We start from the raw sequence: 57671 nt of genomic DNA on the forward strand, positions 1-57671 counted from the left end.
TCCCTACTCTAACATCTACTTTCCAAGAATATTCAATTCCTTTTTCCGTCATTTGAAAAACCAAAAGATGCCCTTGCTTCATCTCGTCTCCAAAATGCTGCAAAAGACTATCTAACTCTCAATCTTCATCTACGAAAGATTTGTATGTAGCCGTATTCGCAACTCCAATAAAATTTGCATCACCAAAATTCATACAAATTCTCATTTTATTTCTTCCCCTTTCGGCCATCTTTCCGTTAATGATAAATATTTATGTACAACGGCTTGTGCAAGACAAGTTGATGAATCGACAAAGTAAATATCGCTGGATTTTTTATCTGTAACAACATTTAAATCTGTACATGCAATAATAGCCGTATCAATTGTTTCGGCTAATTCCGAATAGAATTCATCCCATAAATATTGGGACTCATTAATTTGACCTTGTTTAATCTTTACTATTATTTTATTCACATAGGTTTGCCAACTATTTTTATGTATCAAATCAAAACCATGTTTTAATAAAGATTCTTGAAATAATCCAGACTGAACCGTTGGATTGGTAGCTAAAAGGGCTACTTTTTTTGTGTTTTTTGGTATTTTCATTATTGTCTCATCGACCATGTTTAATAAGGGAACTGAAACTGAATTTTTTAACTGATTAAAATAGATATGTGCGGTATTACATGGGATGGCAATAAAATCAACACCTGTTTTTTCAAGCCTTTGAGCACCATTAGTAATTGCCATTTCCATGTCCGTATGATTGATAGGTTTATCAACATAGAAAGGCGTTGGACATGAATAAATCATCATGTGTGGAAAATCAATGTCATTTGTTGCTCCATATATCTTTTGGCATTCATCTACAATTTTATCGACAAATGGTCCAGTAGATTTTGGTCCCATTCCTGCTAATATTCCAATCATAAAATTTCCTCCTAAGAAATGTTTGCCTTTATATAATTTTCAAATCATGATTATACTTTATTATAGATCCTTATTAAACTTTCCTGCTACCCACAAGCACCTTACTGACTTTATCATAAGTATTCACTTTTTCTTGATATTCTTCCTCTACTAAATTGGTCCTTTACATAAAGAAAGAGCGTAATTCTTGTTTGCAGAATTACGCCCTTTAATGAAACAACAAGGAGTTTCTATTAGCTGGTTTAGTGCCATAACAAAAAAGACTGCTCATTAGCAGCCTTGATCTTTAACTCTAGCACCTGTTTGTTCCATAGCGAAAACTTAATTTGGTGAACAATTTGCTAACAGTATAGACTAAAATGAACATTTGAGATAAAATTAATCTAAAAGTGTAAAATTACACAAATAGAAAAGAGGCACTAAAATGAAAAAGAAAATAGTATGGGGATCATTCCTAGTTGCAATCATAGCAATTTGCATCTTCCTATTTATAAGCTTTTTTGGCAATCCCATAAAAAAATATATTGTTTCACGAGAGCTTACAAATAAATTAGAAGAAAAATATGATGAAAAATTTACATTAGTAAAGTCATCTTATTATTGGAAGTTTGGTACATATGGAGGCGTGTATCAACCAGAGAAACACAAAAATATTCAGTTCACAGCAGAAAAGTACCAACCGGGTAATTTTAGTGACTACTATCCCGAAGAAATATGGCTATATGAAATGGAAAAAGAGTTAATTCCTAAAGCAAAAGAGATATTCTCTGATTATGACCAGGTGGAGGCAAGTACTGTTTGGGGTATTGGGAGTGACGAAGTTAAGGAAGGAAGTATTCCAACCTATAAGGATATTTCAAATGGTGATGCACTCCAAATTATTATAAGAGCAAAAGTAGCTTATACTGATGTTAATAAAGAAGAAGTAGAACAACAAATTTTCACTCTAGTGCAATTTTTGAAAGAGAAATCGAACACAGTTGGTCTTATGGTAGCCTTCGACAGCCCAGAAGCAGCTGCAAATAATGAGTCTGGTTTTTATAATATTGCAGGACAAAACCTGCGTGATATTAGTAACGTTTCAGATATTAAGAAGTATTTAATAGAGTTGTAAAGTATATTAATTAGTAACCATATCACCTTTATTCAACTATCCTGCGCCGTTAGCAGCAAAAGAAAAGCGAGCCTTCATAATGAAGAATCGCTTCTGTCTGTGTTATAAGCATTAATGAGAAGGAGTTGTTAGTGTACCTTGATGAAAATGCATCTTCCACGTTCCATCTATTAATTTCCATATCGAACTCCGTAATGAATGTTGTTTATTTAACTCGTTATAGATTCTATATGTTGTTAAAACTATTTCCTCAGACAATGGATGGATTTCAAAATCGCTCAATTTCATACATACCGTACTAAGATTCACTTCACCAATACTCTCATTTTTATACAAAACTTTACCAGAGCTTCCGAATTCAAAAAAATCTTCTGAAAGTATGTTAGTAAGCTCATCTTTTGATGCTCTGATTTCTGGTTTTAACAATTTTTCTTCTAACTCAAGTAACAGTTCTTTTAAAGAAGATTTGTCTACCATTTACATTCACCTTTCTTTATATCCTGGGGTCCCGCCAACCAAATGACATAAAACCCACGCTAAGACATTTTAAGGAAGATAAAAAGCCGATTTTCCTACGTTAAGGAATTTCGGCCTTTATGCTTTATCTTCGGAGTGGTCGTAATGATTCTAAAGTAGTTGATTGCTTAAATTTAAACTTATACTCACCAAGGAAATTGATATGTTCCCATCCAAGCGATGAAATATGATGTAATAGTTCTTCTTGCAAGACATCTTTCTTTTTTTTATATTCTACTGCTTTGGTTAAATATACCGTATTCCATATACTAATGGCATTAATAATAATATTTAATGCACTAGCTCTTTGAAGTTGATCCTGCAGCGCACGTTCACGCAACTCTCCACGTTTACCAAAAAAAATAGATCTAGCCAAAGAGTTCATAGCTTCACCTTTATTTAATCCACGATGAATTTTTCTCCTTAATGTTTCACTTGAGATGTAATCTAAGATGAAAATTGTTTTTTCAATCCTTCCCATCTCACGAAGTGCTGTAGCCAAACTATTTTTCCGAGCGTAAGAACCAAGCTTTCCCATAATAAGAGAAGCAGATACAGTACCCTTCCGAATAGAATGAGCTAATCGTAATACATCATCGTAATTTTTTCGAATAACATTTACATTGATTTGACCACGCAATAATTTTTCTAATTGTGGAAAATTACTAGACTTTCCTTTAGTGTAAAGCTTTGAGTCAGCTAAATCTCGTAAACGCGGTGCAAAACGAAAACCGAGTAAATGGGCTAAACCAAAAACTTGATCAGTATAACCAGCTGTATCTGTATAATGTTCTTCAATCGCTAAATCTGTCTCATGGTGAAGGAGTCCATCAATGACATGTACAGCATCTCTAGCGTTTGTATTAATAACCTTTGTATAAAAACTTGAAAATTGGTCACTAACAAAACGATAAATTGTAGCACCTTTTCCAGTACCATAATGAGGATTAGCATCTGCATGAAGTGCAGAAACACCAATTTGTACACGCATGCCGTCTGATGAAGATGTTGTTCCATCTCCCCAATAGGAGGAAAGAGATAATTTATGATGGAAATTAACGAGTACAGATTGCGCTTTACTCATTGCATCCTCATATAATCTCCATTGTGTTGCATTTGCCATTTGTCTATAGGAAATGGCAGGCGTAGCTTCAGCCATCTTTGTCATACCTATGTTTGTTCCCAATGCCATAAGTGCAGCCATAAGAATAGTGGTCTCTTCCTCATTTGGGATACGATTGGTTGAAGCGTGAACAAACTGTTCATGGAAACCAGTCCAATGAGCTACTTCCATTAATAAGTCAGTGAGCTTCACACGTGGAAGTAAGTCATAAAGAGATGAGCTAAAATCTTTTGCTTCTTGTGGTGTGTCTTTTTCTAAACGGCTTAAATGCAGTCTTCCATTCTCTAAACTCACCCCATTTAATTCGCCTATGTGACTTGACACCCATTTTAAGCGTTTTAATAATGAAGATGTTCGTTCTTCTAAATATTCATGAGCAGATAGACTAACAGCTAACTCGGATGTTCCAGGCTGAATCTCGTTCCACTCTTCTTTTGAAACAAGGTACTTATCAAAATCCTTATGTTGTCTACTACCACTAATAGATATATTACCTGACCGAATAGAATTTCGTAGTTCAGTTAAAACAGCCATTTCATAATAATGCCTGTTAATGGTTCCATCTTCATCATATACGTGCTTTTGCTGTATATTTAAAACAAAGTTTAACCGTTTGTAATAAAGTTGCACCGTTTTGAAAAAAGATTAACCGTTTATAAAAAAGTTAAACTGATTACCCCTTTAGATATGATCGTCTAAAGGGGTGTTTTTATAATGAAAAGGAAAAGAACATCTTTTGGGTTTTAACAATTATTGGCTTAAATGATTAAACAAATAATACCTTATAAATTTTTTATGAAAAGTTTAATCAATTCCAGATAAAAATTGATATAATTTTGATCCAAGTTTATTATTCCGAGCGACTAATGAAACAGTTCTTTTTCTTCCGAAATTATCAATTGGTAAAGCAAAAAAGTTCGAGATGACCGATATTTTTAGCCATTAACTCTGGTACTATGGTTATCCCCATTCCAGCAGTTACGGCTCCAAAGATAAAATCACCAAAAGCTACCTCGCTTATTATGTTAGGCTTGTAACCGAGCGATGCCATTTGTTCAATAATATGCTTCCTTGTATCACAAGGAGCCTGATGAGCAATAAGTGGTTCTTCGCACAGTTCGGCAAGCTCAACCGTTTTTTTCGATTTGAATCGATGATCTAAAGGAAACACCGCATAGTAAGGCTCCGTAAACAACTCGCAACTCCACAACGATTCTCTCGTATTTAAAGCCTCAACAAAGACCGCATCAAGTCTTCCTTCCTGTAATGACTGTAGCAGTTCGCTAGAAGTATTTTGAATCATTAATGTCAAGGGTCTACCCAATAGCCGAAGTCCCTTAATCCTAGAGGGTAAATAGTAAGTGGCTAAACTAGGAAGACTGCCTATAGCTATAGGATTAGTACGACAAAATTGTTGTAATTCTTGATGAATTGCGGTTAATTCAGAGATAACAGGCGTAATTCGAGTATAGAAACGTTCACCAGCTTCCGTCAATTCAATACCAGTTGATGTTCTGTGAAATAACTCAATATCGAGATTATTTTCCAAATTCCGAATATGTTTGCTCAATGCTGGTTGGGAAAGATTATTTGCTTTTGCAGCCTTAGAAAAGCTTTTTTGTTTAGCTGCTTCAGCAAAGCTGTGCAACCACTCTATATTCATTATATTCCTCCATACCTTATAACGATTTGTTATATCCTTATAAAATAATGATTCTTCCATACTCATTGTTCTTTGGTAACATATTAAATATGGAAGATGTTTTGATTATAACATAATGTTATAGGTTATCGTCTAATGTGGTTTGTTTTTGTACTGGAATGAACAAAAGAGAAACCGGTAACTGAACATAGAATTAATCGACAGAATATTCATCACCTAGTTAGGAAGGATTAATTTATGAAAAAAGTTTTATTACTATCATTGGGTATGTTTGCCTTGGGTTTTGATGCTTATATAATTGCAGGGCTTATTCCAGGGATTAGTGAGACATATCATAAAGATGTGTCTCAAGTAGGGCAAGCCGTTAGCATATTTACTTTATTTTATGCTATATCAGCACCCTTATTTTCTTCTCTACTTGCCGGAAAACCAATCCAAAAAGTATTATTATGTTCAATGCTAGTCTTTACTATTGCTAATGGTATTACAGCTCTTGCTCCAACATTTTCTATTCTCCTATTATCTAGAGCAATTGCTGGGGTAGGAGCTGGTTTATTCTCACCATTAGCTGTAGCAGCTTCTGCACAGCTTGTTTCAAGTGAAAAGAAAGGGAGGGCTCTAGGATTGACTATAGGTGGAATGAGCATAGGAACAGTTTTGGGTGTCCCTTTAGGTCTATATATATCCGACTTGTTTGATTGGAAATCAACAATTTGGCTATTAGTTATCATTGGTGTAATTGCTGTTTTAGGTATGCTTAGATTTCTCCCGAATTTTCCAACTACACCTCCTCCTGCACTAAACGAACGATTAAAGATGTTTCTAGATAAAAGGGTAACCATAACTGTATTTATAACATTTTTTGCTAGCATTGCTAGCTTAGGCCTATACACATACCTATCACCAATATTAGAAGAAATTGCAGTTTCTAGTAATTTAACGATGTATCTTTGGGCATGGGGATTTGGAGGTTTGTTTGGCAGTTTGATGATTGGTTATCTGATCGACTATTTTAAAAAGCCAAAAACTTTGGTTACAATAATTTTAATAACTTTAACACTATCTATTATATGTATACCACTAATGATTAACTTACCAATATTAAAGTATCTACCGTTCTTTGTCTGGGGAGCAATGGGGTGGGCATGTCAAGCACCACAACAGCATATTTTACTATCATACCAGCCGAATAATGGAAGTTCAACGGTGGCATTAAACAGTTCTGTCAATTATTTAGGGAGTGCAATAGGTGCTACCTTAGGTGGGGTTGTATTGTCTTTAGAGATGGGAGCTATTACACTGGTTTATTTTGCAGTTCTTTCTATGGTGTTCTCCCTTTGTTTACAATTTTATAGCATGAAAAAAGGTGACAGAGGATAGTAAATGCTGATTGAGAAAATGATCAAACTTTTTTATAAAAATTAAATAATTTATTTCAAATGTGGAATCTATTTTGATCAAACTTTTTTCAAAATAGATTCTTTTTGTTTGCTGTAAAATGTGGGTTTACAAAGTGTTTTTGATTAAACTTTATTCTAAACCAACATTTGCCATCTATTTGATACAAAATCAAGAGGTGCACCCTCCGGTACTTTCCGTTTACCTGTTTCGTTCATTTCTCTAACCGTGTGAATTGCACGTATTAATGGCTCTGCTGATTTCGTAGAATGAAACTCAAATGATTTTAACAAGAGGGGTGTATACTTTCTCAATGTGTAGAATTTCTTCTCTAATAAGTCTAGATAATCATAGTCGATTGGACGTGCTAATTGCTTTGCTTCTTCTACAGATTGAACTAGCTTTTCCCAAGGCATTATCATTTCTAATACTATATAAGGATCTGTACCCTCATCTCTAGCTTTAATGAGCGCTTCTCCAAGGTTAGCAAAGTGAACCACTTTTTCATTAATTGATTTCCCATTTTGTTTTTGTCGTTCTTCTTGCGCTTTTCTTCCTTTGGATAATAAAGACATAATCTGACGATCATGTACATCAAATGCTTGGTCCGTCAAATCTTGAATTAATTCCAGGAGATAAACAACCAAAATAGCATATTTTTTAGAATCATCAAACCTTCGAAAAGAGTGGGGTTCATATCTTGAACCAATTTTAGATAATTGTCGTAATCTGTTTGGATGTAAGGTCTTTGTATCAATTTGCAATTGTAAATTCCGAATATATTCAAGTTTTTCAACTACTTTGAGAAAAGAATCGGGAGAATGAGAGCTTGGTATTTCTCGTAACCATGCCAAATATGTTTTGGTACTGTCCTCCATCGGAAGTAGAAGCCGGTTTAATTTTTGAACATGTTCCATATCTAGAGAAGAATTAAGTAATCGAAAAATCTTTTCTTCTGCACGTCTTCGAACTTCCCATACCATTCGTTCTATTGTTGTCATAGCTGGTAAAATAATTTTTCTCTTTTTTAATTCTTCAATGGCTATCTGAATTAAATGTAGAGCATTCCCATTTTCTAATGCATATTGTAATAAGACTTGAGACACAACACGATATTCACGAATGGTAAAGTTCCGAAATCCATATTCTCTTCTAATTTCTTCGAGATGTTCATGTTTCGTTTGCTCACGCTCTGCATATATGTGTATTTCCTTTACATTAATTTGGAGTTGTTTGGCTATATAGTTCACAACACAATCGGGTATATGTTGAACGTCTGATAAGGTCCAACCAGGAAATCTCAATACACAAAGCTGTAAAGCAAAACCTAACTTATTATGATCCCGACGATGACGCTTGATAATTTCGATATCATGAGGGGACAAGGTGTAGTAACTTCCTAATTCATACTCACTAATTTGTTCTGGAATAGATGCAAACTCTAAACGCTGTTCCGATGTCAATAATTCTCTTGCACGTTTTGAGGACATAATTTTCTCCTTTCTAAAATGCAAGAAAATACCTTGTCTATAGAATGCCGTAGCTCAATGGATGTTAGGTTGAAGTATTTTCTTGTCATACTAACATCTTAGTAAACTATTTAATTTAACTACTCAGTTGCTTCATTAGGTTATCAGTTGGCCCTAATATCTTGTTGCATCTTGCGATACAAAGTCATTCTAGAGATACCGGCTTTCTCTGCAGCATCTGTACGACTCATACCTTGATTAATAAGATATAAAGCATAATCAATCTTTTCCTCATCGGTTTTTGGTCTTCCAGGATGTTTCCCTCGCTTCTTTGCAGCCTGAATCCCTTCCTTGGTCCGTTCAGAAGTTAAATCTCGTTCAAATTGAGCAATACCAGCGAAAATAGTAAACAACATTTTCCCATGTGCTGTTGTTGTATCAAGCCATGATTCCTTTAGACTTTTCAAGTGCGCTCCTTTTTGAGAAATTTGTTCCGTAATTTCAATGAGGTCTTTTGTAGAACGTGATAATCGAGTTAAATCCGTTACAACAACTGTATCTTCTGGACGAAGAAATTCTAGCATACTATTTAACTCCGTCCGGTTTCGTTTTGTACCGGTTATTTTTTCGAAGAAAATGCGATCACATCCAAATTCTTCAAGCTGTTTCTTTTGGCGATCCAGATTCTGATCTAATGTAGAAACACGCATATAACCAAACTTCATGGTTATCATCTCCTTCACCAAATATTGTACCAAAAACGATTAAACGAAGATATTGTTACAAATAATATTGTTACATATTTTTGTTACACTCATTATGAAGGTTAATTAGACTAAAAGTTTATTGCTAATTACCGTAACAATAATGGTCGTTTTTGTTACAGTCATTGTTATTGAGTCTTAATATTTATACGAAAACACTCCAATCAAAAAACTTGACAAAAAAATTTATTTGTGCTATAATTTACTTTTATATTTTTCGGTTATATAATAGGATTCTCCTGGCCAGGGGAATCCTATTTTTTTGTTCTAAAATGAAGGAGTGTGTTTGTATGAAGAAAGGTGAGTCAAGTTTAACTTCGTTAATATCAGCTTTTGGAAGATCCTATCATAGTCAATTTGATACCCCTAAAATCTTTAATGATTATATAGCTAAAGATTTAATTTCACAAAAAGAATTCAATGACATCAAAGACAATATGGTTCAAGGCATACATTTCTTCAACAAAGATATCGCGCAAAAGTTTAAGGGGAATACAGAAGAAATATTAAAATGGATTACACAAATTCAACTTTCTCCAACACCCTTGGCACGTGCTGCGTATTGTGAAAAAGTATTACTTAATGAAGCAATGTTGGGGGTAAAACAATATGTCATACTTGGTGCCGGGTTAGATACTTTTTGTTATCGGCATCCAGAATTGGAAAACACCTTAGAGATATTTGAAATTGACTATCCTACTACACAGGAATTTAAGAAGAAAAGATTAGATGAAGCTAATTATAAAGTTCCGAGTAATCTTCATTTTATTTCTATGGACTTCACCAAAAAGTTTTCCTACCAAAATCTAAGAGATGGAGGATTTGGTAATAAAAAAACTTTCTTTAGTCTTTTAGGTGTTTCTTATTATTTAACGAAAGAAGAAATTTTAAATTTAATAGATAATTTATTCGCCAAAGTCCCATCAGGAAGTTCCATAGTTTTTGATTATGCAGATGAAAAACTCTTTGAAGAAAAAGGAATCTTTAATAGAGTTGAAAATATGGTAAAAATGGCTTCAGCAAGCGGGGAACCAATGAAGTCATGCTTTTCTTATTATGAAATTGAGAGAATGTTAGAAAAATCTGGGTTACTCATTTATGAACATTTATCACCTAATAATATTAATGAGCTGTATTTTGACGATCGAAAAGACTACCTATCATCCTTTGAGACCATTCATTACATTCATGCGATAAAAAAATAAAACATATTAAAGCTACTTAATAAACTTTAAAAGGATGTACCTGTAAAGTAACCGAATAATCTCTTGCTAGTGCTTACCCTGGCAATTGTTTTGAAAATCCCTGCTGTACATTTTTATCTAATTCATTGCAAAACATATCACACAGTTTTTTAATGCAGTAACTAAAGAAACAACTTTATTATATCTATTGAATGATTTAACAGTGCAATAATGCCGGTTTGTACTCCCGTTCTGTCATTAATCTTTTTTAGCTACTTAACTAGAAAATCCATATTATTGAATGAATCTTAACATCTTGTTTTTTCAGGAGATGATTTAATTAATGGAAAGTTTGCCTTGTAATGGTTGCAAAGGAATGTGTTGCGGTCCTGTTCCTATTACAAAAGATGAGTTGAAGAAAATAAAAAAGAAGATAAAAAATATGCCTAGAAAAGCACGCCTGGATTTAAAAAACCAACAACGTTATTTTGGGACCTGTATTTTCTATGACGAAATAAACGATCGGTGCGGTATTCATTCAGTACGTCCATCAATTTGTCGAGCATTTGGTTATTATAATAATCTCCTTTGTTTTCGTAATCCGAAATTAGCTTTAGCTTCCAGAAGAAACTATATAGCCAGCTCATATCCTGTCGGTATCTTAAGTGTTGATTTTACATGGAACGACTTTACTTAGGCGAAGAGAGTCAAAACTTTTTTAAAACGGGTCTAATCGGCTTTCTATTTGGGGTATTTACTTTTCTTAGCTTGATGGTGATCGCGTGCCAGCCCTATTAGTAAAAAATTATTAAAGTTAATAAGAAAAACAAAATTTAATTATCGTTAAATGTCTTATAAAATTAATAAAAAGGAGTGTCTGGAGGGATTTATATGGAAATTACAATTAAACCGGTTGCATATGTTCATAATTCTCGTGAAGAGATGAAAGATGATAATTGGGGTTGTGTTGTTTCAGTAATTGAACTAACTGATGAATTAAATGAAACTGCATTACAAGGAATAGAGGATTTTTCACACCTAGAAATCATTTTTCACTTTGATAAAGTACCTGATGATAAAGTACAGTATGGAGCAAGACACCCGAGAAATAATCTCAATTTCCCTAAAGTTGGGATTTTTTCGCAAAGAGGAAAAAATAGACCGAATAAATTGGGTGTAACTACGGTCGAATTACTAGAGCATACTGGTAATAAATTAGTGGTAAAAGGATTAGATGCAATAGATGGAACACCTATTATCGATATTAAACCTGTAATGACGGAATTTCTTCCCAAGAATGAAATTAAACAAGCAAATTGGTCTACGGTTTTAATGAAAGATTATTGGAAGTGATGTGATAGATAAAAGGGGATATATATATGAGTACATTTCAAAAAAATATTTTAGCTAGTTATAACGGGATATATATTCGTGTTTTTGATAGTAAGAAAGATGATATTGAACAGTTAACCCGAGTATTAAATAAGTCATATAAAAGACTGGCTGATTTAGGTTTTAATTATCTGGCAAGTCATCAGGATTCTAGTATTACTCTTGAACGAATTAACAAAGCACTATGCCTTGTTGCCATTCGAGATAATAAAATTATTGGTTCAATTTCTTATTACTCGCCAGAAAGTAACAAAGGATGTAATTGGTATAATAAAGATAATGTAGCAACAATAGGTCAGTTTGGCATCCATCCTTCTTATCAATCAATGGGAATCGGAAGAAAGTTGATTGAATTAGTTGAAGAATTAGCAATAAAAGAAGGGATAGAGGAACTCGCATTAGATACAGCTGAGGGAGCCAGTCATCTTATTAAATATTATGGTGATAAGGGATATCGTTTCATTGAATATATCAATTGGGAAATTACAAACTACAGAAGTGTTGTTTTAAGTAAAAAATTAAAATAACTACTGATAACGCTGATTATATAAAAGGAACTAAGGCTTTGCACTATCCATAAAGCAAAAAGACGTTATCCTTTCTGTAGAATTATAGGAAAGGATAACCTCTTTTTTCATTTTAGGGGGATTTGAGAAGTCGAATCACATCGACTTCTCTTTTTCTTGGATATCAGCTAGTTTTGTCCCAGCCTCTTTTAGCATTTCTTATTGACGATCGAAAGTGTAATATGTGTATTTCGCATGAACATACAGACTCTGGCCATCTATACTCGTATTGGTAATAAGTCGTCGCGTACTCGGTTGGGGTGGTTAGTTCCTGGCCGTCAGCAGAGTAAGTTGCCATGATGAATTTTCCGCTGGTCGAATTAATGGTATGTGTCTAGGACTGTTTGTTGATTTTCGTTACGGGGTGGAACTAGGGCAAACACTAAAAACGTCAATTCCATTTGCCCAGTAATGTAATTCGGGTCGAAACTGAGTTTGTAATCACCAATTCCCTTATTTGTAATCAGAGTTCTACCTTCGGCATAGACGTTACTACATTAAGAAAGGAAAAGGACAAGGTGTTAGAGGGAATTATCTCCCTAGTCGTTGTTCAGGGGCTACACGTGATTGGAGTCTGGTAGAAGAAGTTTGGCTTAATCCGGAAAAACCGACGTTTATTCAAGCTAAGCAAAAAGTTCAAAAATAGCTATCCACCGACACCGTGAACTACTAAAAGAATTCATGAACGACGGCACATGGTTTATTCGAAACTATTTTGAAGAGAAACAAAAGATAACCCCCCGTAATTATTGTAGGTTTGCATACGTTTGCTTCAAAGATAATTTTAACCCTCAACGTTCCTTTGACGCCATGTAGAACGGAGATCCATCTGAATCCCCGCAAATCAAATTTTCTGTGAAAAGTGTGAAGTAAAAATGTCCCCTGAAGGCTATTGTTTGCCTGTTACCACATTTGAAGTGGAGACGGACAAGTGCGGGTGCTTTCCCCTCATTTTTTTTAATTAGGAATAGTATACTTTTTCTACTTTATATAATGTATGCTCGATAGTCGAGCAGAGAGCGGCATCCACTTTGTAAAATTTAACTCGAAAGTATAAACTTTTCAAAAAGTTCTTTATATTATTTTTTTGCTTAAAGGCAGGGAGAAATTCTGAATTTTTCTCCACATCACCAAAACTTTGAATCCATTGTTCTACATAAGTCTGACTAAGTATTTTTATATTTTCGGGGGTAGGGGCTTTATGTTTTATGGATTATTGTAGTTTTATTTTTTCGTCTGTTATTTTAAGATATTCAGATGCCTAAATGTGTTTACACTTAAAAGATACTTACTTGGATGTAATTGATGTAAGCATAGTGAAATTTTTTATTTTTAGTATTAAGAATACTAGTCCTGATAAAATAGCCGAAAGTATCAAAATAAGACTATTATCCAATATCACCAAAGAAAGAACGGTTAATATGGTGAATGGAATTGCTTTTAAAAGTTCAAAACTTATCTCTTTTATAATCGTAAAGAAGGATAATCCAACCAGTTTAAGAATAACAATACAGTTTACCATCCATATTAATGCCCCTACTATTCCAAATAAAGCGATAGTAAATAGTGCATTACCATATAAGCCACCTATAATTAAAACTGTTAATCTACTCAAAAACAAAAGAAAGTCTATAAATAGTCCTATTCGTTGCATTTCTAAAACAGAATACAAATTTGATAGTGGAGATGCTATAAATACAACAAAAAGCCATAAGCTTATCCACCTGACATATTGTCCTGCTTCGTACCAGTTTTCACCAAAAATAAATACAAATAACTCTGGGGCAATAAGGGAGATCAGTAATATAGGAACCAAACCAATTGATATAAGGTTTTTAAATACAACAAAAGTTACACTACTAAGGTTACCTTTTCCATTTGCTTCAGAAGCATATGGATAAAAGGCTTGAGCAACAGCATTTCCAATTAGATTCATAGGTAGATTTACTACTCTTTGTCCTAGAGCGTAATATCCAACAACTGCAGGTGTGTAAAAATAGCTCAGTAGTAACGGAGGCATCATCACTGAAGCTGTATTTAGTAACCCCGACCATAATGAATAAAGTGGGAAATTTTTATACTTTATTATATTTCTCTTCATTTCATTAATGCTAATATATGATATTATTTGTTTTCCTTCTTCTTTCCAAGTGCGCCATAGTAGTCTTCCTGTTGAAGATATTTGTCCTACAATATATCCTAAAATTAAGCCTCCAGAATTCATACTTAAAGCAAGAAAACACGGCTATTATTGCTAAAATTGAAGTAAACATTGTAAAGGATCCAAAATATTCTGGTTCATAAAGTCTAGTTAGTATTGGTGATATTATAACAAGTAACACTTGTGCAAAAGTTGTTCCACTAATTAAGGTTAGTGCACTCCTTAATAAACCTTCTGCAGGTATCTTTTTATTTAATAGAAACCTTAACCATTTCATATTTTAATTACCTACTTTAAGTAATTTATAATTTATCTTATAACAAACTTTTAGACATTTTCGTATTGAATTTTTTTACTCCAAAATGTTAATTTTACTTAATAAAAATTCTTCTTTTAAAAGACAGAGTTTAAACTATGGATATGGAGCCTCCGCAAGTATTTCCTCTCTAAAAGCCAGAAATCTTAATATCATTAATAGGTTATAAAGGGGTGTTGCTCTATCCATAATGACTAATGTATTATTTCTATTTCTTTTGCTGCTTTAACGAGGATATAGTGATATGTATTAAAGCACTATAATATCTTGTCTAACGTGTTTTTGGAAACTTTTATTTTACTTGGCTCAAGCTCCCTCCAGATCTCCTATACTTTATGAAAATAATAAGGAGATATATTCTATCAACGCTTTTTCTTTTAATAAGAATTTTTAATTGTTTTTAAGTCATTTTAAATAATGCTCGTTTTTCAGCGCTGAGGTAAATTATACCATAAACTGCAATGTAGCTCTTAAAAACTTTTTTGCATTACTTTGCTATTTAGCTGTCCTCCCAACGTTATATCAATCCTACGATTTCTTTTAGAAACATCGCTTATGACCTAGTTAAAATAAAGGAGAGGGAGCATGATGACAAATACACTGTTCAATGGTAAGGAACAAATATTCAAAGATGTAATTCGTTTAGCTGAGAATTGGAAAAATGCTTATCATTTATCAGGATTTGAGGGTGGAAGTATGGAAGAAATTCGTGCATTCCATGCAACACCTGTTGGGCAAAAAATAGATTCATTGCATACTTTCCTAGAAAATTACATGAAAACTTTGAACTTTGATGATGTGAAAATGCTCCAAACCGTAATGTATCTTGGAGGGATCAGGATTATGATAAATCACTATTACCCCAAGATATTTATAATGACTATCTAGACTACTTTTATAAAAAAGGCTGGGATAGCAAGGAAATTGAAATTGACCAGATGACTGAAAAAGTACCGTTAGCTGAGTATTTGAAAGCTGGTCTAGAAATTCTTAAAGTTTCTATTTAGTTAATCCAGTTTCGCTTTCTAATCAAGATTATAATGCTTCAAACAATTACAGCAGAAGGTTTAGAAAACTATTCTTTGTAAATTGAAGCAGGTATATCTTAATAAAATTTAAACACCGTTCAATTTTACTGATGAACGGTGTTTTTTATTTTTAAATTTCAATAACAAATAAACTTAATGCATTTTTTTCTTCCCAGTGTGAATAATAAATTTCCCAAAGTTCATTTTCAGTCGGAGTAAAGAATTGACCGTCTGCGGTTTTTATTTCTATTGTTTTATAAAAATTTATTGTAAGAAATCATTCTTCCACCTGAACCTGACGCATTTATCATTCTTTTGAATTCTTTAAAAGCTGTGATTTTATCCCCTTTTGATAATGCTCCTTCGATGATATTTGTTAAACCACTCATACGAACCCAATCTTTCACTGTCCATTGAAGAATATCTAATTTAGACATAATAGAAAGTGTACTAATCCACTGGTTAATTACTTTTTTATCTTCAAGTGATTCCTGTTTAATTAAGTTGTTATGTTTATCTACCTTTTGAAAAATAGCATCCAAATTCTCTACTTGGACTGAATTAAATAATTCAACTAGTTCTGAATGCTGTTTTTCTTTGTTATTCCGTTGAAAGCAATGACAATATTGCGCAGCTTCATTGTCTTTATTAGCGATAGTACATCCATTTTTCCCGTAATTACAGATATTCCAATCTGAATAACAAGAAAAACCACTCTTTGAAAATCCCATAACTGTAAAACCTTGTCTTGAAGGCTTACCCTGATTCATAGATAGCGCCCGGGTGAATTCATTAATTTATCTTCACCCTGTAGGCTCCCCTCCTTGCGTTAAAAATCTGATCCTTAATTTTTTAATGGCTATAAAAGAATAAACTCTAGTTGACCTTTAAGAGTGATTCTTACACCTTCATTGGTTTTAGACTCAATATCTAATGTATTTGAAATCGCTAATTCAACCCACTCAATGGGAAAACAACCTTTGAAAGTCCCATTTAAAGTATAAAAATAGAAGTGAGTACCTTTATTTAATCGTGTTGGACCAACTAAGTACGTCTCCCCAATCTGCAGGGTTGGGTACAGATTTATCGGTTTATTTACGGTACAAAGTAAACTCCACCACTTGGTCTGACAGGAGTAGGAGACATTGTTTTTAAAATGTCATTGGCCATGTATCGAACAGCTTGTCCGTTATGACAAGTTTTATATAGTTCGAACAAGTTGCATGCTTCTTCAGCCAATTCCTCAGCCATTCCGCCAGCATTGACTATTGCCTTACTAATAGTTTCGTTATTTCGATTAAAGAGCAATATCGCTTCATTCTCTTTATAAGATAATTTCTGCCCTTTTGAGTCTACAGTCTCTTCAACGATGTTACGTTGAATGAATTGTGCGTTTGTGCATACGTTTCTGACAATATAATTCTTATAGACTCCTTCTTTTTTTGCTTCAACCTTTTTAGTTTCAATGTCTTTAGTTGCTCTTCGGAAAGCATCAGTTGCTCGAATTTCATTAGGTAAGTCACTCTCTTCAAATCCATTTTGGAGTAGTGCCTTTCTTAACTCATTTCGATCATAGTTATCTTCACCTACAGAATACCAACAAAGGTGACCAATAATGCTTTTTTCCTTTTCATTTTCGATTGCAGCTACTTGACTTAAATCCATTGTCATTTTGAATCCTCTCCCTTTTTAGTTTTAGAAACAAAAAAAAGAGCAGAAATTAGTCCATTGTAATGAACTGAAATCTGCTCTTTTCGCGACAACACAAAATAAGACCTACAATAATTGTACGTCCCTCGTATTGCCAATACCTATTAAATTTTCTGCACACAAAAAATACCATGTACAGTTTTTTCTTCTTGCTTTTTGGCTAGACATGTCTCTCATCCAGCACGTAGAACGGGGAATTCGAAAGACTTACTGCTAATATAGCAGTCTTTTATGAAGGTGCTTTCGCAAGCCTTCTGTCCAACTTCACTCGGCATATATCCTAAATGGACAAAGAAGTGTGCAAGGACTGTAAAATTAAATAAAACTATATTTACATTATACATAATTCAACAACAACCATCAACGTTAGAAATGAAACTATTATTTTTTTTTCAAAAATAAAAATCTCAATGAGAAATGAAATTTTAAATCAATAAATCCCTCTGGTGTGTCATTACATAGCAACAAGAGGGATTTCATTTAAATCGGTTATACAAATAATGCTCCATTAATTCATGTACCTTGTTACGTATCCTCGGATTAAAGTAATTATGTTGCTCTTCGAATCCTTTATATAAAAATGAATACATCGTAAATGCTTCGTCATGACCAATTTGCTGAACCTTCATATTCTCCTGCCGCATCTTATCCTTAACAACTTTTAAATCCTTTTGTACAGCTCTTATTGTTTCCTCCACAAGATTTAGATAAGGCTCCTTTAATTTAAATGGTGCTTTTTCTATAATAATTCGATCTTTTTCCAACACGGTAAGAACCATAGGTAAATACATAGCTTGCTCGATTATATCTCTATCTTCATTAGGTATCCTGGTCATCCTTAAATCCTCTCCACACCAGTAATATCATTGATCATTATTCTTTCGGTATTTTTGTTAATCTCCATTAGTATGCACAACTTTATTGGGTCAACTTTAGCAACTATACCTATAAAATTAATAAAAAAGCCATTACGCCAAATAGTTACTTTTATAGGCAAGGTGTAGTTTAGTGACTCCATGACAATAATATTTATGTCTTCAAGTTCTTGTTCATCTAAGGTTGGCTTTTTCACTTTAGTATCATCATGGTATATCCCCTTTAACATCGTCCATTGCTGGGGTAAAAAGCTTGCAGCCTGCCATTTTTTTAAACCTCGGTCACGAATCATCCGAATCAACTCCTTATCACTAGTTATACAAACGCTTGTTCGTAAATCAAGTTAGAATCGAGTCACGATATCGTGTTGCTTCAAATGTAGCATTGGAACAAAGTTTGATTTAAAATATCCCTCAATCCTTATCTAACAGCAACTTCATAAACCCCATTTTGAAAAAATTGATCAAAATGGAGTTTTTCTTTAGATAGTTTCCGTACTTCAAATCTTACTGTATAGTTTTAAATTGTTTCGATTAGTACAATAATTGAAACCTTTGGAAAAACCCATCGTCAAATCCGTAAAGGGGTGATATTTTGAGATTAAAATATTTCTTTTTAATGATATTTGTGTTATCAATATTTTCGGTTATAGGTTGTTCAAATAATGTAGATAAAAATAACGAAGACATAGACAGTGAGTTCCCTCCATCTCTGAATGGGCTAATCATTATTAATGGTACGGAATATCAGATTGAAAGAGGCGGTTATAGATGGGAAAGAAAGAAAGGTTTAGGAACTGAGGTTGTACAAACAGACCACGCATCTCCGTACCAAATGGCAGAGCATATAGAATCAATTAGCTCAAATCCAAATCAAAAAGTTGAGATTATGATTGAAGGAAATCCAAACATCGAAGTTTATTTATGGAATGAAAAAGGAAGAGAAATAGAAATAGAACAAAATGATAATCAAATAACCCTTCCTTCAAGTAAAGGTAAATATATCTATGAAGCATTAGCAGAATGGACTAACGGAACAATTTCCTACACATTTGTTGTGGAAATTAAATAGATTAGTCATAAAAACAAAGGGAAACCTTAACAATCTGGTTTCCCTTTGTTTTTGTGTAAATATCAACATTCAAATTTAATTGAGCCTTTAAATAAGTATGAGATTTTTATAAAAAAATTTGATCACTTTCCATCTATGTTATTCAAGAAAAGCGCCCGATCGTAATATAAGTTTAACCAGTTTTTACTGGTTGAATTTTTTTTATTTGGTTTTATTATAGCGGTAGTCGGAGTAGAACGTAGCGCCCGTGGGACTCGATCCCGTCCGCAAAACTGTTCACTCCCTACTTGTATAAGCATGTTTCAGGCTGGTTGGGACAATGATCCCGTTTAACAAGCGAACCTATGACAGTACAAGGAGCCTAGGGACAACCGACTAATCTTAATTTCCAAGGAGGAGATAATGATGAATCCAGTAGTAGGGCTGGATGTTTCTAAGGGGGAAAGTCAGGTACAAGCATTCTTGGATAAGGGACAGCCTTTTCGTAAAAGTTTTAGTGTAAAACATACAGTGGAGGGCTTTGAGAATTTATTAGGATTCTTAAAAGAGATTGAAAGAGTAGCTGATGGTAAGCAACCTTCGGTTATATTAGAATCAACAGGACATTACCACTCTCCTGTTATTCAATTTTTGGAGGAACAGCAATATGTTTATATTATTGTGAATCCCCTTATCTCTCATCGTGCAAGGAGTACAAGTTTAAGAAAGGTAAAAACAGACGCTGTCGATGCCTTTCTTCTTTGCGAACTATACTACAAAGAAGAAGTTGAGCCGTATAAGAAAAGAGGTATTCAACTCTTAAACCTTCGTAATCTTACAAGGCAACAAGAGACAATTTCAAGTATCTCTGCACAAACCAAGGTACAGCTTCTAACAGTGCTAGATCAAATATTCCCTGAATATAGAGGTGTCTTTGGTAATTTATATTCAAAAGTCTCATTACAGACTCTTTTCTTATTTCCTACTTCTGAACATGTACTAAATACTACCGAATCCGTTTTAACTGAAAAGATTGTATCGTTATGTACCAGACGTTCAGAAAAGTGGGCAAAAGAAAAAGCACAAAAGCTTATTGAGGCTGCAGTACAAAATCCATTTCAAAGCAATTTGTATGAAAGCCATATATTTAACCTAAAGATGTTTATTACCATTGTTCTTCAATATCAAGAGCATCTATCACAACTAGAAACTGAAATAGATGCCCTCGCTAAAGAAATTGAAGAATATAAGATTATCCAATCTATCCCTGGTATCGGAGAAAAGATTGCAGCAACAATCATATCCGAAATTGGAGGAATAGATCGGTTTAATCATCCTAAAAAGTTAGTTGCCTTTTAAACGCTAATAGATATGTCGAAAAAAGACTAGAAAAAGGGTATAGAAAATAAAGTAATCTACTTTACATCTACTTTTTTTCATGCTAATATTAAGACATACAAAAAAGGAATAATGTAGCTATGTGCTTGGTAGGCTGGGTAGCTACTCTAGAAGAAGTCGGTGTTGGCGCACCGGCTTTTTCATTTGTATTATTATATGATTTTGAATTTTATTGTAATAAAATGAGTTACAAAACAAAAAAATATTATCCTACATATGTACTAATTGGTACATTGCAGTAAAATAGGTATTATTTACTTCTTTTATTATCTTACTAAACATTTTAATATACATCAACAATTTTTCTAAAATTATATCCACAGATTTACTCTTTTTCTATTTTATCCACATTATCCACATATTCTTCTTCCCTACTGTCAGGAATAATTATTTTCTCATCACATTCAGGATAAATGATTGTCTCTTTGTTTTGCAAGGGGAATACCTCCTAAGTTATCGTTTAATTTGGTAATTTTGTATGGTTTCTAAGATTATTTCTTCCGTTGTAACTTCTTTAAACTCATCCACAAGTATATCTAGTTTATAATTAATTTGCTCTCTAACATCTTCATTCCTGAATTTTAAGGTATTAATAAATTGTTTAACTACATTCCTGAATACCTGGGATCGATTAGCATTGAAATCTTTTGCATTTTGATCTAATTCCTCTATAGTTGTATCATCTAGAGACAGCTGCAGCAATTCCATTTTTTCTTTTGGTTTAGTTTTTAGATTAAAAATTTCATCATTTGTAGGGCCAGTGTAGACTTCATTAATAAAGTTTTCCAAACTTGAAGTAATTTCACGCTTATTAATATATTTAAGCAAATCTTTCTTATCGGAAACGGGGACATAAAATGGTTTAATTTTACTTTTTGTTGCAGGAATAGGAGAGTCTTTATATTTTTCATTGATTTCGGTTAAAATCAAATGAAAAATCATCGATCGTGTAATGATCACAGGTTCAGCTTTTTCTTTTGCTATCATTTCCTCAGTTTGTGAAACAAAGGAATCTAATTTTCGTAAGCTATGTTCGTTTAAAAAAACGTCAATTGACTTTTTTTCTTCGTTTTCAATATTTATAATGATATTATTAAACTCTTCCGTATTTACATTAAGTTCTTCAGTGTTAATTAAATGATTACGAATAATTTGGGACCTTTTTTTATTAGGAACCAGCTTAGTAAAAGTATCAATTATATCCTTTTGTAAGGTGATTTTGACTTTCGTTTTCATACAGCTTTATAAGCTCCTTTAATGTTAGTATATGTATATTTAATAATATCATGACTATATACACTATTCAAATGTAATTAGTACCAATTATCCTAATATTCCGATATAAATAGAAAAAAATACCTGAATCGACAAGATTCAGGCAAAAAACAACAAATTTTAAAGAAAAAAAGCTTACTTTATAGTAACATTAATTGGCATTAATAACAACTGCATAACGAAACAGAAAAGATGTAAGAATTATATAGTTAATAAGAAAAACATGGTTAGTTAATAGCCAGGCGTTTTTTATCATAGTATTTTTCTGCATCTGATAATAACAAAAATGATCCTATTCGCTTTCTCCCGTTGAATACACGATAAAAAGAAGATCCATCTTTTTGAATAGAAAATTCACCAATTTTTTTCACTATCATAATAGCAACATCCCCAATTATTTATTTAGGTGCAATTTTCTCCGTTTTTTGAATCGGTTGTTTCCTTATTTTCATTACTTTTTTAGCTTGTTCCTGGCATCGTTCTTCGTATCTAATAATAAAATTATCCACTATTTTTTCAGGAAAATAACCCATCCGTTCATTTAAGATATTTTCTATTTTCCAGCATAAGCGTGTAGTATGTTCGTATTCTCCTCCTTGTTCTGCTGCTTGATCTGCAAACTGAGTTTCCCCATTACTAACAGCCTTATTAAATATTCTCAATAAGTTATACTGTGTAGCTCTTTCTTCCCTCATTAGTCGCAGGAGGTGAATTAGGTCGGCCGTATGCAATTTCATAAGTTCCGGTAAGGGTTTTTTAGCTAAGTCTACGGTAACTATCGTTAGTCGTTTCTTGTTAGCTCTCTGACCATTTTCCACATACATTCCATGTTCGGATTCAGGTCCTAGAACAATTTGACAGAGATTACACAGAGCATGGTCTATATAAGGTCCAGATACCATTATTTTAAGTTCAGTAGCACAATAAGGACATGTGATCATTGTTCTGATCCCCCTAAAATTTCTTCGATTCGCCTATATGCATGTTCGATCCATTGAATTTTAAGATGTTGATGTTTTTCTGATAATGCCAGACACAGATAATTTATTAGCTTGTTATCTGCAAATTCATAAATATGAGTTTGAATCGTCATTTCAATTTCGTTTACTGAAAAGTCGTTTACTAAAAATCGTTGATAATACTGAAGAACAATTAACCATTTTCGATATTCTTTATTATTCATAACTTCTCCTTTATCGGAAGGAGAGGAACCCGAAGGGTTCCCCCGGCTATTTTATAAATAGCCTTTTTCTTTTAAAGATATGAATGTTTTATTTGAAACAATGATATGATCTAAAAGTTCAATTCCTAAGATTCTGCCAGCTTCTGCAAGTCTCTTTGTTACCTCTATATCCTCCTTACTAGGGGTAGGGTCATAAGATGGATGATTATGCCCGACAACAATGCTCGCTCCATTGTTCCGTATAGCACTTTTCATAACCTCTCTAGGGTGGACAATACTTGCATTTATGCTGCCGACATGGCATCGGTGGATAGCTGTAACCTTGTTTTTAGTATTTAAGACGATTACCATGAAAACTTCTCTATCCTCACTCCCAATTTCTTTCATTAAAATATTTGCGGCATCTTCTGGGGATTTGATTTGATACCCATGATATTCTGCTCTTTCATTTACAACTTGCTTGAATTTCACGATTTCAACGACTTTTTCTAATTTCATGTAAACTACTCCTTTTTTCCCTTAATGATTTGTTGTTTTTTTTGAGCGTTTTTTAGATTTGCTCTTTTTTTATTTGTTTCCCTTACCTCCTTTCTATATATAATTATATCATTATTATATATAATAATCAACTATATAACCCCTATTTATCAAGGTTTTTTAATAGAATTATATAAAAAAAGCGCTTATTCAGCGCTTTCTTTATATTCCTTTCCTAAAATATAATCAGCTGCTTTTTGAGCCTGTGCGGCTGCTTTTACGACAAGTGATTTATCATTATTCAACTTTTTCAACCATGATGCGATATAAGATGCACTGTTCGGCAATGTACTATTATCGATTCCGGCAATTCCGCATAGCATAGTAGCTCCCATCTCTGCGACAAGTTCCTCCTTGCTGTAAACTTCATCCCCAAAACTAGCCATTTCTATAATTCCTGAACGGTTTAACCGACTTTTATGACCGGTAGAATGAACCATTTCATGAAATAGAGTGGAATAATATTCATTTACATTTGGAAAATCCTTCATGGGTGGGCAATTAATATGGTCAATACTTGGCTGATAATATGCTTTCCCTGAGTTGTAGCTATAACTCGGACAATTTATGTAACTTTTAAAAACCTTTTCAGCTTCTTCTATTGGATCGTTGTCAAATGCCTTTATTTCTCTTTTACTATTTAATCCCTCTACTTGTGTACTGATATTAAATACTCGGTAACATTTTAGAAGAGGAATTTTTTCAATTTCTCCAGTCTCTTTAATTTCCTTTTCTATCCATTTCCAAAATACAACTATTTCCGACTTCGCCCCATCCTTCACCCTGCCGCCAGCATCCTTTATTTGTTTAAAAGTTGCGTATTCACCAGGTTCTAATAGCATTGTATTTATCCCTCTATATGGCTTTTGAGTCAACCAATTAACAGCATTCACATTAATCCACGGCTTTCTCCAAGGGATCACTCCGGCTTCTAATTTTTCAATAATCTTCTGAGTAACGATTTCATATACGTTCATTTTTTTTGGCTCCTTTTTCTCTAAAATTTGTTGTTTTATGAATGCTTTTTTCTCTTTTTTTTATTTTTTTCTCCTTCTATTTGCATTCCGAATAGCAGGAGTTCCCAAAGGGGATCATTTTGCCCGATTGGCATGTAGAACGAATCATGAGCATAGGCAATGGGTCAAGGGAGTAGCACAAAAAGTTTTTCGTTGCGAAGCGCCTTTAGAAAAAATTTTTTGCCCCTTGACCTATTGACTCGTTTCTTAGCTTGGAATCAGTTGGGTTCGGGGTCCCGACCGATTGGAAGCTTAGAAACGCTGCGTGATGATACGATTCGGAATGCAAATGGGCGAAAAGGAGAAAACAAATAAAAAAGCCGGTGGGAACCGGCTATCCTTTTTTGCTCTTAGTTTCTTTTCTTTATTCTTTTAAGGATTTACGGCTCGTTCGGTATGGCCGTAAGGTAAATGGAACAGGAACTTACCAGGTGTAGCTATGCGTACAGCTGGTTGTTATCGGGGCATTTAATACCGAAGCGACACTTACAGCATCCTGGATAGCGTTGTTGGCTGTCCTGGATGCTGTTGTGCTGCCGCCCGAATAGTGAGGTTATTATTAATAAGATTTTGAAAGGGCATTAAAGCTCCTTTGCTATCTAAGTATAAGTGTACAGAGATAATAAAGTAGAAAGATGTAGGTCACTCTCTATTCCACAATCAGGCCATTTAATGGAATAAGACTTTAAACAAAACTGGATATTTATGTGAGATTGTGAAGAAATGCACTTAAACTAATGGGGCAGTTTAATTGAAGAAGGAAAATAATTGTTTTACATAGAAGTAAATAAAATGTCTTAAAAAATAATGGGGTGTATAAACGGTGGTTATTATTAGAAATCTAAAAAAAAGTGAATTTGATTTTTTGATATAAAAGTAGCAAAGGGGATATTAAATGGTAAGTAAAATAGAATTATACGAAAAAGAGTCTCAGGAATTCAAACCTTTTAAACACTTTATTTCACGCATTCAAGTAATACGGAAAGAATCCAGCTATGGGGCTGAAGTTGCCTCAAAATGGACTGATATTTTAAACCAAACTCTTGTAGATGAAACTTACCCAGTGATACATCCAATTGGTCAGGAGACATTCTCGTTATATGCAGAGTTCACGACTGGGGTATTTGAGTATACCTTAGACATAGACGGGGCTACTACATTTATAAAAGAAAAAAACATTAAACCCATAAAGACTTCTCCATCGAATATAATTGAAGCTGTTGACCAAGGTAACATAAATAAAGACCCAAACCGAATAAAACCCAATCATAAAAATCCTGTAATGGTACTTCAGAGTCGATATTTAACCAACAACAAACCTTATTGTATCAATGGAAACCATCGTATATTTGAAGCATATAGAAATAATGATGAACAAATAGAAGTTTATGTTTTTAAAGATTTGGAGTTTGTTCCTTTCTTTTATGACGTTCTAAGTAAAGCAACATATTTTTTAGAAATTGATTACCATAATGTAGTTAATGATAAAAGATATTTATTGCATAACGAAAATGGTGCATTTGCAAATGAATTTAAGTAGATACGTTTCTTCAACTAACGTGAGCTTTAGTTCAATAACGATCTTCAACAATCGGGCACTATTGTTGAATAAACCTTAAATTTTTTAAGCGATTTTGTGTTTTACATCAATCATCAAAAACTAACATAGATAATAATATATCTGCTGTTATGAGTAACTTGGAAGTATAGTCTGAAGATAGTCGAGTAATGATATAACAATCAACAAATACAAGGGGGATAAATCAGAATATTCCCTAAGTGATTGCGGAATTTTTTGAGTGTATGGTATAATGACACATGAAAGGGAACTTTATTAGCTTCCCTATTCAAGTTTTGATATGGTTTATCGGTGTTGCCTTCTTCTTGTCCTTGCTCGACTCGAAGAAGGTTTTTTCTTTTGTTGTTCTATTTGCTTTACTAATTTTTAACCCCGTCCTAAATTTAGAACGGGGTTTTGCTCGTTTGGCTTTTTAAATTAAACTCTATTATCATTTTATAGTAACGGGAGTCTAAACTAACTCAAATTTATCAGAATGCATCCTAATGTTATATCGCATGATAGCGTGTTTAACTACTCGTGCAACTGCTCTTGCTAATTTTACAGGAACCGCATTACAAACTTGCTGTTGCATTGAGGACAAACTTCCTTTGAATATAAAATCATCCTTCAGTCCAAACAATCTAGCACATTCTCGAACGGATAATATTCTATTTTTGGTTGGATGTGTAAGATTGCTTTTACGCGGATTCGCTATCGTTATTGATGGTTGGTCCCATGCTAAACGCCTGTAAACAGAGCTATGAGTCTTACCAGTGAACATACTAGTAGTTTTAAATTCATCAGGAAAATCACGCCAATTTCCACCTTCCGGAACCGTTTGCATACGTTCTATAGTTGATGGTTTTGGCTTTGTAAAATCCATTTGATTAGGAACATCTTCATGAAGCCCTTCTAATGCTTTTCTAACTGTTACATAATGATCAGGAGAATGAGTAGGTTTAGGTAAATCTATTTTTCCGATTTTTGAACCTATAATAAAGGCTCGTTTTCGTTCCTGGGCTTCACCAAAGTCTGTCGCAGTTAAAACTCCTGAAGTAATTTCAAAATCACTTAATTCATCGTAAATTTCTTGTTTGAACTTTCCATCACCAGCCGATAAAAGTTTTGGAACATTTTCTAAGACAAAGACCTGACAATTAGAATTAGCTTTTATCGATTCAATAAATTCTTTCACCAGTAAATTATTAGGATTATCTAAGAAATTAGAATGTCTATTAGCAGAAGAAAATCCCTGGCAAGGTGATCCCCCAATCATGATTGGTGAACCAATCTGATTAAAACGCTTTTTATCAAACTTAGTTATATCTCCTTGTTCCACATGGTTGCCGTGATTTGCTCGATATGTAGCAACTGCATCTTCGTCTAATTCAAGAGCAAATGAAATGTCAAACCCTTCCTCGACAAAGCCCTTATCCATGATACCTGCCCCACTGAACAAACTAATTACCTGAAGGGGGACTTTTATGTTTTTTAATCCCTTTTCAATCGTTTGAATCGATTGAGAAGAATATGAATGAGTATCCCCAATAACATCAAATATCGACAGCTGTACAAATTGCTGGGCATGGCCAACAGCTTTAGCTAATTCATCGGATCCTAACCTAAATTCAAATTTTTTCCGGACATCTAAAAGAGAAGTAATATCCAGGACGTTTGATTTCTTTGAAAATACACTAGCAATTTTCTTTGACACTTTAGCAAGAGCTGAAGAGGACTTTTCTTCATATCCAGAAACAATAATTTGATCTTCTTGGATCTCAACTTGTAAATAATCAGCTTCTCTAAATATGCTTAAAGCTTCTTTGTTGCGAATATCAATAACTGGTTTAACACCCGACTTTGTTGCACGCTTTGAAACGGTATTTACGCTTGATTCTGATGGAATAATAACCATCTTTTTATTTTTAGTATCTATGACATATTTAAAATTGGTTCCTGGTTGAAATGCTGTTTGCTTCAGTTCATTATCTTGTAAATAAAGACCTCTTTTAGAATTTTTAGCTTTTCGGGATTTAATCATTTTGGTTTCGCCCCTTTATTTTTGGTTTGGTGCAAGCGCAACTGATTTCCCATAGGGGATAATTTTTCCCTTTGGATGCGTAGCTTTTACCAACGCAAGCAGAGCGAAGCAAGGGTTAACAGCGCAAAAAGTTTTTCTGCCTTTAGGCGTGATTAGAAAAAGTTTTTCGCCCCTTGCTGTAGCTGTGCTACGGATGCACGGGAAGGAATTGGGAAGAGTTCGAGGCTCGCCCAATTCATGGCCAATGCAGCCGTTTAGGTGGTAAAGTGCGTAGCGCCAAAGGAAAAATGACCAAAATAAAAAGCAGACGTTTGTCTGCTATCCTTTTTTCAGTTCTTATGTAATTGATCTCCCTTTTTTTGCACTCGTTCAGTGCGGCCGTAAGGCAAAACGAACAGAAACCTACGAATTGTAGGCGCTAGCCGTACAAACCGTGGTTATCGATCGTTTTAGTGCTGAAGCGACCATTAGAGACCGTTAAAGGGCTTGCAGCGTGGGGACTGCTACAGGCTCTTTTATGGTCTCTTATGGCAGTGCCTATAATAAAAAATTAGCAGCTTGTACAAGTAGACGTTTTATTATTTGTCAAAATTTTAAGACATTATGAACACTTTACGATCAAATAGATTGATAGACTTATATATGAGTGTCATTTGTTAGGATAATTTTTATTTTAGGGGGGATTGAATGAAAGTCTATAAAGCTGGAGAAAGATGGATATTAGGATTATTAGGTGGACAGTTTAATGATTTAAAGAAAGATCCAGAAGCCGTAATATTAAAAAATTATCCAGATCCTATTAAAATGTGGCTAGTAAAAACGAGAATCGAAGAAAATAAAAGTAAGAATGAGTATTGGGAATATGATTATACATTCAGAGAACATAAAGGCGATGAAAACAATATATTCTTTATAGAAATTAAATTTACAAGGCATGAACCCAGTCTTTCACAGGGAAAAATTGAGTATTTTATTACTGAGGAATATTTAAAAGAGAAAACTGAATGGCTCCACAATAACGGATTACTTGCTGAATATAGATGGGATATTTCAAAAGGAACATGGATTGAAGTATACCGTGATTACAAATATGAAGATGAAGATTTCTATTAGTGTAAATAGTACTTTAGTGTTCAACTGCCATGTATAAAAAACTATAAAGAAATTAATTTTTAAAAAATAGTATGGAGGAGAAATGATGTCAAACTAGATAAGATAGGGGTAGTGTCAGGATTAAGCGCATTTACAAAGTAATATAGCAAAACAGCTATATATCAATAATTATAAAGAGAATTTCAATAGATTAAACCCTAATGTTACAAGAGTGAAATCTTGAGAACAAAGGCTTCGTAATGTCCCAGGTAACACGTCTCAAATATCTTAATGTTGTTAAAACAGTAAGTTTATCTTGAGAGATGGGCTTATCGGAGTACGACTGAGATATGTTAAAAATGGGCCAAATCCTGAATATTACTTCCATTAATGGTCTTTATTGGAGTTGTTCCGTAATTCCCTTCTCCAATCGTACCCACCCTTAAAAAAAAAATCGACCCCATTTGTTAATACAATCCCCCTTTTCCCGTATTAACTATCGTGAGGCTCATAAAACCACAACAAATTGCGCAATTTGTTCATACTTCACATTTTCATAAACAAGAGAATGGAGGGGAAGTAGTTGGAGATCGCCCCAGTAAATAAAGGCATCTGCCCCAACGAAAAAAGTAATTTCCAGGATGAAATCATCACGACAGAAAGATTTGCCGAGATCTACGATGCGTACTATAGGCGCATCTACAAGTATATTTGCTACCGGATCAACAATCACTATGCAGCAGAAGAAATATGCAGTCATGTTTTCGAAGTCATGATTTTCAAATACAACAGCTTCTCTCCGGATAAATCCAAATTTGAGGTATGGCTGTTTGCGATTGCGAGAAATGCCGTGACTGATTACTTCCGCTCACAGAAAAAAAGACTAACCTTTTCCCTGGATTCGATCTCGGATATGTTCCTACCAAAGTCGTCACCCGAGGAAATCGTGATCCGGGAGGATAACCATGAAGCCTTGTTCAAGGCGTTGGCAAAGCTGAGCGACAAGGAGCGCAACATTATCGCGATGAAATATGCAGCAGGGTTGAAAAATGTGGAAATTGCAGAGCTTTTAGGTGTGAGTGGCTCGAATATCGGAGTTGTTCTCTACAGATGTTTGAAGAAATTGCAAAAAGAATTGGAAAAAGGAGGTTTTCAGTATGAAGGATAGGCAAGATGTCAACGAATTTCGTGAGCTTGCAGACTTGCTTGCAAATGTTGAGCTGGATGACAAAACCTCCAAGGACAAAATTTACAATCGCTTAAAATTCAAGATGGAGACCGGAAGAATCCGACCATATGATAAGAAAAGGGATGAGCTAGATATGAAAAAGAAGAAATGGAAATCACTCACGGTTAGTACCGTTGCTGTCGTTTGCCTGTTAGGCGCAGCCTCGACAACGTCATTTGCACAAGGAATACTCGAAACCATTTCGGAGCGCTTCCAGATTGGAAATTTGGAAATTGTCCGCTTTGACAAGGAGCCTGAACCGCCTGCGACAAATGCGGCTTCCGGACAGGAGTCTGAGGCAAGGATGGTGGAATTGCAGGAGCGTCCCAATTTGACAGTACAGGAAGCCCGTCTGGCCTTGGGGTTGAACTTCCCGGCGCCTACCTGGCTTGCGGATTATGAGTACGTCAACACGGTCATTCAAGGAGAAAATATGGTCGAAGTGCAGTACAAGCAAGGGATGAAAACCGTTAACTTTCTGATCTCCCAAGGCGGAGAAAACGGTATCGGCACTACAGACGAGATCAAAACCGAAACGATCATGGAGAGAACTGTCTATTTTGCGAATGGCATCGTGATTTGGGAGGAGCAGGGATTCACGGTAGAGCTGTACTCATCGGATGACTTTGACTCTACTTCATTAGAAAAAATCATCAGCGGCTTCGCGGTTGGGAAGCCAACCAATTGACGTAAAACCCACGCTAATACAATTTTCACCATAAAAAATCCGGTTCTTCCTACGCTAAGGAAGAACCGGATTTAGTTCGCGTATAACCTAACCTTATATTTAGTTTATTCTCACGTTCTGTAATATCGGTTGCGATTTTAAGAACAGCATTGACTTTTGCCTCTTCATTTAAAATCGGAATGTAGGCAGCCTCAAACCAAAGTAAATTTCCAGCTTTACCAACCCTTTGAGTTTTTTCTTGGAGCTTTTTAAAAACGAACTACTAACTATCGTACCGTGGCATACCGCGGAATCTCCAGCGGACATGATAAAGGGGGCTTTTCTCCAATAACCGATCTTCAACAATAGGGCGGCTTTAATGAAGTAACGGAAAAGCAACCTCCGGAATCTAGGCGCTAGCCGTATAAACCATGGTTATCGATCGTTTTAGTGCTGAAGCGACCCTTAGAGACCGTAAAAGGGCTTGCAGCGTGGAGTTCGTTGCAGGGACTTTTATGGTTTCTTATGGCAGTGCATATAAATATCTTAGAATTTTTTATACTATTATAGATCTAATGTTATCAATAATTTTAGCCATTAAATCAATAGTTTCTTCTATGTTAGTAATGAATTCAGTGGTAGTTGTATAATCACCAAGACCGACAGAAATGATGATCTCATCTCCCTCATGACTCTCTCTTATACCTGAATCTATAAAATTTGGACGATAATTATGTGTTAAATCATTTCTAAACCGTTCTGCTGTAGATTTAAAAGAAAGATGTACCGTTATAAAGAAAGCTATACCGTTTATAAAAAAGCTGCACTGGAAACAGCCGATCTTCTTCGTGCCGTTTTCTTGAATAAGAAAAACGCTAAATTTCGGATTGGGTATTAAAATTGTTTATTGAACTCACTTAATGAAAATTTTCATCAGTCCATTGTAAAATGGATTAACAATGTAACCAGTGGGGTTTATCGAATACCTTCTACCCGTGTTGAGTTGGTTGATTTTCTCCATTTCTTCACTGGTTAACGTAAAATCAAAGATTTCGCTGTTCTCTTTAATTCTTTTTAGATTTGATGATTTTGGAATAATAATAATTCCTCGTTGGAGATGCCAACGTAGAATGACTTGAGCTACAGTTTTCTGATGTTCATGGGCAATGATTTTTAATACCGGATGTTCCAGCAACGCTTTATTCCCTTGCCCCAACGGACCCCAAGCCTCATGTAAGATGTGGTGATTCTTGTGGTAGTCATGAAGTTCATTTTGCGGAAACTCCGGGTGAGTCTCAACCTGGTTAATCATCGGTGGGATTCTGGATTGTTTCATGAGTTTTTCAAGGTGTTTAATTTCAAAATTCGCAACCCCAATAACCTTGATCCTTCCTTCCATGTACAACTCCTCCATTGCTTTCCATGTTTCCAGGTAATGAGGTGAAGCAAAATGGATGAGGTACATATCAAGATATTTTACATTCAGCTTTTTACAGGTTTGTTCAAAAGCTTTCTTAGTAGCTTCGTAACCGTGATCCGTATTCCAAACTTTTGAAGTAATAAAAAATTGATCTCGGGGAATCTGACTTTTTTCAATGGCTGTGCCTAATGCTTTTTCATTTCCATAAATTTTTGCAGTATCAAAATGGCGAAAACCTATCCGGATAGCTTCATTAATAGCCGTTTCAAACTCTTCCTTTTTCTTTATTTTGTACACCCCGAAACCTAATTGAGGGATTTTTACGCCATTAACCGCTTCCACTACCTTAGTTTCTACAGTCATTTTCATCCTCTGTTCCTTTCGTCCTGATATAAAATAGTGCCTGATTCACATTTCAAAAACATTTTCTCGATCTGATCAATGAGCTTTTTAAATGATTGAAGCTTGCTTTTTGAGTCCAAGTGATAATAATTCATGGTCCCCTCTTTATGCACACTAATGATCTTTGCATCCTTCAAAATTTTTAAATGATGGGATACAGCTGGGCGTGAAAGATGTGTTTTTGCCGTAATCTCTCCCACTCGCATACCGGGATGTTGCAGTCCTTGCATGAGGGTAATAAGGATGGCTTGCCTGGTTTGATCCCCAATTGCAAATAAGATATCTTGATTTTTTTTAAATTCGTATACTAGATTTTGTTCGTCTTCCTGATTAATCATTGTTCTTCTCCTTATAAGATGGTTTATATTTTTGAACCAATAAAATCTTTTTCTCCAAAGTATTTCAGAAACTGCCTTTTTCTATTTGAATTAATGAATTAATTCTTTCGACGAAATAAGAATATCACGGGGCTTATTTTTATACCACATCGGGAAAGAAAATCGAGATCATTGATTTTTGAAACCATCAGACTTGCCATTTCGTTGGTATTTGATAACTTATATAAACATGATGCCTAGTTCTAAGTAGGTAAACACGGCCAAAACTGTAACGGAAGTTAAAAAGGCTACTGTTTGCAGATTTGTTACCGTGGAAATTGCTGTGTTAAAAAGGTAGAAATTCTACATTTTTGGAACAGTCTTCTATTTACGGAGTTTTAAAGGATCAACAAAAGTAGAAAATGATCAAACTTTTTTATAAAAATTGCATAGTATTTCACAAAGAATGAATCCGTTTTGATCAATCTTTTTTCAAAACGGATTCTTTTCATTTAACGTAAAATGTGGGTTTACGAGGTATTTTTGATCAAACTTTATTTTAAGGCTACACATAAATATATTTGAACCCCCATATTTTGGTAGTTTTATAGCGTTCCTAAAGGTGTACCTTTTTATCCTTTAATAGTTCTCTTAAACTAATAGGGTTACATCCGTTTCAAAAGGTTGTATTCTCATTTTAGGAACGTTCTAAAACTAAACGATACCTTTAGGGACGTTCTTTGTTATAATTACAGCATTAAGATAAAAGGAAGGGAGAAACTAATGAAACGTTTTGCTTACATACGAATTTCCGATAAAGATCAAAATGAAGATCGGCAAGTCTTAACAATGAAAAAAGAAGGAATTGACGACCGAGACGTTTTTATCGAAAAAATGAGTGGTAAAAATTTTAATAGACCACAATATCAGTTATTAAAACAATTGGTGCGTGAAGGAGACGAGATCGTTTTCGATTCTATTACTCGCATGGGCCGAACTATGAAAGAAACATTAAAGGAATATGAATGGTTCGTAGAAAATGGCATCCACTTAAAATTCATCAAAGAGCCTATGATTAATACTTCAACAGATCAAGACGATATTATTAAAACAGCAGTCCAGAAAGTCATTCTAACGGTACTTGCAGCCTTCGCTGAAAAAGAGCGCATAGACAGCAAAATAAGGCAGGCTGAAGGAATTCAAGCTGCGAAAGCCAAAGGAAAGCACTTAGGAAGGCCAAGAGTTAAAATTACACCCGAATTTAAGGAAGCATATACTAAATGGAAGCAAGAAGAAATTACAGCTGTTGAAGCAATAAAGATCTCGAAGGTGTCAAAAACTACTTTTTATCGATTAGTAAAAGAATTAAATGAAATTTAGCTTGTGGTTTTTTGTTTTTGAGTTTGCTCCTTAATTTTTTATTTGGTGCAAGCGCAACTGATTTCCCACAAGGGATAATTTTTCCCTTTGGATGCGTAGCTTTTACCACCGAAAGCAGAGTGAAGCAAGGGTTAACAGCGCAAAAAGTTTTTCTGCCGTAGGTAGGTTAGAAAAAGTTTTTCGCCCCTTGCTGTAGCTGTGCTACGGATGCACAGGAAGGGATTGGGGGGAGTTAGAGGCTCGCCCAATTCAAGGCTGATGCAGCCGTTTAGGTGGTAAAGTGCGTAGCGCCAAAGGAAAAATTACAAATAAAAAAGCTGGCTTTAGCCAGCTATCCTTTTAGTATTTATTGAAATGATTTTAAATTTTAGTTTACTATGGTTTTTGTACTTGTTAAGTCGATACATTTGGACTCATTAAGCAAGGTTATTGAACTAACTAAACTCAGATTAGTCTTCCTTATTCTTTCTTAATTCCTCTGTGTATAAATTGCCTATTGCCAAACATATACCTGATATAAATCCAGCTATAGTAATAACAGTTAAATCAAATACTGATAAAAGTATTATAGTAATAACTAATGTGAAAATTAACCAATTAATAGACGAGGGAAAGTTCCTTATAATTTTCATTCTTTATTCCCCTCATTCTCTTTCCAGTAAACATCTGCAAATACTTCTGCAAAGATATCCAAGGTCCTATTTAATTCATCAAGATTATTATCAACTCCACCTACTTCAATTAAGATCGCACGATCAGATACATCTTGGTTATAAACGCCATTACCATCAACTTTAGTTTTTAAGAAAACCCCTCTACTTATTCCAGGGTATTTATTCTCAATTTCTGCATTCAATTTTTCCGCAAAAGCTAAATTTTTTTTATAATCTTTATTCTCTTTACCAACAATGAAATAAAGTTTAGCATAAGCTTTTCCATCTAATATTTTTGTAGTTTTTTCTTTACGCGCTGAATCACGGTGTATATCGATAAAGTACTCTAAATTTGGATATTTTGATGTTGCAGCATTCACTATCTCATTTGACATCGAATACGAATCAGAATACTTCCAATCCCTCTTTAACAATTCTTGATTTATATTTGTTTTATCATGATAGACTTTCAAACCATTGTTAAGTAATTTTGATGTTAAATATTTCCCCAAACCAATTACATTCGCTCTCTCATCTGATGTTATTGCCTCTTTTGGATTTGTTGTGTTTTTTAGAAGAGGTAGAAACGATTCCATATTGTGAGTATGGTAGATAAAAACGTTACTTTCTTCAGGTGAAGGTAATATTGTGTTATTCGGAGAAGTATTCTCTTTCAAATTTTCCTCTGCCACTTCCATTTCTTTTAAAAGAACTTCTATTGGGGGAGTTGACTCATAGGGTAAAGTTGTAAGGTCAGTTCCTTCTCCAGCAACAACAATCTCAGTGTCATAGTAAGATAGACCAGGTAGCCCATTTCTTATGAATGATCGGTGATCAGTTGTTCTAATACTTGTTGCTAATGAAAAAAATATATTTGTTAGATTTTCTAGAGTTAAGGGGTCGTTATTTTCATTAAAAAAAGAATGATTTACAGAATTCATTGAAGAAAGAAATAAGCCATCAGAGTCAATATTTCTAATCAATTTCTCCATTGTGCTAGAGCCTAGTTGCAAATTAATAATCAAAAAGAAAATAAAGCAAGCAAGTAATATTAAATAAAATATCAATCTTTCAATTTTCTTTTCACTTAATTTAATAACTTTTATCATAGAATTCATCTCCCCTATTAATTTTATGTAAAAGAACAAAAAATATTACTATATTAAAGTTAATTCTTATGATTAGATGGGGAGATAATAGTTTAGTTCAATAGCAAAATACATTTTTTATGTTCATAATTTTAAAATTTTCTACTGAGTATTATCTAACTAGTGATTATTGTACAGCTACACTATCACATGTAAATTTAGTAGTGACTAATAACGCTATGGCTTGGGCAGATTATAAAATTCAGTATAGAGCACCAAATAAACCCTGGACAGATTATAGTAGCAGTAATAAGGATGGATCGGTGTATGGTAAGAATTCTGATACCTTTAACATCAATGCAATTAAAGGGTACGATTATAGGGTTAAAATTATTTCCGGAAGGTATACTAATGGAGTTGTAACATGTTGGTAGTAGTGAAGGCAACAAAACCTTTTTATAAAGGTTTTGTTGCCAGCTAACACAAGGAGAATTATATGAATAGAAAATCAATTATCTGGCTACTATTCAGCACTGTTATCGTGTTGCTGAGTATTACTTTATTTGTGTTTAACGATTCTCAAAGGGCTGTAAGTAATAATATTAAAGACTATAAAGAAATTCCATCTATATCTGGACAGCCTGTTCTAGGTAGTGATGATGCTCCAATAGTAATAGTTGAATTCGGGGATTATAAATGTCCTTCGTGTAAAAATTGGAAAGATGACATCTTTGAAAAGTTAAACAAAGAATACATAAAAACTGGTAAAGTAAAATTTTCTTATATAAATGTATTATTTCATGGCGATGAGTCAATTATTTCTTCATTGTCGGCAGAATACGTTAATGAGTACTACCCTGAGAAATATTGGGAGTATCACAACACTCTTTATAATAATCAAGAAGACGAATTTACTTTTGAAGCAATTGCAAAAGTTGTTAACAATATAGCGAAGTTAGATGAAGAAAAAGTGAGTCAAGCACTTGCAGATGGAAAAATGAAAACGCAATTACAAAAAGATATTGAATTGGGAAACGAATATGAAATACAACAAACCCCAACAATTTTTATTAATAATTTCAAAGTTACTGACCCCTTTAATTATTCCTTAATGAAAAAAATAATAGAGAAAGAACTAGAAAAAGAAAATGAGTAGAACAAAAAAAGATAACTGGATAATTTATTTGTTGTATTTTTCATGGTTAACTTCTTTTATCGCTATGTTAGGAAGCTTGTACTTTAGTGAAGTAAAGGGTTATATACCATGTGAATTATGTTGGTATCAAAGAATTTTGATGTATCCGTTTGTACTAATTCTTGGAATTGCTACATTTAAAAAGGATATATCTGTAATTAAGTATGTCTTACCGTTATCAATAATAGGTTCACTTGTATCAATTATGCATTATTTAGAACAGAAGAAAATAATTTTCTTTAAAATTAAACCCTGTGTTAGTCAGGTACCATGTGATACTATTTATATTAATTGGTTTGGATTTATTACAATACCTTTTCTAGCATTTATTGCTTTTTGCATAATTTCAATCTTGCTGAGTATAATAGCCTTTAAAACTAGAAAACATTAAGAATAATGTATATCATACGGAAGAATATTAAAGGGCTTGTTCAATAAGTCCCAAAAGAAAAGGTTCTTTATAGGATTAATCGCAGCATCCAGTGCAATAAGGTTGTTTAATGTGGAGTACTGTCTATCTATTTAAGGCTAAGAGATTTCGTAGTAAGAGTATATTATAGCAAGGTCACGGACTGCTTAAAGTAAAGGGAATTAACACTAAAGATTTACAACCAATAAACTAAGGCATAAAAAAAGACTGTCTAAAAAGTCAGGATAACTTTTTAGACAGTCTTTTTTTATTTAAGCTTTTAATTATTAAAGCAATGATCACAGCACCAATCGTAATACCGACAGAATATTTTAATATCATGAAAAAATAATCTGGATAAGAAATTACTTCTGATGAAGTAATTCCGTTAGTATCTTTAGTTGATTTTGTTCGATCTAATAAAAAAAACAATACTAGAAAAGAAGTTATAAATGAGTAAATTGACACTTTAATCAAATTTTTTTCCATTTAGTTTCCTCCTATTACATATATTTGAAGTGTAACAGAAATAAGCATTGCTTTCAATAAATTGCTCCCAGTACCGTATAGTGGGGATTGGGCTCAGCATGCTGGGATATGACACCCATTATCACATTCGATAATGATGTACTGCATCTCTCTAATAAGCCTAATACCGGCGAAGCTGTCACTGCAATTTAGAGTAGCAACTCTGCCACTTATCCTCGTGGGTGTTCCTCTTCAAAGTGTATTATTTTACATTTTTATATTATCAGACAAATTAGGTAGTGTACAATTATCTCTCAAGAGATCGATCAGGCTTTACAGATCTAACAAATGATTGTCTTAAAGTTTGATCAGGGTTTTCATTCAATATACATTTACTAATTAGTTGAGCTAAGGGGTTTTCATTTACAACAGCTTTAACTGAAGCATCAAATAACTGTTTTTCGCTTACTTTACTCCAGTCTAATTCATACCCATTCCGGCCAGCTAATGACCGTATAAATTCTCGTTGTGTTCTTCCATTCCCTTCCCTAAACGGATGGAGAATATTGATATCAGTAAAATATTTAGCTGCTTTAATTGAAAATTCTTCTTTAGATAGTCCTTTTAAGTGATTGTCTTTCTTCAGATCCATAAATATTTGCATAGATGAGCTTTGGATATACTGAACATTTGCGAATTGAAAAGAATCTTTAGCAATATTAACATTGCGTATCTGGCCAGCAAATGGATAAACATCTTGAAAAATGTACTTATGAATTTGTTTAAGGTGAGACAAATCAAATGAGCCAATAATAGGCTTTACTGATAATTCAGCTAGACGGAGACCCGTAAATGCTACTTCAAATGCTTCTAGCTTTTTAGGATTCCTTTCATCAAACAGATTGATTAATACATTCGTCCCAGGATAAACATATTTATCTGCAGACATATGTTTATTTTCCTGTTACTCGATATTTGAATTCTTCTTCTGAAATTTGGTTTGTCATTTTCATTTCAATTAACTTTTCAATTTCCGGCTTCATGTAAAGCCCTTCAACAGCTAATGACGCTTTTGCTTCTTTGATTGCTTTTGATACTGATTTTGTCATTTTGCCAGCCCCTTTAGTATCTTATAAGTAAGAACCATATATACATAATTATACCATAATTATATATATAATTCAATGACACTATATACTTCTTTTTCTAGACTAAAGTAGATTAGATTTTTTACTGTTGACCTTATATAAAGCTCAATGTATATTGATAATATAACAATATATTACAAAAACCAATTAAGGAAGCACCTAGTTGGGGTATTTAATTATACCTTCAACTAGGTGCTTTTTTTTGGTGATAGGAGGAAATTATGATTGTTTACGTGTTTAAAAATCAAGTTACCCCACAGAATATGATTTATTCAATTGTGGCCGAAGATGAATTCGCTGCAATAGTAGAAATTGGAGAAAGTGACTTTATATTGGATTTAGAAGTGCCATATTATTTTGTTGATATGGAAAAGTTGCATTCACCTCGTCCTTTTGTTAAGGGATATTGTTATTTAGAAATACAAAACACTATGCAAATTGTTCATACCGAGATTCCAGTTTTAACTTAGGAAGAATGCAACATAAAAAAGAAAAATCCTGAAGGAAATAAAAAATTCAACACAGCTGACTAATACGATTCAGATGGATCAATTTTCATGAAGTTTTATAAGACAAACTTTAGAATAATTAAAAACATACATTAGATGAATATGAATAGGGAAATATAGTAATCATAACATCAAAGGAGTGTTCTTATAGAAAATGAAAAAATTATTCTTCCCACTAATAATAGCTATAACTATTGTATGTTCTTTTCAAATTAAAGCAGAAGCGAGAATACCAAGACCGTCTCATGATTCTGAACAACTTAGACTACAAGATATGTTTATGCTGATGCTATATCCTTATATTAAAGAAGAGCTTAATAAGTATTATTATCCCATTCTCAAGACGTACTCTCCTGAAATTGAACTTTGGAAGGTTGAAGTAATCGAAACTAAAAGAGTAAATGGCTTTCGTGGATTTATATTAGAGATTACATTCGACATAGAGCCTTCAACAGCACATCATGTTTCTATAGGTAAGGATCGAATGACTTATCGAATTTCTTATGGGCCTGAGGTGCGATTGATGAATCACACACATTTAAAGACATATAAATTGCCTCCACAATAGGTTTATTAATCATTCGTATTTTTTGTAATTCTATAACGGCAGCAAAATGCTGCCGTTATCACAAAAGATTTAAATTATACTCTTATATGATTTAACGTTGATCTACTATTTAGTAAAGTATTGTAGATTCATAGTTTTCCTACCAAAGCCCAAGGCACTTTGAAATATAGAATCTGATTGCTTACAACCTAATGCACTTGCATCAACTCCTTCGTAAGCATCGGTTCTACAATAACCCCACCAAATATCTATAGCGTGTGTTGTCAAATGATGTTCCACACCAGTATCTTGAACTAAATAAGTAGCTGTACTATAACCATTACCATTTGTTATTGAGTATGGGGTTACAACTGTTGAACCGAAAGGTACAACTGTATCGGATCTCATTGCAACATAACCATTCTTAGGCAGTTCACCAGAATGTGTATATCTAAGTTTTCCATCTACTTTATATTTACTGGCTGAATATGCTGTTACATCTTGGTTATATTTTGTAAACGTATCAGCACTTGCTGATAGGGGTATAGATAATATTAAACCAATAATTATGATTATCTTACTTATATTTTTCATAATAATCACTCCCGGTTAATATAATTGAACATCTCTATTTTTTTCATTCAAATCATTTTTTACATAATAACAATAGACCACATGCTAACCTTGATTGCTTAATTAAAAAGTTAGATTCTTTTAATAAATTTCTTCCCAATAATAATTTGGCGTCGTTGCCATTATTAAATCATTTTCTATAACTTCCATATCTGTAATTACTTGGTCTTCCATATCAATCAGCTTTTTCATTACTAATCTATTAGCATCACCTCCCAAGTTAATTGTATAAATTGTATTTTCTTTAGTTATCCCAAATAAATTATTTTTCTTTTTGATTAATGTATTTATTGGATCATTCATTTGTATTTCATTTAAATTAGCAGTATCCAGATTATAAACCCCTAATGAATCACCCATTGCCAAGATCAACTCATTTCCAAATACCTTCATATCTGTAATAGTCTCTGGATTTGTCGGTATTTTAAGGGTTTCCCATTCTTCACCCTTTTTATAGAGTAACTTCCTATCATTTGTTAAAATTATTAAATCTCCATCATTTGAAATTTGATGCAAAAGGATAGCTTCAGGTATTACAATTTTATCCCAGCGTTCTCCATTATTTAGTGTTGTGTATATAAAATTTTCAGATGAAACCGCAATATTATTATTCTGAGAATAGTCAATATGATCGATCTTTGCTTTTAAAATGGTTTTCTTTTTATCTTCAAATGTTACATTTGACCAAATCTCTGATTCTGTAGCAACATATAACTCACTATTTGTATTAAACCAAGCATTCACTATATTCTGATTAATATTCAGTGCATCCCAAGATTGTCCGCGGTTTTTACTTAGCTCAATAAATGGCTGTATTTTTGTGTTAAATGTCCTTGGCTTTCGATATCCCCAAGTAACTAAATTTGAATCATTTACTGAAATACCATTAACCGCCATTCCTAAATTTGATATTTTAGGTGAATTACTTCCTAGTTTTGTTATTAGCCCTCCTCCCTCAGGCACTTTGTGAATAGCACCTTCTATTTTACCGGTTTTAGGATTGATATTTATTCTGGTAAATAAATTATCCTTATCCGTTCCAAAAACCGTTACAGTAGGTTTATCGTCGATATTATCAAGTGTAAAATGGTATCCTGTGGCCCAATCTTCTCCTTTTCTGAGATCAAATTTCTCCTTTGCTATATTTAGTAATTCAGGACTATCGAATTCAATATTATCCAACTCCATTGGTATTGTATCTTTTGGCCCATCAACTTCTCGTTGATTAAATATTACCCCTTTAGAAATTCCAACTAACAAATGTTTATCTGTACCTGGAACTATAAAATTCAAAGTCCAATCATACCGTTTCCCTCCTTCTCCCCTTGTTCCTCCCATATCCTCATCAACACTCGTCACATTAAATAAAGTAGCATCTTGATTCCAATCTTTAGCTTTATTTAATCCAAGAATAATTGCCTCTTTTAGAGATAATTCCTCATTGTCAAAATTCGCAACGGAAGCGCTTTCATTTTTTGTGACTAAAAAAAATAGACTAAATAATAATATTAGAGCAAATAGAAAACTAATGATTTTCTTATAATTCAATTTCTCTCCTCCTACACTCTAATATTTCCCATTTATGTATTTGTATTTCTATTATTTACTAATATATGGATATTTGTCTATCGGATATTTTGTTGGAATTTAACTAGTTTTGTAAAAAAATCAGGAATATTCAGTAAATCACTTTACTGACCTGACAAAAATTTCAAAGTCTATTAAATTATGGCCCAATTGATAGTCCACAGGAGTTGAAGATTTGTTATTCTATGAGTAGAAATCACTTCATAAGATAGTAAAAAACCACCACTTCCTGAAAAGTGATGGAAACAGAACGATATATTGAAGTGCTGCTATTGCAGTAGCAGCATTTTATAGATCGAGACCTTTGTTACTATTCTCTTTCTCGATTTTTTTGTATACTCGAATGAGTTCTACTATCTTTTTTTCATTGTGTTCAGCAACTTTTTGCTGAACTTTCTTTTTAATAGGCTCATATAGAATGATTGCAAGTAATGTCCCAATAAGAATTATTAGTTGTTCTTTTGCAGAAAGCTCGGTTTTTTTAAATACTATCCATAGTAATCCTACCGACAACATCAATTGAGTTTCTGTAAGTTTTAAATAAAAAGTTAATACTTCCCCTAAAGGTGTTTTTAATGATACATTTCCATTTTTTATGGCCAAGTAAATATTAACCATGCTACTCCAAAAGAATCCTTGTATAATAGAAATTACCATTGTTGATAAAGAGATTTCCCCCATTATTCCTCACCTCCTATTACCGTAAGGTAAACATTATTCATTAGTTGTAAATTTTACATTGATTACATTCTCCTCTCTTATCTATTTATTACTTTTAACAAATCATATACACATATATTGATTAATCATTTTTTCTAATACCATTATCTTTCTCTTTATAAAAGATTTATTTTTCTAATTATAAGTCCTGCCCCCCTTCAAAAAGTGCCAATTTTATACTATTTATATCTTCAGTAGCATGCCATAATCATCTACTAATAATATCTATATCCTTTTCAGTCTGGACATACTCGGTATATAGTCACAAATGTATAAAATTTTTCCCTTTACCTACATTTTCGACAATTCCTTCGGTTATGATTCATTTTTCAATTTCAAGAACCTACAATATTATAGTTAAGTCGCAAAATAAGATATTCCAGTATAGACTATTAATTCTTTCATATATATTGTAAAAGACCCATTCTCAAAGAGAGTGGGTCTTTTACTATTTCAGAAAGAATGCCAATTTTATATGAATAATATTAAGTGAAAAAGAGGGTATTCTTTTGTTAACAGACTAGGAGAAAAATACAAAAGCCCTCAAAAAACGGTGTGCTTCTTAACTTGATGTAGCGATCTAGTTTAGTCCTTTGTTGAAAAATCTACTTTAGAACTGATATTACAATAAATACAATAACAGCAATAATAACCAATACCCCTGTTATTCTCCAATTCAGTCCTCCTACTAAATCAGCTAAATTCCCATACTGACTACGATTGACACCGTCACTTAATTTTTCAGTTGTATTCTTTTTTAATTCCTCTTGCCTTATTTTCTCCCTAATATTTTCAGGTTTTTCTTTATTGTTATTCATTCAGTATTAGCCCTCCTTTCAAAACAACTGAATATTTTGTATTTATTAATGGTAGCATATTTTAATTACAAAATATTCTAATGATGATTTTTAATATTGTCATTCACAAACTCATAACTGGAAGCATCTGTAATTGGACTTTTTCGAGCTAAACCACCTGCATAATACAGTTTTCCTAGTTGCAATAGGTAAATTCGTCATTCTTATGTTGTACTAACCAATTTTCCATCAATATTATCATCCTTTCTTTATTGCAAATTATATATATGAGTTTCCGTTATATTTAATTTGAAATTTTCATTAACTTTTTTTATAATGCATTTTGTTTTTCTAACAATAATCTCTCATAATCTATTTGCACTTGTTGGACATATTTATTTAGCAACAATTCTATATCATGAAGTGCTTCATCTGCTTTTATTCTATTTCCAAATGAAATAAAATTTTGTTTTGTAAGTAACTTATTTAAACCAAAATACATATCATTTATAGGATGTATATTGATACCCCTTTCGATAGTCCAAAGATTTTTCAGAAATAATCTTCTTCTTAAATAGGGGTACAGCCAACATTTCGGAAATTTTGTACGCTAAGCAAATTTCAATCTAAAAAAGCCGATATCCTTGATGGATTCGACTTTTTTTATATGGATTTCTATTTGCTCCTAATTTTTTTAATTACAAATGCTAAAACTGCAAACAGTATTACAAATATTATTATTGTTTTCATTTATATTCACCTCAAAAGAAGAAGCTATAAGTTTTTCTTTGAAAAGATTTGGATTGATATAATCATTGAAATTAAGATAATAAAAATAGATATTACAAAAGGCACCCAAACCATTACTGTTTGAGGTAGTGGTAATTGAAAATTGATATTAAAATTCATCGATTGGTACCACTCAATAATAGTGGGTAGTATAAATGGAGTTAAAAATATTAAAATAAAAAAGATATACTTTGTTTTTTCATAGCCAAATTTAGTTTGAATAGGTATTAATATTCCGAAAAAAACAGAAATGATCAAAAGAGCTATTCCTATACTATAAATATTTAATCTTGCTAGCCCTGTAGAAAAACCAATTGCTACTGCAAGGTTAAATAAAAGGAAACAGCCAATAAAAATCACAAGAACAAATAGATATTTTGCTTTAATGACACCATTACGAGTATGTGGGGTTGTACAAAGAAGTGCTGATCCCCTATATTTATCCTCTTGCATCGAAACCATATTAAACAAAATATATTCCGTAAATAAAACGGTAATAAGAAAACTTGTAAAGCTACCGTTATCAAATCCTAACTTTGAATAAATAAACATGGGTCCAATAACTGCAAAAACAAGCATAAATAATAGATATTTTTTGGCTAGAATGAAATCCTTTTTGACAAGATGAAATAACATTTTTATCCCTCCTTTACATAGGCTAACATTATATTTTCAATGGAAGGCCTCTCTATTAAACAATCGTTCATTTGTTCACGTACTACGTCTAATTTGTCGGTAATTCCTTCGAAGCCAACTGCTGTTTGACGCAAACTTAAAAATAATCTTCTTGTATGTTCATTGATTAAACTATTATCTCCTTTTACCAAAGCATGCCTATCCAGTAGTTCATCTTTACTTTCGTTGAATATGATTCTGCCTTTATCAATCAATATAAGCATGTCAGCTACTTTATCTAAATCAGAAGTTATATGAGTAGAAAAGAATACACTCTTTCCATCCTCTTCCATGAAATCTAAAAGTATCCCCATTAACTCATTACGAATTAATGGGTCAAGACCACTTGTGGGCTCATCCATTATCAATAAATCAGCATGATGAGAAAGAGCTAAAGTAAGGGCAAATTTCATTCGCATACCTTTCGATAAGGTTGCAATTTTTTGGTTTAATTTCAAATTAAATCGATTGATATACTTTAAAAAAATAGATTCATCCCAGTTCGTATATGCAGGGGCAATAACACTTTTCATTTCTTTCAATGTCATATCTTCATAAAAATAGCCTTCATCTAAAACTACCCCAATACGATTCTTTATTATGTACTCATTTTTTTCTATTTCTTTGCCAAAAAACTTAATGCTACCTTCGTCCCTTGGATAGAGTCCAAGTATAGTTTTTATAGTTGTTGTTTTTCCGGAACCATTAATTCCGATAAAACCAGTTATACAACCTTCTTTTAATAAAAAGTCCACTTTAGCTAAGCTGAAAGTATCTAACTCTTTCTTTAAGTTTTTCACATCTAAAACAGCTGTCATCACTCATCATCCTCTTCAAAAATGATATCCATCATTAAATAAAGTTCTTGTTTATTTATTCCTAGGGTTTTAGCCATTTGCCACGCCTCTGAGAGCTTTTTTTCAATCATGTGTCTTTTAGATTCCGACAACATCTCTAAGTTGTCGGATGCTACAAATGAACCCTTTCCAACGGTTGTTACAATAAATCCTTCCTTTTCTAATTCGTCATATACTCTTTTTGTTGTAAGAACACTAACATGTAAATCATTTGCTAATGAACGAATGGACGGAAGTTTTTCACCTTCTTTTAATTCCTGACGGAGAATTCCACCTTTAATTTGATCCTTTATTTGTTGATATAACGGTTGTTCGGAACCATTTTTAATAATTATTTTCATAGAAACCCTCTTTTTTTAACTGTATATGTAATTGATATACACCATATACATAATATACAATTATTATAACTTAATTTCAATATCTAAAATAAGATAATGTCTTAATCCAATTATTGTAAAGAGTTGATGAACCATAAACGACCGTTTTTGGTTCTGATAAATATTTTAAAAAAAACAATCTATTTCTATTAATCTGTAGAACCAAAACTCATTCCTAAAATCAAAGTAACATTTTTAATATCTAATACCGTTTTTGGTGCTAATATGAGGTTATAAACTACTTTTGCAGGTGATGAATGATGATATTTGGTTATGCACGTGTAAGTACGGAGGAACAAAACTTGGATATGCAAGTTGATGCCCTTACAAAATTTGGAGTAGAGAAAATTTATAAAGAAAAGTTGACCGGAACTAGAAAAGATAGACCCCAACTAGAAGAACTTCTTAAGGTCTTACGCAGTGGCGACAAAATTGTTGTATATAAACTTGATCGTATTTCACGTTCTACAAAACATCTAATTGAACTTAGTGAATTATTCAATGATATGGGCGTAGATTTTGTCTCTATTAATGACAGTATGATACTTCAACTGCAATGGGGAAGTTTTTCTTTCGTACAATGGCAAATATTGCAGAGTTAGAACGAGATATTATTAGCGAAAGGACAAAATCAGGACTTCAAGCAGCAAGATCCAGAGGAAGGAAAGGTGGCCGACCATCGAAGAAAAAGGAAAAAGTTGAAATGGCAATAAAAATGTATAAAAGTAAGGATTATACAATCAACGAAATAACAGAAGCAACGGGAGTCAGCAAAACCTCGCTGTATAGATACTTAGATAAAGTAAATTAGGCTCATACCAAAATTATTTATAAGGATTGATTTAACTTGAGTGTGAAAGAACTGCTGACACCAGAACAGCGCAAGGAAATTTTAAACCTTAATAATTTATCAGAATTTGAATTTACTTCTTATTACAGTCTATCTGACTATGATATTGATGTTATAAATCGTCATAGAAGAGATCATAATCGCTTGGGGTTTGCACTCCAATTATGCATTCTTAGAAACCCCGGTTGTTCTTTAATTAATATGTCAGATATACCCGAAAACCTTATTAAATACATCGCTAATCAAATTAATGTAGATCCAGAGTTTACACTTCATATGCTCAACGTGATACAACTAGACGTGAGCATTTAGACGAAATACGTCAAGTATATGGATACAGAAACTTTAATAACAGTGATTATCGTACGATTTCTAATGTTCTTTTAAAATCTGCATTGGAAAATGGAAATTCGATGTATCTAGTACGCACTGCAATCGATTTATTAAGAAAGGAAAAAATAATCCTTCCTGCAATACCAACAATCGAGAGGATGGTTTGGCTAACAAGAACGCGTGCAGAGAAAAAAATATATGCCATACTAACAAGTAATCTTTCTGAAAGACATAAGTGTGAACTAGAAAAGTTGATCGATTTAACGGTAAATAATATTAAAACCCAATTAGCTTGGCTTCGGGAAATTCCCGGACAGTCGTCACCAGATTCTTTTTTAAAGGTCATACAAAGACTAAAGTACATTAAAGAAATGAATATTGCAGCCAATACGGCATTAATACACCCCAATAGACTCTTACAATTAGCACGAATTGGGGCAAGATATGAACCCCATTCTTTTAGACGATTTAAAGAAGATAAAAGATATGCATTATTAGTCGCTCACTTAATCACTCTTTCCCAAGACTTAACTGACCATGCCATTGAAATTCATGATAGGCAAATGATGGTGTTACAAGCAAAGGGTAGAAAAACTCAAGAAGAGATGCAAAAACAAAATGGAAAGTCAGTAAATGAAAAAGTTGTGCATTACGCAGATATAGGAACGGCTTTAATTAAAGCCAAAGAAGAAGGGATCGATCCTTATGCGGCACTAGACCAAGTAATGCCGTGGGAGAAGATTGTAGAATCAATTGAAGAAGCTAAATTATTATCAAGACCAATGGATTATGATTATCTCGATTTAATAAAAGCCCGATATAACTATTTAAGGAAATATACTCCAAGCCTGTTGGATTCTTTAGTGTTCAAATCTACTAAATCAGCAGAGCCTTTATTGAAGGCATTAGATACCATACGAGAATTAAATGATTCTGGAAAAAGGAAAATCCCTGATGGCTCACCTTTGAGTTTTGTTCCTAAACGTTGGCAAAAACATGTTTTTGATGATGAAGGTAACATTAACCGTCAATATTATGAAATGGCTGCCTTAACAGAACTCAAAAACTATATCCGTTCCGGTGATGTTTGGGTTGAAGGTAGTCAATTACATAAGGATTTTGAAGAATATTTAGTGTCAAAAGATGATTGGGGAAAAGCAAAGATTAAAGGGACTAATATAGCTGTTAATGTAAGTTTTGAACAGTATATACAGGAAAGATGTGAAACTTTAAATACTAAGCTTCAATGGATATCCAAAAATATTGATAAAGTTGAAAGTATCAACATTGAAAAACAAAAGATACATGTTGAGAGACTTCAAGCTGATACTCCTGAAGAAGCTAGAAATTTCAGCTTATCGCTTTATAATATGCTTCCAAGAGTTAAACTTACTGATTTATTAATGGAGGTAGCTGAATGGACTGGATTTAAAGAGTCATTTGTTCACGCTTCTTCAAATCAACCGCCTAAAGGTGAGGAAAAGTCTATTGTGATGGCTTCATTAATGGCGATGGGGACAAATATTGGATTAACTAAAATGGCAGAAGCAACTCCTGATATTTCATATCGCCAGATGGCCAATGTTATGCAATGGAGATTACATGAAGATGCGATGACTCGCGCTCAAGCTACACTGGTAAATTATCAGCACCGTCTATCTTTATCTACATATTGGGGAGATGGGACGACATCATCTTCCGATGGTATGCGTGTTCCTGTCGGTGTATCATCGTTACATGCAGATTCAAATCCGCATTACGGTACTGGGAAAGGTACGACCATTTATCGTTTTACAAGTGATCAGTTTTCTTCCTTTTATGCCAAAGTTATTAATGCAAATGCAAGGGATGCCGTACATGTGATAGATGGATTATTACATCATGAATCTGACCTTACAATTGAAGAACATTACACTGATACAGCCGGTTACACGGATCAAGTTTTCGGATTAAGTCATTTGTTAGGGTTTCGTTTTGCACCAAGACTAAGAGATATAAGTGATGCTAAATTATATACCATTTCTTCTCCTAATGATTTTCCAAACATAAAAGGCATACTTCGAGGTAAGATTAACACAAACGTTATTAAAGAGAATTTTGATGATGTATTAAGGCTGGCACATTCAATTCGAGAAGGAAGAGTTTCTGGATCATTAATCATGGGGAAATTAGGTTCGTATGCAAGACAAAATAAAATAGCTACATCTCTTCGGGAGATTGGAAGAATTGAAAAAACAATCTTTATTCTTGACTATATTACGAATGAAACATTAAGAAGAAGGATACATCGTGGACTAAATAAAGGGGAAGCCATGAATGGATTGGCCAGAGCTTTATTTTTTGGTAAACGTGGTGAATTCAGAGAACGAGGCATACAAGGTCAACTACAAAGAGCTAGTGCATTAAATATATTAATCAATGCAATAAGCGTATGGAATACTGTGTATTTGAGTGAAGTGACAAAAGAATTTAAGAAAAGGAATAGTCTAAAGGAAGAATTACTTCCACACATTTCACCGTTAGGATGGGAGCATATTAATTTTCTTGGAGAATATAAATTTGATTCACATCGATTACCCACAAATTCTCTAAGACCATTAAATAAAAATTAACCTATAACACATAAAGCCAAATTCCTTAACGTACAGGTATTTGGCTATTTCTATGTCGAATTTTGCTTAGCGTACAAAATTCCCGAAATGTTGGCTGTACCCCTACACGAGCTAATTCATCATTTAGAGGAACATTGCGTACAACCGTGACTAGAAAACTGCCAACAAAATATAGCAAACTTCCAGCAAATAAAGGAATGGCATTTGCACTTTTCCAATTAAAAATAGAATGGGTTATAAGTAGTATAGTAACTAAAGCTGTTCCCAAAAATACAGTTAAAAAAGATCGGTTTAGTACCACTACATTAATTGACTGCATCGCAGCAACTCCCTGCTCATCCGGTAGCCGAGCAAGTGCTTTCATAACAAATGAAGAAAGTGCGAAGAACACTCCAGCAACCAAGCCTGAACCCGTAGCTCCAAATAAGATTACATATGGAATTAATTGGTCAATCAAACCTCATCATCCCACACATTATAAATCATCTCCTTATTTTGAATACTTTTGTTATTCGTTAGAAAAAGATAAGTTTCCTTCTTTAACTCCCTCAATATACTAATCACTATCTTAATTTATAAAAAAGTTTGATTGTTTCAGTGCTCCTTATGCCATTAAAGCGCCCGGCTGCTGAATAAAAATTTTACAATTAATGCACAGTATGTTCGTACAGCAATTATTTATTATTTGCATTTTCCTATGGCAAAAGCAAAAAATATTTCATTCAGTCGAACGTATGTTGAACATTTCTTTAAATGACTTTATTTATCTCTATACAAGAAGAATTTCTCATACAACCTTTCCAGCATATTATTATATTGTTCATGGATCTCCTGCAGCTTTTCTTGGAATTTTCGTTCAATTTCCAGAACGGCACGTTCTTTTTCTAAATCCTTTGTATTGGTGAAGTAAGTTAACTTGTTTTCAAGTTTTATCTTTAGGGAGTCCAGTTCTTTTTCGTTTTCTTCGGTAGTCTTGTTGAGTAATTCAGTTAACAGGTTAATTTTGGATTGTTGTTCACTGACGGTTAACTTTAATTCTTCAATGGAAGGTAGTAACCTTTTTTCTTTTTGTTTAAACTCAGTATCCATACTTTCTTTTAAAACTGTGCTTTCCTCAGTGTTTGTTTTTTCATTATTCATTTCAAGAACATTTAATTGGCGGGTATCAAGTAAAAGAGGGGGTATCTTGTTCTCCTTTAATATTGAAGCGTGATGTATATTAAATTCCTCAAAATTTGTTTTCGCTGTTGTACTTGCTGCAAAAAATGAATTAGTAGGGGGAAAAACTTCTGCAGTAAGCCCAAGGTTATAAGCCTGGATATTTACTACATTTCCAGGATTTGCGTTCAGACGATGAGAAGCTCTTATTTCGTACGTATAGGTTCCCGCAGGCCCGGGTACATCGACAAAAGTAAAATTCGGATGCCAACTGTAAAATTGAAAAGTACCCTCAGGTCTAGTGTAGACTCCTTCAACGAAAGCGCTAGTTAAGGGGACGCCATCCCTAAACAACTCATAAATTAGGGCTAATCCAAATGTAGTTGATGATGATACTGCTTGAACTCGAGTACTTACAATTGCATCTATTTTAACTCTTTCATTATCATTGTTGGTAGTAACTTGAACATTTACAATAGGTACTGGGTCAGTGATTAAAAGAGGTATCTCTACTACTAACGCCTGTTCCTCAGTTACGAAAAGATTTGTACTAGGACCTGGATCTCCTTGAGCTCCCTGTTCACCTTGTATTCCTTGTATTCCTTGTATTCCTTGAGGGCCTTGAGGACCTTGAGGACCCGGTGGCCCAGCTGGTCCTTGGGGACCCATTAATCTTGGTAGGTTAGGCGGTTTTGAAATCGGACTAATTGGACAGCATCCCTGAAAGGGGTTATTATTGTTAACCATACAAATCATCTCCTTAATAAAAAACACCTTGTAAAATAATATGTAGTGACTTTTGGAGATTCTTGGACTACGGTTGACTTTCTGCTATTGCCTTCCTATGTATACCAAGGGTTAGGCTCTTGTCCATTATTACTCGTTTATGCAGGATTTTATTAATCGTTGATAGATCAACGTTTTAGGCTTCTGAAGAAGCCTAGGAACTGTATAAAAAAGTCGTGTTTTATGTAATTCTTATTCCATATAATGGCCCGATTACTGAAAAAGGCACAATTCCTCTTCTGATCTGACCCCTGTCAAGTAGACACAAAAATAAGCGCAGTTAAAAAGCCTTACTTCTATATTCGATAGGAGTCAGGTTGTTTAGCTTGTTTTGAAACCTTTCGTGGTTATAAAAGAGAATGTAGTCTTTAATAGCCCTTCTAACCTCTTGTGAAGTTTTAAAAGAATGCAGGTTAAAACATTCTGTTTTTAAATGACTAAAGAAATTTTCCATACTAGCGTTATCCCAACAGTTGCCCTTTCTAGACATACTAGCTTTCATTTTATTTCTTGTAAGTAGCTGATTATAGTTATGGGACGTGTATTGGTATCCTTGATCACTATGGAGAAGGATTCCCTTTACATTCCTTCCTTTTATGGCTTTTTTTAGAGTATCCAAGACTATTTTATAATCATTGCGTCTACTAATTTGGTACGCAACAACTTCGTTATTATATAGGTCTTTGATGGCAGACAAGTATAGTTTCTGTCCATTGAAAATGAGGTACGTAATATCAGTTACCCACTTTTCATTAGGGCGAGAAGCGTAAAAAGCTCTATTTAAATAATTATTCGAAATAAGATAGGGTTCTTTCTTTCCGTAATAAATTCGTTTCTTCCTGATAATGGCTTTAATACCTAGTTCACTTAGTATCCGTTGAACTTTTTTGTGATTAATGTGAATATCATAGGTCCTCTTTAACCAAATTTGTATTCTTCTATAGCCATAGATGCCCTTATATTTCTGATGGCATTCTATTATTTTCTGCTTTAGCTTCTCATCCTCTATCTGCCTTTCCGAAGGAAATGCTTTACGCTTTACCCAATTGTGGTATCCACTTCTTGAAACTTTAGCCAATAAGTAACGTCAAATATCAAAGGTACTTACCTTTATGTAAGTACCTGTAATAAAAGTGCGTACTTACATATTTTTAGTTTAGAATTTACAATAAAAATGAAGTCAGCCTAAGGAGGAAGAAACATTGAAAACTCTTATTATCGCAACACACCCCAGTTTAGAAACATCTGTTGTTAATAAGCGATGGGTAGAAGAATTAAAAAAATATTCAAAAAAATACACTGTACACGAATTGCATAAGGTTTATCCTGATGGGAACATAGATGTGGAAAGAGAACAAAAATTGATTGAATCTCATGGAAACCTTGTTCTCCAATTTCCTGTATATTGGTTCAACTGTCCTCCTCTCTTAAAAAAGTGGCTGGATGATGTTTTCCTTTATGGATGGGCTTATGGTTCAAAAGGAGATAAATTAAAGAATCGTAAAGTTGCTTTAGGGGTATCTGCCGGGATCAAAAACGTGGATTATAGTGAAGATGGAAGATATCATTATACACTCGAACAAGTTTTACGTCCGTTTGAGACGACAGCCATCTATTGTAAAGCAGATTATCGTTCGTTCTTTGCGTTTTATGGAACAGAATTTGAGCCATCTGCAAGTGAAATTGAAAAAAGCACTCAAGATTATTTAAATTTCATTGATAACATGTAATGGGTAACTTTTATAAAAGTAAAAATAAGGAGTACCTCCTAAACAAGAAGGTACTTTCTTTTTATGCCTATTTTGTTCCAGCTTCTAGAGCTTGAAAATTATTTTCCACTCCCCACTCGCACATCATATCTAACAATGGAATAAGTGAACAACCACGTTCAGATAATGAATATTCAACTTTTGGAGGTATTTGGGGAAATTCTTTGCGTATAATAAGGCCATCTTCCTCAAGCTCTTTTAACATAACACTTAGTGTTTTAAAGGAGATAGTCCCAATACGTCGCTTCAGCTCATTGAACCTCATAACCTTATTTTCAGACAACCAATACAAAATAATCATTTTATATTTACCACCTATTAAGGATAACGTATATCCAAAACCAGTGTTTTTTAGTTCTACGCCAGTCGGAACACAGGTTTCTCTCACAATCCCCACTCTCCTTCTGATAAAAATATCCTATTAATATGAATACTTTATAGTAAACCACTATGCAATCTTATCACAAGAATGTATAGTAACTCGTTTTTATTTTCATTAATGTTTTTAATGTCATATATTGTTTCATTCTCATGCAAAGAATTAAATTGACTAAGAAAGAAATATTAAAAACTTTCTTACTCATTCTGTTTCCTCCACAATTTGACCCACCGGAGCCAACGGACCCCACTCATACGTATACCGGTTGTCCCAATCAACATTGTCTCTCATATATGAAGGTTCCCCCCGAACCAAAGCAGGATTCTGCTCTACATCTGTTAATCTGACAATCGGTAAGTCAAGACTTGCTTCTGGCAATGTTTTCGTATCACCTTTTACAAGCTGAACGAATGGAGGTATAGCACTAAATCCAACAACTACTGTAAATAGTAAAGCTATAGTCGAATTTAATCGGTAATGCATCTCCCAAGGAGCATGATGATCAATCGGTTTTCCTTCGATAAGATCCTTTCGCAAAGCACGAATAGAAATAGCTGCTTGTAGCGAAGTATAGGCCAAATATCCGATGAAGATGGTTAAAATAGTTTGTTGAATTGCCAGCCCTTCAACTAGCTGAAAAGGGATACGGAATGTAACCATACCATACCCCTTTTGTCAACAAACTGAAAGACTAAAAACTTATTAATGTAAGTAATTCCTTAGATATTTAATAAAACGGTTTATTATTTTTCATTTCATTAATCCATTTAGTTATAGTGGCAAATTCCGCATAATTAATAGGATACTTTTACACTCACAAATTTTCTTACTTGCTGGCTCTAAGTATGAGGTTGTAGCTATTACAGCTCTATCCGCATTCTTGTCTACCATATCAAAATAAAGTGCTTTTACATAAATTACACTTACTTTATTACCAAAAATAAGCGTTAATCCTTCTTAACGTTAATTATGTTATAATAAAAAAACGTCTAATCCCATATGTACCAAGGGTTAAGACATTTTCAATACAAAAATTATTTAAGCGTTAAATTGAATTTTACGCATAATTTTACAAAAATAGACAGCAGTGGCTAGGACAAAACCCTTTATAAACTAAAAAGCCTGTGAAATTTTACGGGGAGTTAAACTTCACAGGCTTTGATTCTTTTTACCTTTATTTTCATGTAGCTGGTGAGCATACCCGTCGGGTTAGGTATAACATGCTTCTTCGAATTGTGCAGAAATAATAGTGTTTTATTCACTTTGTACGGTAGATAGGGAAATATGAATGGGCCCAGCGAAATCGGATACCTCCGCCCCTTTCGGATTATGAAGACGGAACAAAAAAGCATCGCCCGATTCCGATGTCCACACGATATAATCGCTGATGCCTTCCTTTCCGGAAGCTTGAAGGTAGAGATCCGCGAAACCAAGAGGATGTTCGAGCAACTCGCCACTAAAATTGGACACATCACCGAATTGACGTAACTCTTCCTTACCCGCTACCTCAAGTTGAGCCAAATCATAATCGGATGGCAGTGGTTCAATATAAACGTAATATCCTGGGTTTCCACTTAATGATAGGCGACCCGCAGTTGCGTCAAAAGTAAATTTCTCAAAGACATACAAAGAAAACCCTTTCCCCTGATGTAGAGTAGCCTCCAGTGACTGATTCCCCTTAGATGTTAGCAGTTCAAAGCTTTCAACTGCTGGACGAGTTTCTAGAGCGGTTGGCTTCTGCCCGGATGAAGAAGACGATACCGATTCAGCTTCTGAGGTTTCCTTTATCGTTGTATCGGAAGGCCTTGTTTCTCCTGTGCAAGCAGTAAGCATGAAAACTATGACTAGTACCAGTATACTTTTCAAAATGGCATATAGTCTTTTCAATTTAATCGCTCCTTTCAAAAATGATACTCTTTTTCTGCAGTGTATTTACTCTCACGTTATCCTCCTTGAATGGTTAGACGGATAAATGGTAAATAAGTTACTTAATTATTCCGCAAAATGGCCCGATTGTTGAATCGTATGTCTAGGGGTACAGTCAGGAAAGTAAAATGATAAATTATTTTCACCCTGCTTAATCTTGTTTTTTTTGGAAATTTGTTACCATAAAAAATATGGAGGTATCTTTAATATGAAAAAAATTCTATATCTAGTTTTTACTTTTGTTGTTGTTGGTGCCATTTGGTTTGGGGGAAATAGTCAACTTTCTAAAAATCAATTTGTTTTTACTGTAGCTGACGAAGATCTACAAGATAATGGAACTATCTCTGATGGAATCCATAACACATCAATGTTTTTAAGTATGTTGTTAGAAGATTCATCTGAATTTTCGGAATTACGTGGACTTGAAACCCTAAAAGGATATTCAAAGGGTGCCGTGCAACTAGCTGAAAAAAGAAATGCTGACAAGTCCATTAAAGAGAAACTAATCCAAACTGAGCAACTAATCCATGAAGCTGAAGTAAACAAAAATATTACCAAACTTCAAGAAGCAAATGAAATCTTAAAGAAATTAGACTTAGAATTTAACAAAGATGTCCTTTGAATAGTGGAACTTGAACCATTAAAAT

Annotated in this window: 55 protein-coding genes and 7 pseudogenes (1 of these 62 only partly in view); 22 read left to right on the top strand and 40 right to left on the bottom strand. The window is 33.6% G+C overall.

Going from position 1 to position 57671, the window contains the following annotated elements:
- Window positions 1-193 (bottom strand): annotated as a pseudogene (locus FI644_RS27285) (hypothetical protein); its annotated part reaches 107 nt to the left of the window's first position; the annotation flags it as partial.
- Between the two features lie 8 nt (window positions 194-201).
- Complete coding sequence (locus tag FI644_RS02650) at window positions 202-909, bottom strand: aspartate/glutamate racemase family protein (RefSeq protein WP_053474856.1); 708 nt, start codon at window positions 907-909, stop codon at window positions 202-204.
- Window positions 910-1333: 424 nt separating this feature from the next.
- Here FI644_RS02650 and FI644_RS02655 point away from each other — a divergent pair, with 424 nt between their 5' ends.
- Window positions 1334-2023 (top strand): YfjL-like protein, encoded by a 690-nt coding sequence (locus tag FI644_RS02655; protein ID WP_053474855.1) that lies wholly within the window; start codon window positions 1334-1336, stop codon window positions 2021-2023.
- 111 nt (window positions 2024-2134) lie between these two features.
- Here the strand turns inward: FI644_RS02655 and FI644_RS02660 are convergent, their stop codons facing one another.
- The 3 genes and pseudogenes from FI644_RS02660 to FI644_RS02670 all read right to left on the bottom strand — a co-directional run bounded on the left by FI644_RS02660 (window position 2135) and on the right by FI644_RS02670 (window position 5325).
- The gene (locus FI644_RS02660) at window positions 2135-2500 is read right to left on the bottom strand and encodes a nuclear transport factor 2 family protein (RefSeq protein WP_053474854.1); all 366 of its coding nucleotides are present in this window, start codon (window positions 2498-2500) and stop codon (window positions 2135-2137) included.
- Between the two features lie 124 nt (window positions 2501-2624).
- Window positions 2625-4271 (bottom strand): annotated as a pseudogene (locus tag FI644_RS02665) (Tn3 family transposase); the annotation flags it as partial.
- Window positions 4272-4557: 286 nt separating this feature from the next.
- Window positions 4558-5325 (bottom strand): LysR family transcriptional regulator, encoded by a 768-nt coding sequence (locus tag FI644_RS02670; RefSeq protein ID WP_246066997.1) that lies wholly within the window; start codon window positions 5323-5325, stop codon window positions 4558-4560.
- Window positions 5326-5562: 237 nt separating this feature from the next.
- Here FI644_RS02670 and FI644_RS02675 point away from each other — a divergent pair, with 237 nt between their 5' ends.
- Entirely contained in the window at window positions 5563-6705 is a 1143-nt protein-coding gene (locus tag FI644_RS02675; RefSeq protein ID WP_053474852.1) for an MFS transporter, read from the top strand.
- A 167-nt stretch (window positions 6706-6872) separates the two neighbouring features.
- Here the strand turns inward: FI644_RS02675 and FI644_RS02680 are convergent.
- Both FI644_RS02680 and FI644_RS02685 read right to left on the bottom strand, forming a co-directional pair.
- Window positions 6873-8213 (bottom strand): annotated as a pseudogene (locus FI644_RS02680) (DUF4158 domain-containing protein); the annotation flags it as partial.
- A gap of 143 nt (window positions 8214-8356) precedes the next feature.
- Window positions 8357-8917 carry a recombinase family protein gene (locus FI644_RS02685; RefSeq protein ID WP_142107996.1) on the bottom strand — a complete coding sequence of 187 codons (561 nt, stop codon included), beginning with the start codon at window positions 8915-8917 and terminating at the stop codon, window positions 8357-8359.
- Window positions 8918-9246: 329 nt separating this feature from the next.
- On the opposite strand from FI644_RS02685, the gene FI644_RS02690 reads away from it, so the two are divergent.
- The 4 genes from FI644_RS02690 to FI644_RS02705 all read left to right on the top strand — a co-directional run bounded on the left by FI644_RS02690 (window position 9247) and on the right by FI644_RS02705 (window position 12059).
- On the top strand, window positions 9247-10161 hold the full coding sequence (locus FI644_RS02690; protein WP_142107997.1) for a class I SAM-dependent methyltransferase: 915 nt from the start codon (window positions 9247-9249) through the stop codon (window positions 10159-10161).
- Between the two features lie 322 nt (window positions 10162-10483).
- Complete coding sequence (locus FI644_RS02695) at window positions 10484-10837, top strand: YkgJ family cysteine cluster protein (RefSeq protein ID WP_142107998.1); 354 nt, start codon at window positions 10484-10486, stop codon at window positions 10835-10837.
- Window positions 10838-11031: 194 nt separating this feature from the next.
- The gene (tsaA, locus tag FI644_RS02700) at window positions 11032-11493 is read left to right on the top strand and encodes a tRNA (N6-threonylcarbamoyladenosine(37)-N6)-methyltransferase TrmO (RefSeq protein ID WP_142107999.1); all 462 of its coding nucleotides are present in this window, start codon (window positions 11032-11034) and stop codon (window positions 11491-11493) included.
- 26 nt (window positions 11494-11519) lie between these two features.
- Complete coding sequence (locus FI644_RS02705; protein ID WP_142108000.1) at window positions 11520-12059, top strand: GNAT family N-acetyltransferase; 540 nt, start codon at window positions 11520-11522, stop codon at window positions 12057-12059.
- Between the two features lie 1327 nt (window positions 12060-13386).
- Here the strand turns inward: FI644_RS02705 and FI644_RS02715 are convergent.
- Window positions 13387-14322: an oligosaccharide flippase family protein gene (locus FI644_RS02715; RefSeq protein WP_142108001.1), complete on the bottom strand. Its 936-nt coding sequence runs from the start codon at window positions 14320-14322 to the stop codon at window positions 13387-13389.
- 838 nt (window positions 14323-15160) lie between these two features.
- Here FI644_RS02715 and FI644_RS02720 point away from each other — a divergent pair.
- On the top strand, window positions 15161-15463 hold the full coding sequence (locus FI644_RS02720) for a hypothetical protein (protein WP_142108002.1): 303 nt from the start codon (window positions 15161-15163) through the stop codon (window positions 15461-15463).
- A 394-nt stretch (window positions 15464-15857) separates the two neighbouring features.
- On the opposite strand, the gene FI644_RS02725 is transcribed toward FI644_RS02720, so the two are convergent.
- The 4 genes from FI644_RS02725 to FI644_RS02740 form a co-directional block, all read right to left on the bottom strand.
- On the bottom strand, window positions 15858-16373 hold the full coding sequence (locus tag FI644_RS02725) for a hypothetical protein (RefSeq protein ID WP_142108003.1): 516 nt from the start codon (window positions 16371-16373) through the stop codon (window positions 15858-15860).
- A gap of 325 nt (window positions 16374-16698) precedes the next feature.
- Window positions 16699-17274, bottom strand: coding sequence for a DUF6744 family protein (locus tag FI644_RS02730; protein ID WP_053474849.1), 576 nt, complete (start codon window positions 17272-17274; stop codon window positions 16699-16701).
- 515 nt (window positions 17275-17789) lie between these two features.
- Window positions 17790-18149, bottom strand: a complete 360-nt coding sequence (locus FI644_RS02735; RefSeq protein WP_053474848.1) for a YhjD family protein — start codon at window positions 18147-18149, stop codon at window positions 17790-17792.
- A 2-nt stretch (window positions 18150-18151) separates the two neighbouring features.
- Window positions 18152-18481, bottom strand: coding sequence for a YolD-like family protein (locus FI644_RS02740; RefSeq protein ID WP_053474847.1), 330 nt, complete (start codon window positions 18479-18481; stop codon window positions 18152-18154).
- Window positions 18482-18783: 302 nt separating this feature from the next.
- On the opposite strand from FI644_RS02740, the gene FI644_RS02745 reads away from it, so the two are divergent.
- Together FI644_RS02745 and FI644_RS02750 are read left to right on the top strand one after the other, a co-directional pair.
- Entirely contained in the window at window positions 18784-19260 is a 477-nt protein-coding gene (locus FI644_RS02745) for a hypothetical protein (RefSeq protein ID WP_231690031.1), read from the top strand.
- A gap of 405 nt (window positions 19261-19665) precedes the next feature.
- Window positions 19666-20595 (top strand): annotated as a pseudogene (locus FI644_RS02750) (IS110 family RNA-guided transposase); the annotation flags it as partial.
- 495 nt (window positions 20596-21090) lie between these two features.
- Here the strand turns inward: FI644_RS02750 and FI644_RS02755 are convergent.
- The 6 genes from FI644_RS02755 to FI644_RS02775 form a co-directional block, all read right to left on the bottom strand.
- Window positions 21091-21873 (bottom strand): hypothetical protein, encoded by a 783-nt coding sequence (locus FI644_RS02755; RefSeq protein WP_053474846.1) that lies wholly within the window; start codon window positions 21871-21873, stop codon window positions 21091-21093.
- A gap of 266 nt (window positions 21874-22139) precedes the next feature.
- Window positions 22140-22289: a hypothetical protein gene (locus FI644_RS26205; RefSeq protein WP_156319086.1), complete on the bottom strand. Its 150-nt coding sequence runs from the start codon at window positions 22287-22289 to the stop codon at window positions 22140-22142.
- Window positions 22290-22310: 21 nt separating this feature from the next.
- Entirely contained in the window at window positions 22311-22853 is a 543-nt protein-coding gene (locus tag FI644_RS02760; protein ID WP_053474845.1) for a hypothetical protein, read from the bottom strand.
- Entirely contained in the window at window positions 22850-23095 is a 246-nt protein-coding gene (locus FI644_RS02765) for a hypothetical protein (protein ID WP_053474844.1), read from the bottom strand. Before FI644_RS02765 ends, FI644_RS02760 begins: the two co-directional genes overlap by 4 nt.
- A 51-nt stretch (window positions 23096-23146) precedes the next feature.
- The gene (radC, locus tag FI644_RS02770) at window positions 23147-23593 is read right to left on the bottom strand and encodes a RadC family protein (protein ID WP_053474843.1); all 447 of its coding nucleotides are present in this window, start codon (window positions 23591-23593) and stop codon (window positions 23147-23149) included.
- A gap of 185 nt (window positions 23594-23778) precedes the next feature.
- On the bottom strand, window positions 23779-24609 hold the full coding sequence (locus FI644_RS02775) for an ArdC family protein (RefSeq protein ID WP_053474842.1): 831 nt from the start codon (window positions 24607-24609) through the stop codon (window positions 23779-23781).
- Window positions 24610-25543: 934 nt separating this feature from the next.
- Here FI644_RS02775 and FI644_RS02780 point away from each other — a divergent pair.
- A complete protein-coding gene (locus FI644_RS02780) occupies window positions 25544-26188 on the top strand; it encodes a hypothetical protein (protein WP_053478868.1) in 645 nt (214 codons plus the stop codon).
- Between the two features lie 490 nt (window positions 26189-26678).
- Here FI644_RS02780 and FI644_RS02785 read toward each other — a convergent pair whose 3' ends face one another.
- Window positions 26679-28250, bottom strand: a complete 1572-nt coding sequence (locus FI644_RS02785; protein ID WP_142108004.1) for a DNA cytosine methyltransferase — start codon at window positions 28248-28250, stop codon at window positions 26679-26681.
- A gap of 687 nt (window positions 28251-28937) precedes the next feature.
- Between FI644_RS02785 and FI644_RS02790 the strand changes: the two genes are divergently transcribed.
- The 3 genes from FI644_RS02790 to FI644_RS02800 all read left to right on the top strand — a co-directional run bounded on the left by FI644_RS02790 (window position 28938) and on the right by FI644_RS02800 (window position 31258).
- Window positions 28938-29363 carry a hypothetical protein gene (locus FI644_RS02790; protein WP_053474840.1) on the top strand — a complete coding sequence of 142 codons (426 nt, stop codon included), beginning with the start codon at window positions 28938-28940 and terminating at the stop codon, window positions 29361-29363.
- Window positions 29364-29925: 562 nt separating this feature from the next.
- Complete coding sequence (locus tag FI644_RS02795) at window positions 29926-30510, top strand: sigma-70 family RNA polymerase sigma factor (RefSeq protein WP_142108005.1); 585 nt, start codon at window positions 29926-29928, stop codon at window positions 30508-30510.
- Window positions 30500-31258, top strand: coding sequence for a hypothetical protein (locus tag FI644_RS02800; protein ID WP_053474838.1), 759 nt, complete (start codon window positions 30500-30502; stop codon window positions 31256-31258). Before FI644_RS02795 ends, FI644_RS02800 begins: the two co-directional genes overlap by 11 nt.
- Window positions 31259-31361: 103 nt before the next feature.
- Here FI644_RS02800 and FI644_RS26715 read toward each other — a convergent pair.
- The 3 genes and pseudogenes from FI644_RS26715 to FI644_RS02815 all read right to left on the bottom strand — a co-directional run.
- A pseudogene (locus FI644_RS26715) lies at window positions 31362-31505 on the bottom strand (methyl-accepting chemotaxis protein); the annotation flags it as partial.
- Window positions 31506-32150: 645 nt separating this feature from the next.
- A complete protein-coding gene (locus FI644_RS02810; protein ID WP_181758167.1) occupies window positions 32151-33020 on the bottom strand; it encodes an aldo/keto reductase in 870 nt (289 codons plus the stop codon).
- A gap of 2 nt (window positions 33021-33022) precedes the next feature.
- Window positions 33023-33397 carry an ArsR/SmtB family transcription factor gene (locus tag FI644_RS02815; protein ID WP_053474836.1) on the bottom strand — a complete coding sequence of 125 codons (375 nt, stop codon included), beginning with the start codon at window positions 33395-33397 and terminating at the stop codon, window positions 33023-33025.
- Window positions 33398-34159: 762 nt separating this feature from the next.
- Here FI644_RS02815 and FI644_RS02820 point away from each other — a divergent pair.
- Window positions 34160-34756, top strand: coding sequence for a recombinase family protein (locus FI644_RS02820; protein ID WP_053474835.1), 597 nt, complete (start codon window positions 34160-34162; stop codon window positions 34754-34756).
- A 628-nt stretch (window positions 34757-35384) separates the two neighbouring features.
- Here the strand turns inward: FI644_RS02820 and spoIIP are convergent.
- On the bottom strand, window positions 35385-36518 hold the full coding sequence (gene spoIIP / locus FI644_RS02825) for a stage II sporulation protein P (RefSeq protein ID WP_246066998.1): 1134 nt from the start codon (window positions 36516-36518) through the stop codon (window positions 35385-35387).
- 475 nt (window positions 36519-36993) lie between these two features.
- On the opposite strand from spoIIP, the gene FI644_RS02830 reads away from it, so the two are divergent.
- Together FI644_RS02830 and FI644_RS02835 are read left to right on the top strand one after the other, a co-directional pair.
- Entirely contained in the window at window positions 36994-37653 is a 660-nt protein-coding gene (locus FI644_RS02830; RefSeq protein WP_053474832.1) for a DsbA family protein, read from the top strand.
- On the top strand, window positions 37646-38083 hold the full coding sequence (locus tag FI644_RS02835; RefSeq protein WP_053474831.1) for a disulfide oxidoreductase: 438 nt from the start codon (window positions 37646-37648) through the stop codon (window positions 38081-38083). The genes FI644_RS02830 and FI644_RS02835 overlap by 8 nt, the downstream gene beginning before the upstream one ends.
- 258 nt (window positions 38084-38341) lie before the next feature.
- Here FI644_RS02835 and FI644_RS02840 read toward each other — a convergent pair whose 3' ends face one another.
- From FI644_RS02840 to FI644_RS26215, 3 genes are all read right to left on the bottom strand, one after another.
- Window positions 38342-38590, bottom strand: coding sequence for a hypothetical protein (locus tag FI644_RS02840; protein ID WP_053474830.1), 249 nt, complete (start codon window positions 38588-38590; stop codon window positions 38342-38344).
- 286 nt (window positions 38591-38876) lie between these two features.
- Window positions 38877-39518 (bottom strand): Fic/DOC family protein, encoded by a 642-nt coding sequence (locus FI644_RS02845; RefSeq protein ID WP_082620629.1) that lies wholly within the window; start codon window positions 39516-39518, stop codon window positions 38877-38879.
- 4 nt (window positions 39519-39522) lie between these two features.
- Window positions 39523-39678, bottom strand: a complete 156-nt coding sequence (locus tag FI644_RS26215) for a hypothetical protein (protein WP_181758168.1) — start codon at window positions 39676-39678, stop codon at window positions 39523-39525.
- Between the two features lie 260 nt (window positions 39679-39938).
- Between FI644_RS26215 and FI644_RS02850 the strand changes: the two genes are divergently transcribed.
- A complete protein-coding gene (locus FI644_RS02850) occupies window positions 39939-40187 on the top strand; it encodes a hypothetical protein (protein ID WP_053474829.1) in 249 nt (82 codons plus the stop codon).
- A 193-nt stretch (window positions 40188-40380) separates the two neighbouring features.
- Window positions 40381-40794 (top strand): DUF3888 domain-containing protein, encoded by a 414-nt coding sequence (locus FI644_RS02855; RefSeq protein ID WP_053474828.1) that lies wholly within the window; start codon window positions 40381-40383, stop codon window positions 40792-40794.
- 105 nt (window positions 40795-40899) lie between these two features.
- Here the strand turns inward: FI644_RS02855 and FI644_RS02860 are convergent, their stop codons facing one another.
- The 7 genes from FI644_RS02860 to FI644_RS02890 all read right to left on the bottom strand — a co-directional run bounded on the left by FI644_RS02860 (window position 40900) and on the right by FI644_RS02890 (window position 47172).
- Window positions 40900-41367 carry a DUF8837 domain-containing protein gene (locus FI644_RS02860; RefSeq protein WP_053474827.1) on the bottom strand — a complete coding sequence of 156 codons (468 nt, stop codon included), beginning with the start codon at window positions 41365-41367 and terminating at the stop codon, window positions 40900-40902.
- Window positions 41368-41487: 120 nt separating this feature from the next.
- Window positions 41488-42954 (bottom strand): beta propeller repeat protein, encoded by a 1467-nt coding sequence (locus FI644_RS02865; RefSeq protein WP_053474826.1) that lies wholly within the window; start codon window positions 42952-42954, stop codon window positions 41488-41490.
- 327 nt (window positions 42955-43281) lie between these two features.
- Entirely contained in the window at window positions 43282-43674 is a 393-nt protein-coding gene (locus FI644_RS02870) for a hypothetical protein (RefSeq protein ID WP_053474825.1), read from the bottom strand.
- A gap of 644 nt (window positions 43675-44318) precedes the next feature.
- Window positions 44319-44531 (bottom strand): DUF6366 family protein, encoded by a 213-nt coding sequence (locus tag FI644_RS02875; protein WP_142108007.1) that lies wholly within the window; start codon window positions 44529-44531, stop codon window positions 44319-44321.
- 753 nt (window positions 44532-45284) lie between these two features.
- Window positions 45285-45935 (bottom strand): ABC-2 transporter permease, encoded by a 651-nt coding sequence (locus FI644_RS02880; protein WP_053474823.1) that lies wholly within the window; start codon window positions 45933-45935, stop codon window positions 45285-45287.
- 2 nt (window positions 45936-45937) lie between these two features.
- Entirely contained in the window at window positions 45938-46792 is an 855-nt protein-coding gene (locus FI644_RS02885; protein WP_142108008.1) for an ABC transporter ATP-binding protein, read from the bottom strand.
- Window positions 46792-47172: a GntR family transcriptional regulator gene (locus FI644_RS02890; RefSeq protein WP_053474821.1), complete on the bottom strand. Its 381-nt coding sequence runs from the start codon at window positions 47170-47172 to the stop codon at window positions 46792-46794. The genes FI644_RS02885 and FI644_RS02890 overlap by 1 nt, the downstream gene beginning before the upstream one ends.
- Window positions 47173-47471: 299 nt before the next feature.
- On the opposite strand from FI644_RS02890, the pseudogene FI644_RS02895 reads away from it, so the two are divergent.
- Window positions 47472-48022, top strand: a pseudogene (locus tag FI644_RS02895) (recombinase family protein).
- Between the two features lie 36 nt (window positions 48023-48058).
- Window positions 48059-51006 (top strand): annotated as a pseudogene (locus tag FI644_RS02900) (Tn3 family transposase).
- Between the two features lie 25 nt (window positions 51007-51031).
- Here FI644_RS02900 and FI644_RS02905 read toward each other — a convergent pair.
- From FI644_RS02905 to FI644_RS02915, 3 genes are all read right to left on the bottom strand, one after another.
- The gene (locus FI644_RS02905; protein ID WP_053474818.1) at window positions 51032-51463 is read right to left on the bottom strand and encodes an anthrone oxygenase family protein; all 432 of its coding nucleotides are present in this window, start codon (window positions 51461-51463) and stop codon (window positions 51032-51034) included.
- Window positions 51464-51765: 302 nt separating this feature from the next.
- Window positions 51766-52911 carry a hypothetical protein gene (locus tag FI644_RS02910; protein ID WP_142108009.1) on the bottom strand — a complete coding sequence of 382 codons (1146 nt, stop codon included), beginning with the start codon at window positions 52909-52911 and terminating at the stop codon, window positions 51766-51768.
- Window positions 52912-53230: 319 nt separating this feature from the next.
- Window positions 53231-54028: an IS3 family transposase gene (locus FI644_RS02915; protein WP_142108010.1), complete on the bottom strand. Its 798-nt coding sequence runs from the start codon at window positions 54026-54028 to the stop codon at window positions 53231-53233.
- 124 nt (window positions 54029-54152) lie between these two features.
- On the opposite strand from FI644_RS02915, the gene FI644_RS02920 reads away from it, so the two are divergent.
- Complete coding sequence (locus FI644_RS02920; RefSeq protein WP_053474816.1) at window positions 54153-54680, top strand: NAD(P)H-dependent oxidoreductase; 528 nt, start codon at window positions 54153-54155, stop codon at window positions 54678-54680.
- A gap of 67 nt (window positions 54681-54747) precedes the next feature.
- On the opposite strand, the gene FI644_RS02925 is transcribed toward FI644_RS02920, so the two are convergent.
- The 4 genes from FI644_RS02925 to FI644_RS02935 form a co-directional block, all read right to left on the bottom strand.
- Window positions 54748-55107 carry a winged helix-turn-helix transcriptional regulator gene (locus FI644_RS02925; protein ID WP_053474815.1) on the bottom strand — a complete coding sequence of 120 codons (360 nt, stop codon included), beginning with the start codon at window positions 55105-55107 and terminating at the stop codon, window positions 54748-54750.
- Window positions 55108-55180: 73 nt separating this feature from the next.
- Window positions 55181-55303 carry a hypothetical protein gene (locus FI644_RS27090; RefSeq protein WP_256376280.1) on the bottom strand — a complete coding sequence of 41 codons (123 nt, stop codon included), beginning with the start codon at window positions 55301-55303 and terminating at the stop codon, window positions 55181-55183.
- The gene (locus FI644_RS02930) at window positions 55300-55758 is read right to left on the bottom strand and encodes a hypothetical protein (RefSeq protein ID WP_053474814.1); all 459 of its coding nucleotides are present in this window, start codon (window positions 55756-55758) and stop codon (window positions 55300-55302) included. Before FI644_RS02930 ends, FI644_RS27090 begins: the two co-directional genes overlap by 4 nt.
- Window positions 55759-56352: 594 nt before the next feature.
- On the bottom strand, window positions 56353-56985 hold the full coding sequence (locus FI644_RS02935) for a DUF8580 domain-containing lipoprotein (RefSeq protein ID WP_181758169.1): 633 nt from the start codon (window positions 56983-56985) through the stop codon (window positions 56353-56355).
- Window positions 56986-57232: 247 nt separating this feature from the next.
- Between FI644_RS02935 and FI644_RS02940 the strand changes: the two genes are divergently transcribed.
- Entirely contained in the window at window positions 57233-57646 is a 414-nt protein-coding gene (locus FI644_RS02940) for a hypothetical protein (protein ID WP_142108011.1), read from the top strand.
- The last annotated feature ends 25 nt before the right edge of the window (window positions 57647-57671 follow it).

It is taken from the genome of Cytobacillus solani, from assembly GCF_006704205.1.
Lineage (GTDB): Bacteria > Bacillota > Bacilli > Bacillales > Cytobacillaceae > Cytobacillus > Cytobacillus solani.

Bases quoted from the DNA above. Each gene is read 5' to 3' on its own strand.
- FI644_RS02650 (WP_053474856.1), bottom strand. From the start codon at position 909: ATGATTGGAATATTAGCAGGAATGGGACCAAAATCTACTGGACCATTT.
- FI644_RS02655 (WP_053474855.1), top strand. From the start codon at position 1,334: ATGAAAAAGAAAATAGTATGGGGATCATTCCTAGTTGCAATCATAGCA.
- FI644_RS02660 (WP_053474854.1), bottom strand. From the start codon at position 2,500: ATGGTAGACAAATCTTCTTTAAAAGAACTGTTACTTGAGTTAGAAGAA.
- FI644_RS02670 (WP_246066997.1), bottom strand. From the start codon at position 5,325: ATGAATATAGAGTGGTTGCACAGCTTTGCTGAAGCAGCTAAACAAAAA.
- FI644_RS02675 (WP_053474852.1), top strand. From the start codon at position 5,563: ATGAAAAAAGTTTTATTACTATCATTGGGTATGTTTGCCTTGGGTTTT.
- FI644_RS02685 (WP_142107996.1), bottom strand. From the start codon at position 8,917: ATGAAGTTTGGTTATATGCGTGTTTCTACATTAGATCAGAATCTGGAT.
- FI644_RS02690 (WP_142107997.1), top strand. From the start codon at position 9,247: ATGAAGAAAGGTGAGTCAAGTTTAACTTCGTTAATATCAGCTTTTGGA.
- FI644_RS02695 (WP_142107998.1), top strand. From the start codon at position 10,484: ATGGAAAGTTTGCCTTGTAATGGTTGCAAAGGAATGTGTTGCGGTCCT.
- tsaA (WP_142107999.1), top strand. From the start codon at position 11,032: ATGGAAATTACAATTAAACCGGTTGCATATGTTCATAATTCTCGTGAA.
- FI644_RS02705 (WP_142108000.1), top strand. From the start codon at position 11,520: ATGAGTACATTTCAAAAAAATATTTTAGCTAGTTATAACGGGATATAT.
- FI644_RS02715 (WP_142108001.1), bottom strand. From the start codon at position 14,322: ATGAATTCTGGAGGCTTAATTTTAGGATATATTGTAGGACAAATATCT.
- FI644_RS02720 (WP_142108002.1), top strand. From the start codon at position 15,161: ATGATGACAAATACACTGTTCAATGGTAAGGAACAAATATTCAAAGAT.
- FI644_RS02725 (WP_142108003.1), bottom strand. From the start codon at position 16,373: ATGAATCAGGGTAAGCCTTCAAGACAAGGTTTTACAGTTATGGGATTT.
- FI644_RS02730 (WP_053474849.1), bottom strand. From the start codon at position 17,274: ATGACAATGGATTTAAGTCAAGTAGCTGCAATCGAAAATGAAAAGGAA.
- FI644_RS02735 (WP_053474848.1), bottom strand. From the start codon at position 18,149: ATGACCAGGATACCTAATGAAGATAGAGATATAATCGAGCAAGCTATG.
- FI644_RS02740 (WP_053474847.1), bottom strand. From the start codon at position 18,481: ATGATTCGTGACCGAGGTTTAAAAAAATGGCAGGCTGCAAGCTTTTTA.
- FI644_RS02755 (WP_053474846.1), bottom strand. From the start codon at position 21,873: ATGAAAACGAAAGTCAAAATCACCTTACAAAAGGATATAATTGATACT.
- FI644_RS26205 (WP_156319086.1), bottom strand. From the start codon at position 22,289: ATGATAGTGAAAAAAATTGGTGAATTTTCTATTCAAAAAGATGGATCT.
- FI644_RS02760 (WP_053474845.1), bottom strand. From the start codon at position 22,853: ATGATCACATGTCCTTATTGTGCTACTGAACTTAAAATAATGGTATCT.
- FI644_RS02765 (WP_053474844.1), bottom strand. From the start codon at position 23,095: ATGAATAATAAAGAATATCGAAAATGGTTAATTGTTCTTCAGTATTAT.
- radC (WP_053474843.1), bottom strand. From the start codon at position 23,593: ATGAAATTAGAAAAAGTCGTTGAAATCGTGAAATTCAAGCAAGTTGTA.
- FI644_RS02775 (WP_053474842.1), bottom strand. From the start codon at position 24,609: ATGAACGTATATGAAATCGTTACTCAGAAGATTATTGAAAAATTAGAA.
- FI644_RS02780 (WP_053478868.1), top strand. From the start codon at position 25,544: ATGGTAAGTAAAATAGAATTATACGAAAAAGAGTCTCAGGAATTCAAA.
- FI644_RS02785 (WP_142108004.1), bottom strand. From the start codon at position 28,250: ATGATTAAATCCCGAAAAGCTAAAAATTCTAAAAGAGGTCTTTATTTA.
- FI644_RS02790 (WP_053474840.1), top strand. From the start codon at position 28,938: ATGAAAGTCTATAAAGCTGGAGAAAGATGGATATTAGGATTATTAGGT.
- FI644_RS02800 (WP_053474838.1), top strand. From the start codon at position 30,500: ATGAAGGATAGGCAAGATGTCAACGAATTTCGTGAGCTTGCAGACTTG.
- FI644_RS02810 (WP_181758167.1), bottom strand. From the start codon at position 33,020: ATGACTGTAGAAACTAAGGTAGTGGAAGCGGTTAATGGCGTAAAAATC.
- FI644_RS02815 (WP_053474836.1), bottom strand. From the start codon at position 33,397: ATGATTAATCAGGAAGACGAACAAAATCTAGTATACGAATTTAAAAAA.
- FI644_RS02820 (WP_053474835.1), top strand. From the start codon at position 34,160: ATGAAACGTTTTGCTTACATACGAATTTCCGATAAAGATCAAAATGAA.
- spoIIP (WP_246066998.1), bottom strand. From the start codon at position 36,518: ATGATAAAAGTTATTAAATTAAGTGAAAAGAAAATTGAAAGATTGATA.
- FI644_RS02830 (WP_053474832.1), top strand. From the start codon at position 36,994: ATGAATAGAAAATCAATTATCTGGCTACTATTCAGCACTGTTATCGTG.
- FI644_RS02835 (WP_053474831.1), top strand. From the start codon at position 37,646: ATGAGTAGAACAAAAAAAGATAACTGGATAATTTATTTGTTGTATTTT.
- FI644_RS02840 (WP_053474830.1), bottom strand. From the start codon at position 38,590: ATGGAAAAAAATTTGATTAAAGTGTCAATTTACTCATTTATAACTTCT.
- FI644_RS02845 (WP_082620629.1), bottom strand. From the start codon at position 39,518: ATGTCTGCAGATAAATATGTTTATCCTGGGACGAATGTATTAATCAAT.
- FI644_RS26215 (WP_181758168.1), bottom strand. From the start codon at position 39,678: ATGACAAAATCAGTATCAAAAGCAATCAAAGAAGCAAAAGCGTCATTA.
- FI644_RS02850 (WP_053474829.1), top strand. From the start codon at position 39,939: ATGATTGTTTACGTGTTTAAAAATCAAGTTACCCCACAGAATATGATT.
- FI644_RS02855 (WP_053474828.1), top strand. From the start codon at position 40,381: ATGAAAAAATTATTCTTCCCACTAATAATAGCTATAACTATTGTATGT.
- FI644_RS02860 (WP_053474827.1), bottom strand. From the start codon at position 41,367: ATGAAAAATATAAGTAAGATAATCATAATTATTGGTTTAATATTATCT.
- FI644_RS02870 (WP_053474825.1), bottom strand. From the start codon at position 43,674: ATGGGGGAAATCTCTTTATCAACAATGGTAATTTCTATTATACAAGGA.
- FI644_RS02875 (WP_142108007.1), bottom strand. From the start codon at position 44,531: ATGAATAACAATAAAGAAAAACCTGAAAATATTAGGGAGAAAATAAGG.
- FI644_RS02880 (WP_053474823.1), bottom strand. From the start codon at position 45,935: ATGTTATTTCATCTTGTCAAAAAGGATTTCATTCTAGCCAAAAAATAT.
- FI644_RS02885 (WP_142108008.1), bottom strand. From the start codon at position 46,792: ATGACAGCTGTTTTAGATGTGAAAAACTTAAAGAAAGAGTTAGATACT.
- FI644_RS02890 (WP_053474821.1), bottom strand. From the start codon at position 47,172: ATGAAAATAATTATTAAAAATGGTTCCGAACAACCGTTATATCAACAA.
- FI644_RS02910 (WP_142108009.1), bottom strand. From the start codon at position 52,911: ATGGTTAACAATAATAACCCCTTTCAGGGATGCTGTCCAATTAGTCCG.
- FI644_RS27090 (WP_256376280.1), bottom strand. From the start codon at position 55,303: ATGAGTAAGAAAGTTTTTAATATTTCTTTCTTAGTCAATTTAATTCTT.
- FI644_RS02930 (WP_053474814.1), bottom strand. From the start codon at position 55,758: ATGGTTACATTCCGTATCCCTTTTCAGCTAGTTGAAGGGCTGGCAATT.
- FI644_RS02940 (WP_142108011.1), top strand. From the start codon at position 57,233: ATGAAAAAAATTCTATATCTAGTTTTTACTTTTGTTGTTGTTGGTGCC.